The sequence below is a fragment of the Azospirillum formosense genome (assembly GCF_040500525.1).
GTDB lineage: Bacteria > Pseudomonadota > Alphaproteobacteria > Azospirillales > Azospirillaceae > Azospirillum > Azospirillum formosense_A.
In genome coordinates this window covers 113315-166283 of sequence record NZ_CP159404.1, presented here as the reverse complement: position 1 = coordinate 166283, position 52969 = coordinate 113315, and the positions used below count along the sequence as shown (strand labels likewise).

The 52969-nt window shown below is 67.4% G+C and carries 66 protein-coding genes and 1 pseudogene (2 of these 67 cut by a window edge); 27 read left to right on the top strand and 40 right to left on the bottom strand.

The annotated features are described in order from the left end of the window. The 13 genes from ABVN73_RS21735 to ABVN73_RS21675 form a co-directional block, all read right to left on the bottom strand. On the bottom strand, nucleotides 1-1248 hold the 5' portion of the coding sequence (locus tag ABVN73_RS21735; protein ID WP_353861284.1) for a hypothetical protein. The gene continues 1602 nt to the left of window position 1, outside the view; the window shows 1248 of its 2850 coding nt (coding positions 1-1248); the start codon lies at nucleotides 1246-1248; its stop codon lies beyond the left edge, outside the window. A 62-nt stretch (nucleotides 1249-1310) separates the two neighbouring features. Then, complete coding sequence (locus ABVN73_RS21730) at nucleotides 1311-4217, bottom strand: transglycosylase SLT domain-containing protein (protein WP_353861283.1); 2907 nt, start codon at nucleotides 4215-4217, stop codon at nucleotides 1311-1313. Continuing rightward, nucleotides 4217-4747: a hypothetical protein gene (locus ABVN73_RS21725; RefSeq protein ID WP_353861282.1), complete on the bottom strand. Its 531-nt coding sequence runs from the start codon at nucleotides 4745-4747 to the stop codon at nucleotides 4217-4219. The genes ABVN73_RS21730 and ABVN73_RS21725 overlap by 1 nt, the downstream gene beginning before the upstream one ends. Continuing rightward, a complete protein-coding gene (locus ABVN73_RS21720) occupies nucleotides 4747-6870 on the bottom strand; it encodes a hypothetical protein (RefSeq protein WP_353861281.1) in 2124 nt (707 codons plus the stop codon). The genes ABVN73_RS21725 and ABVN73_RS21720 overlap by 1 nt, the downstream gene beginning before the upstream one ends. Next, nucleotides 6863-7438, bottom strand: a complete 576-nt coding sequence (locus ABVN73_RS21715; protein ID WP_353861280.1) for a hypothetical protein — start codon at nucleotides 7436-7438, stop codon at nucleotides 6863-6865. The genes ABVN73_RS21720 and ABVN73_RS21715 overlap by 8 nt, the downstream gene beginning before the upstream one ends. 115 nt (nucleotides 7439-7553) lie before the next feature. After that, on the bottom strand, nucleotides 7554-7766 hold the full coding sequence (locus ABVN73_RS21710) for a hypothetical protein (protein ID WP_353861279.1): 213 nt from the start codon (nucleotides 7764-7766) through the stop codon (nucleotides 7554-7556). A gap of 10 nt (nucleotides 7767-7776) precedes the next feature. After that, a complete protein-coding gene (locus tag ABVN73_RS21705) occupies nucleotides 7777-8193 on the bottom strand; it encodes a Bbp16 family capsid cement protein (protein ID WP_353861278.1) in 417 nt (138 codons plus the stop codon). Between the two features lie 18 nt (nucleotides 8194-8211). Continuing rightward, entirely contained in the window at nucleotides 8212-9153 is a 942-nt protein-coding gene (locus tag ABVN73_RS21700) for a major capsid protein (RefSeq protein ID WP_353861277.1), read from the bottom strand. 12 nt (nucleotides 9154-9165) lie between these two features. Continuing rightward, the gene (locus ABVN73_RS21695; RefSeq protein WP_353861276.1) at nucleotides 9166-9891 is read right to left on the bottom strand and encodes a hypothetical protein; all 726 of its coding nucleotides are present in this window, start codon (nucleotides 9889-9891) and stop codon (nucleotides 9166-9168) included. Between the two features lie 21 nt (nucleotides 9892-9912). Beyond that, a complete protein-coding gene (locus ABVN73_RS21690; protein WP_353861275.1) occupies nucleotides 9913-10218 on the bottom strand; it encodes a hypothetical protein in 306 nt (101 codons plus the stop codon). Then, nucleotides 10215-11759, bottom strand: coding sequence for a portal protein (locus tag ABVN73_RS21685; RefSeq protein WP_353861274.1), 1545 nt, complete (start codon nucleotides 11757-11759; stop codon nucleotides 10215-10217). The genes ABVN73_RS21690 and ABVN73_RS21685 overlap by 4 nt, the downstream gene beginning before the upstream one ends. Before the next feature lie 165 nt (nucleotides 11760-11924). After that, nucleotides 11925-12374 carry a hypothetical protein gene (locus ABVN73_RS21680; protein WP_353861273.1) on the bottom strand — a complete coding sequence of 150 codons (450 nt, stop codon included), beginning with the start codon at nucleotides 12372-12374 and terminating at the stop codon, nucleotides 11925-11927. Next, nucleotides 12374-13723, bottom strand: coding sequence for a hypothetical protein (locus tag ABVN73_RS21675; RefSeq protein ID WP_353861272.1), 1350 nt, complete (start codon nucleotides 13721-13723; stop codon nucleotides 12374-12376). The genes ABVN73_RS21680 and ABVN73_RS21675 overlap by 1 nt, the downstream gene beginning before the upstream one ends. Here ABVN73_RS21675 and ABVN73_RS21670 point away from each other — a divergent pair. Next, entirely contained in the window at nucleotides 13707-13892 is a 186-nt protein-coding gene (locus tag ABVN73_RS21670; protein ID WP_353861271.1) for a hypothetical protein, read from the top strand. The two genes, ABVN73_RS21675 and ABVN73_RS21670, sit on opposite strands and share 17 nt — an antisense overlap. Before the next feature lie 383 nt (nucleotides 13893-14275). On the opposite strand, the gene ABVN73_RS21665 is transcribed toward ABVN73_RS21670, so the two are convergent. Beyond that, entirely contained in the window at nucleotides 14276-14806 is a 531-nt protein-coding gene (locus ABVN73_RS21665; protein ID WP_353861270.1) for a hypothetical protein, read from the bottom strand. A gap of 231 nt (nucleotides 14807-15037) precedes the next feature. Here ABVN73_RS21665 and ABVN73_RS21660 point away from each other — a divergent pair, with 231 nt between their 5' ends. Continuing rightward, a complete protein-coding gene (locus tag ABVN73_RS21660) occupies nucleotides 15038-15328 on the top strand; it encodes an XRE family transcriptional regulator (RefSeq protein ID WP_353861269.1) in 291 nt (96 codons plus the stop codon). Nucleotides 15329-15520: 192 nt separating this feature from the next. Beyond that, nucleotides 15521-16504, top strand: a complete 984-nt coding sequence (locus ABVN73_RS21655; RefSeq protein ID WP_353861268.1) for an HNH endonuclease signature motif containing protein — start codon at nucleotides 15521-15523, stop codon at nucleotides 16502-16504. Nucleotides 16505-16932: 428 nt separating this feature from the next. Here ABVN73_RS21655 and ABVN73_RS21650 read toward each other — a convergent pair whose 3' ends face one another. From ABVN73_RS21650 to ABVN73_RS21610, 9 genes are read right to left on the bottom strand one after another with little or no spacing between them, the layout of a single operon-like run. Beyond that, nucleotides 16933-18288: a DnaB-like helicase C-terminal domain-containing protein gene (locus ABVN73_RS21650; protein WP_353861267.1), complete on the bottom strand. Its 1356-nt coding sequence runs from the start codon at nucleotides 18286-18288 to the stop codon at nucleotides 16933-16935. Between the two features lie 2 nt (nucleotides 18289-18290). Further along, nucleotides 18291-19127 (bottom strand): DUF1376 domain-containing protein, encoded by an 837-nt coding sequence (locus ABVN73_RS21645; RefSeq protein ID WP_353861266.1) that lies wholly within the window; start codon nucleotides 19125-19127, stop codon nucleotides 18291-18293. After that, a complete protein-coding gene (locus tag ABVN73_RS21640; RefSeq protein ID WP_353861265.1) occupies nucleotides 19120-19317 on the bottom strand; it encodes a hypothetical protein in 198 nt (65 codons plus the stop codon). The genes ABVN73_RS21645 and ABVN73_RS21640 overlap by 8 nt, the downstream gene beginning before the upstream one ends. After that, a complete protein-coding gene (locus ABVN73_RS21635) occupies nucleotides 19314-19502 on the bottom strand; it encodes a hypothetical protein (RefSeq protein ID WP_353861264.1) in 189 nt (62 codons plus the stop codon). The genes ABVN73_RS21640 and ABVN73_RS21635 overlap by 4 nt, the downstream gene beginning before the upstream one ends. Continuing rightward, nucleotides 19499-19969: a RusA family crossover junction endodeoxyribonuclease gene (locus tag ABVN73_RS21630; RefSeq protein WP_353861263.1), complete on the bottom strand. Its 471-nt coding sequence runs from the start codon at nucleotides 19967-19969 to the stop codon at nucleotides 19499-19501. The genes ABVN73_RS21635 and ABVN73_RS21630 overlap by 4 nt, the downstream gene beginning before the upstream one ends. A gap of 2 nt (nucleotides 19970-19971) precedes the next feature. Continuing rightward, a complete protein-coding gene (locus ABVN73_RS21625) occupies nucleotides 19972-21072 on the bottom strand; it encodes a hypothetical protein (RefSeq protein ID WP_353861262.1) in 1101 nt (366 codons plus the stop codon). 25 nt (nucleotides 21073-21097) lie between these two features. After that, nucleotides 21098-21310: a hypothetical protein gene (locus ABVN73_RS21620; RefSeq protein WP_353861261.1), complete on the bottom strand. Its 213-nt coding sequence runs from the start codon at nucleotides 21308-21310 to the stop codon at nucleotides 21098-21100. Then, entirely contained in the window at nucleotides 21307-21600 is a 294-nt protein-coding gene (locus ABVN73_RS21615) for a hypothetical protein (protein WP_353861260.1), read from the bottom strand. Before ABVN73_RS21615 ends, ABVN73_RS21620 begins: the two co-directional genes overlap by 4 nt. Then, entirely contained in the window at nucleotides 21600-21995 is a 396-nt protein-coding gene (locus tag ABVN73_RS21610) for a hypothetical protein (protein WP_353861259.1), read from the bottom strand. Before ABVN73_RS21610 ends, ABVN73_RS21615 begins: the two co-directional genes overlap by 1 nt. 82 nt (nucleotides 21996-22077) lie before the next feature. Between ABVN73_RS21610 and ABVN73_RS21605 the strand changes: the two genes are divergently transcribed. Next, the gene (locus ABVN73_RS21605) at nucleotides 22078-22491 is read left to right on the top strand and encodes a hypothetical protein (RefSeq protein WP_353861258.1); all 414 of its coding nucleotides are present in this window, start codon (nucleotides 22078-22080) and stop codon (nucleotides 22489-22491) included. On the opposite strand, the gene ABVN73_RS21600 is transcribed toward ABVN73_RS21605, so the two are convergent. Further along, nucleotides 22446-22703: a carph-isopro domain-containing protein gene (locus tag ABVN73_RS21600; protein ID WP_353861442.1), complete on the bottom strand. Its 258-nt coding sequence runs from the start codon at nucleotides 22701-22703 to the stop codon at nucleotides 22446-22448. The two genes, ABVN73_RS21605 and ABVN73_RS21600, sit on opposite strands and share 46 nt — an antisense overlap. 84 nt (nucleotides 22704-22787) lie before the next feature. Here ABVN73_RS21600 and ABVN73_RS21595 point away from each other — a divergent pair, with 84 nt between their 5' ends. Both ABVN73_RS21595 and ABVN73_RS21590 read left to right on the top strand, forming a co-directional pair. After that, a complete protein-coding gene (locus tag ABVN73_RS21595) occupies nucleotides 22788-23522 on the top strand; it encodes a helix-turn-helix domain-containing protein (protein WP_353861257.1) in 735 nt (244 codons plus the stop codon). Nucleotides 23523-23591: 69 nt separating this feature from the next. After that, the gene (locus ABVN73_RS21590; protein WP_353861256.1) at nucleotides 23592-23837 is read left to right on the top strand and encodes a hypothetical protein; all 246 of its coding nucleotides are present in this window, start codon (nucleotides 23592-23594) and stop codon (nucleotides 23835-23837) included. Nucleotides 23838-24102: 265 nt separating this feature from the next. Here the strand turns inward: ABVN73_RS21590 and ABVN73_RS21585 are convergent, their stop codons facing one another. The 4 genes from ABVN73_RS21585 to ABVN73_RS21570 form a co-directional block, all read right to left on the bottom strand. Next, the gene (locus ABVN73_RS21585) at nucleotides 24103-24579 is read right to left on the bottom strand and encodes a hypothetical protein (protein ID WP_353861255.1); all 477 of its coding nucleotides are present in this window, start codon (nucleotides 24577-24579) and stop codon (nucleotides 24103-24105) included. Further along, nucleotides 24561-25004, bottom strand: coding sequence for a hypothetical protein (locus ABVN73_RS21580; RefSeq protein WP_353861254.1), 444 nt, complete (start codon nucleotides 25002-25004; stop codon nucleotides 24561-24563). The genes ABVN73_RS21585 and ABVN73_RS21580 overlap by 19 nt, the downstream gene beginning before the upstream one ends. 52 nt (nucleotides 25005-25056) lie before the next feature. Continuing rightward, entirely contained in the window at nucleotides 25057-25764 is a 708-nt protein-coding gene (locus ABVN73_RS21575) for a thermonuclease family protein (protein WP_353861253.1), read from the bottom strand. Nucleotides 25765-25831: 67 nt separating this feature from the next. Next, nucleotides 25832-26296: a hypothetical protein gene (locus ABVN73_RS21570; protein ID WP_353861252.1), complete on the bottom strand. Its 465-nt coding sequence runs from the start codon at nucleotides 26294-26296 to the stop codon at nucleotides 25832-25834. 232 nt (nucleotides 26297-26528) lie between these two features. Here ABVN73_RS21570 and ABVN73_RS21565 point away from each other — a divergent pair, with 232 nt between their 5' ends. From ABVN73_RS21565 to ABVN73_RS21545, 5 genes are all read left to right on the top strand, one after another. Beyond that, entirely contained in the window at nucleotides 26529-26711 is a 183-nt protein-coding gene (locus ABVN73_RS21565) for a hypothetical protein (RefSeq protein WP_353861251.1), read from the top strand. Between the two features lie 73 nt (nucleotides 26712-26784). Continuing rightward, complete coding sequence (locus ABVN73_RS21560; protein WP_353861250.1) at nucleotides 26785-27093, top strand: hypothetical protein; 309 nt, start codon at nucleotides 26785-26787, stop codon at nucleotides 27091-27093. Nucleotides 27094-27338: 245 nt separating this feature from the next. After that, a complete protein-coding gene (locus ABVN73_RS21555; RefSeq protein WP_353861249.1) occupies nucleotides 27339-27761 on the top strand; it encodes a hypothetical protein in 423 nt (140 codons plus the stop codon). A gap of 8 nt (nucleotides 27762-27769) precedes the next feature. Continuing rightward, a complete protein-coding gene (locus ABVN73_RS21550; protein ID WP_353861248.1) occupies nucleotides 27770-28288 on the top strand; it encodes a hypothetical protein in 519 nt (172 codons plus the stop codon). After that, nucleotides 28288-28542, top strand: coding sequence for a hypothetical protein (locus tag ABVN73_RS21545; RefSeq protein ID WP_353861247.1), 255 nt, complete (start codon nucleotides 28288-28290; stop codon nucleotides 28540-28542). Before ABVN73_RS21550 ends, ABVN73_RS21545 begins: the two co-directional genes overlap by 1 nt. Nucleotides 28543-28544: 2 nt before the next feature. Here ABVN73_RS21545 and ABVN73_RS21540 read toward each other — a convergent pair whose 3' ends face one another. Then, nucleotides 28545-28940: a hypothetical protein gene (locus ABVN73_RS21540; protein WP_353861246.1), complete on the bottom strand. Its 396-nt coding sequence runs from the start codon at nucleotides 28938-28940 to the stop codon at nucleotides 28545-28547. 52 nt (nucleotides 28941-28992) lie between these two features. Between ABVN73_RS21540 and ABVN73_RS21535 the strand changes: the two genes are divergently transcribed. From ABVN73_RS21535 to ABVN73_RS21505, 7 genes are read left to right on the top strand one after another with little or no spacing between them, the layout of a single operon-like run. After that, complete coding sequence (locus ABVN73_RS21535) at nucleotides 28993-29931, top strand: PD-(D/E)XK nuclease-like domain-containing protein (protein ID WP_353861245.1); 939 nt, start codon at nucleotides 28993-28995, stop codon at nucleotides 29929-29931. Between the two features lie 4 nt (nucleotides 29932-29935). Then, a complete protein-coding gene (locus ABVN73_RS21530; protein ID WP_353861244.1) occupies nucleotides 29936-30979 on the top strand; it encodes a hypothetical protein in 1044 nt (347 codons plus the stop codon). Nucleotides 30980-30982: 3 nt separating this feature from the next. Continuing rightward, nucleotides 30983-31261 (top strand): hypothetical protein, encoded by a 279-nt coding sequence (locus ABVN73_RS21525; RefSeq protein ID WP_353861243.1) that lies wholly within the window; start codon nucleotides 30983-30985, stop codon nucleotides 31259-31261. Nucleotides 31262-31291: 30 nt separating this feature from the next. Further along, complete coding sequence (locus ABVN73_RS21520) at nucleotides 31292-32482, top strand: hypothetical protein (protein WP_353861242.1); 1191 nt, start codon at nucleotides 31292-31294, stop codon at nucleotides 32480-32482. A 4-nt stretch (nucleotides 32483-32486) separates the two neighbouring features. Continuing rightward, a complete protein-coding gene (locus ABVN73_RS21515; protein ID WP_353861241.1) occupies nucleotides 32487-32777 on the top strand; it encodes a hypothetical protein in 291 nt (96 codons plus the stop codon). Nucleotides 32778-32782: 5 nt separating this feature from the next. After that, complete coding sequence (locus ABVN73_RS21510; protein ID WP_353861240.1) at nucleotides 32783-33640, top strand: hypothetical protein; 858 nt, start codon at nucleotides 32783-32785, stop codon at nucleotides 33638-33640. After that, nucleotides 33640-34035, top strand: a complete 396-nt coding sequence (locus ABVN73_RS21505; RefSeq protein ID WP_353861239.1) for a hypothetical protein — start codon at nucleotides 33640-33642, stop codon at nucleotides 34033-34035. The genes ABVN73_RS21510 and ABVN73_RS21505 overlap by 1 nt, the downstream gene beginning before the upstream one ends. Before the next feature lie 22 nt (nucleotides 34036-34057). Here the strand turns inward: ABVN73_RS21505 and ABVN73_RS21500 are convergent, their stop codons facing one another. After that, nucleotides 34058-35200, bottom strand: a complete 1143-nt coding sequence (locus ABVN73_RS21500) for a transposase (RefSeq protein ID WP_353861238.1) — start codon at nucleotides 35198-35200, stop codon at nucleotides 34058-34060. A gap of 86 nt (nucleotides 35201-35286) precedes the next feature. Between ABVN73_RS21500 and ABVN73_RS21495 the strand changes: the two genes are divergently transcribed. The 3 genes and pseudogenes from ABVN73_RS21495 to ABVN73_RS21485 all read left to right on the top strand — a co-directional run bounded on the left by ABVN73_RS21495 (nucleotide 35287) and on the right by ABVN73_RS21485 (nucleotide 36619). Further along, on the top strand, nucleotides 35287-35535 hold the full coding sequence (locus ABVN73_RS21495) for an excisionase (RefSeq protein WP_353861237.1): 249 nt from the start codon (nucleotides 35287-35289) through the stop codon (nucleotides 35533-35535). After that, nucleotides 35528-35656: pseudogene (locus ABVN73_RS21490) on the top strand (phage integrase Arm DNA-binding domain-containing protein); the annotation flags it as partial. The gene ABVN73_RS21495 and the pseudogene ABVN73_RS21490, both read left to right, overlap by 8 nt. Nucleotides 35657-35686: 30 nt before the next feature. Further along, nucleotides 35687-36619, top strand: coding sequence for a tyrosine-type recombinase/integrase (locus tag ABVN73_RS21485; RefSeq protein WP_353861441.1), 933 nt, complete (start codon nucleotides 35687-35689; stop codon nucleotides 36617-36619). 263 nt (nucleotides 36620-36882) lie between these two features. Here the strand turns inward: ABVN73_RS21485 and ABVN73_RS21480 are convergent, their stop codons facing one another. The 8 genes from ABVN73_RS21480 to ABVN73_RS21445 form a co-directional block, all read right to left on the bottom strand. Continuing rightward, nucleotides 36883-37593, bottom strand: coding sequence for a GntR family transcriptional regulator (locus ABVN73_RS21480; RefSeq protein WP_353861236.1), 711 nt, complete (start codon nucleotides 37591-37593; stop codon nucleotides 36883-36885). 64 nt (nucleotides 37594-37657) lie between these two features. Further along, nucleotides 37658-38704 (bottom strand): AbrB family transcriptional regulator, encoded by a 1047-nt coding sequence (locus ABVN73_RS21475; RefSeq protein WP_353861235.1) that lies wholly within the window; start codon nucleotides 38702-38704, stop codon nucleotides 37658-37660. A 107-nt stretch (nucleotides 38705-38811) separates the two neighbouring features. Next, a complete protein-coding gene (locus tag ABVN73_RS21470; protein ID WP_353861234.1) occupies nucleotides 38812-39465 on the bottom strand; it encodes an isochorismatase family protein in 654 nt (217 codons plus the stop codon). 35 nt (nucleotides 39466-39500) lie between these two features. Continuing rightward, nucleotides 39501-40625 carry an oligopeptide/dipeptide ABC transporter ATP-binding protein gene (locus ABVN73_RS21465; RefSeq protein WP_353861233.1) on the bottom strand — a complete coding sequence of 375 codons (1125 nt, stop codon included), beginning with the start codon at nucleotides 40623-40625 and terminating at the stop codon, nucleotides 39501-39503. Continuing rightward, a complete protein-coding gene (locus ABVN73_RS21460; protein ID WP_353861232.1) occupies nucleotides 40622-41680 on the bottom strand; it encodes an ABC transporter ATP-binding protein in 1059 nt (352 codons plus the stop codon). Before ABVN73_RS21460 ends, ABVN73_RS21465 begins: the two co-directional genes overlap by 4 nt. 26 nt (nucleotides 41681-41706) lie before the next feature. Next, nucleotides 41707-42540: an ABC transporter permease gene (locus tag ABVN73_RS21455; protein ID WP_186466013.1), complete on the bottom strand. Its 834-nt coding sequence runs from the start codon at nucleotides 42538-42540 to the stop codon at nucleotides 41707-41709. A 57-nt stretch (nucleotides 42541-42597) separates the two neighbouring features. After that, nucleotides 42598-43536, bottom strand: coding sequence for an ABC transporter permease (locus ABVN73_RS21450; RefSeq protein ID WP_014242069.1), 939 nt, complete (start codon nucleotides 43534-43536; stop codon nucleotides 42598-42600). 2 nt (nucleotides 43537-43538) lie between these two features. Beyond that, nucleotides 43539-45122 carry an ABC transporter substrate-binding protein gene (locus ABVN73_RS21445; protein ID WP_353861231.1) on the bottom strand — a complete coding sequence of 528 codons (1584 nt, stop codon included), beginning with the start codon at nucleotides 45120-45122 and terminating at the stop codon, nucleotides 43539-43541. A 346-nt stretch (nucleotides 45123-45468) separates the two neighbouring features. Here ABVN73_RS21445 and ABVN73_RS21440 point away from each other — a divergent pair, with 346 nt between their 5' ends. The 4 genes from ABVN73_RS21440 to ABVN73_RS21425 all read left to right on the top strand — a co-directional run bounded on the left by ABVN73_RS21440 (nucleotide 45469) and on the right by ABVN73_RS21425 (nucleotide 49511). Next, nucleotides 45469-46098, top strand: coding sequence for an isochorismatase family protein (locus ABVN73_RS21440; RefSeq protein WP_353861230.1), 630 nt, complete (start codon nucleotides 45469-45471; stop codon nucleotides 46096-46098). A gap of 102 nt (nucleotides 46099-46200) precedes the next feature. Next, nucleotides 46201-47601, top strand: a complete 1401-nt coding sequence (locus tag ABVN73_RS21435) for an amidase (protein ID WP_353861229.1) — start codon at nucleotides 46201-46203, stop codon at nucleotides 47599-47601. A gap of 37 nt (nucleotides 47602-47638) precedes the next feature. Further along, nucleotides 47639-48922: an amidase gene (locus ABVN73_RS21430; protein ID WP_353861228.1), complete on the top strand. Its 1284-nt coding sequence runs from the start codon at nucleotides 47639-47641 to the stop codon at nucleotides 48920-48922. 91 nt (nucleotides 48923-49013) lie between these two features. Further along, nucleotides 49014-49511 carry a GFA family protein gene (locus ABVN73_RS21425; RefSeq protein ID WP_353861227.1) on the top strand — a complete coding sequence of 166 codons (498 nt, stop codon included), beginning with the start codon at nucleotides 49014-49016 and terminating at the stop codon, nucleotides 49509-49511. Nucleotides 49512-49545: 34 nt separating this feature from the next. Here the strand turns inward: ABVN73_RS21425 and ABVN73_RS21420 are convergent, their stop codons facing one another. Then, complete coding sequence (locus tag ABVN73_RS21420) at nucleotides 49546-50307, bottom strand: ABC transporter permease (RefSeq protein ID WP_035680189.1); 762 nt, start codon at nucleotides 50305-50307, stop codon at nucleotides 49546-49548. 8 nt (nucleotides 50308-50315) lie between these two features. Continuing rightward, nucleotides 50316-51242: an ABC transporter ATP-binding protein gene (locus tag ABVN73_RS21415; RefSeq protein WP_353861226.1), complete on the bottom strand. Its 927-nt coding sequence runs from the start codon at nucleotides 51240-51242 to the stop codon at nucleotides 50316-50318. A 226-nt stretch (nucleotides 51243-51468) separates the two neighbouring features. Between ABVN73_RS21415 and ABVN73_RS21410 the strand changes: the two genes are divergently transcribed. Both ABVN73_RS21410 and ABVN73_RS21405 read left to right on the top strand, forming a co-directional pair. Next, nucleotides 51469-52164, top strand: coding sequence for an HD domain-containing protein (locus ABVN73_RS21410; RefSeq protein ID WP_353861225.1), 696 nt, complete (start codon nucleotides 51469-51471; stop codon nucleotides 52162-52164). Nucleotides 52165-52352: 188 nt separating this feature from the next. Then, nucleotides 52353-52969 carry the start of a tetratricopeptide repeat protein gene (locus ABVN73_RS21405; protein WP_353861224.1) on the top strand. The gene runs 1306 nt beyond the window's last position, so 617 of the gene's 1923 nt are visible here — the first part of the coding sequence; its start codon is at nucleotides 52353-52355; its stop codon lies beyond the right edge, outside the window.

Sequence of the window (52969 nt, the reverse complement as noted above, 5' to 3'; positions counted from 1 at the left end):
AGCCAGAGCGCGCACCTGCTCCGGCGCCCAGCCGTCCGCCTCCCTGTAGATGACCGAGTTCAAGCGCGGTTCCTGCCCGTCGCCTTGCTCCAGAATGCGCAGGGCCAATCCTCGGCGCTGGTGGCCGTCGGCGACGACGCGCGAGCCATCGGCGCGCTCGTAAACGATGGAGACGCCAGCCCGCTCCGGGCGCCACTCGGTGACGCCCCGCAGCCGATCCGTCACGCCCGCGTCGTCGCCCCCAGCCTTGTACTGGAACGTCTCGGCATCCACCCCCACCGTGCGCGGGTCGAGCGGCACCAACCCGCCGTTCTCGACCGAGGGGATCGCCTCCCGCACGATGGCCTGCACGTCCACCGGGCGCCCGCCCTCGGTGTCCTGCGCGGCCTTCTGGAGTGCCCCGGCGTGCGCCTGCTCCGCCGCTACGCCCGGCCCGAGCGGGTTCGCCGCGCGCACCTCCTGGTCGCGCTCGGTGACGTTCAGGGCGTCCTGCACCTCGCGCGGCAGCTCGGTGCGGTCCCGGCCCCGCCACCATTCGAGGCCGCGCCCGGCCGCCTTGAGCCCGCCGCCGATGATCGCGCCACCGGCACCCGCCGCGGCGATGTTGCCCGCCGCCTCGCCAAGCCCGTAGCTGGGGTCCACCTGCTTCTTGAAGCCGGACGTCCCGGCCTCAATCACAGCCTGTGACCCGGCGGCGACGCCCGCCTCGACGGCCGCGGTGCGGAGAATGCCCGCGCCGGCCGGGGCGCCCGCGAACATGCTGGCGATGTTCAGCGGGTCGGTCATGGCGCCCGCGATGTCGCCCAGCAGGAACCCGGCGCCGCTGGCGAAGCTGCCCGGCTTGGCGGCCAAGGCATCGCGCTCGCCCTTGACCTTCTGCGCCTTCGCCACCGCGCCGGCCTGGATCTCGTCGTCCGTGGGGTAGGCCAGCCCAAGGTCGGGCCGCTCGACCTTCAGGAAGTCGAAGCGCGCCCTGATCGACTTTTCCAGAGCATCGCGGTTCGGCCCGCGCGCCGCGGCCTCCGGGTTGGCGTAGACCTCCCCCGTGGCATCCTCCAACCGGTCCAACGCGGCCTGCACCATCTCATGCCGGGCGCGCCATAGGGCGTCGGAGTTGGCGTAGGCTCGCGTCTCCGCAAAGGCGGCGTGATAGCTCTCCGAGAAGGAAGGCGGGATTTCAGCAGCCGGTGCGTTCTGCGCCCGGCTCAGCGTGTCAGTGGTGTCGGTGGTGAACAGTCCAAGCAGCATGCGGCCCCTCCATCCCGCGCACTTCCGCACGGGCCAGAGGGGCCGCCCAACGCACCCAGCGGCTATTTCGGCAAGCCAATCTGGACAAGCGCATCGCTCCCGATCCCTCCGAACGCGGGACGGGAAGGTCCAACGTCGCTCGGGGCGGCGTTCGGGTTCCACGACGCTGCCGCACCGCCCGAAGCGTATGCCGCCGGTGCCCTGGCCGCCGGGCCGGACAAGTCGTCGTGCCGGCTACGCGGCACCTCACGCCCGTTCAGATCCAGAACGAAGGGCAGGCCGTCCGCCCCGCGCGCGAACCCGCCTCCAATTTCCACCATGTACCGGCCCGGCCCGGCGTCATGCAGGGAGGCCAACCGCCGGAACTCGCTGGCCTTGATCTGCGTCCCGCTGCCAGTGGTCATGCCCGTCAGGTCGGCGTCGGTCAGGCTGTCGATCAGCTTGCCGAACTCGCCATCCGTCATTCCCGGCTTCGGCGGGATGATCTTCGGCACGCCGGCCAGCCCGAACAGCTTGGTCCCCTGCCCCCACGACACCACGCCACCGGTCACGTCGCGCAGTGCCTGCTGCATGCGGCTGCCGTCATAGGCGCCGGTAAAGTCCTTCGCCGCTGCGGACAGGTCGGCATAGCGTGCAAGGGCGGCCCTCTCGATGGCGGCGCGGGCCTGCGGCATGCTGGAGGCTGCGGTGCCCAGGAAGTCGTTCACCTCCGTGCGGACGTTCTTCTCCGGCGGCAGGATTTTCTTGTCCGCGTCGATGTAGCTGGTGCCGCGCACGATGGACAGGGCGAGTTCCGGGTTCTGGTGGTAGATCAGCCCGGCGGAGGCGAACACCGGGTTGTCGCCCGCCACCTTCTCCAGCGTGGCCGTCAGGTGCTTGCCGTCCAGGGACCGGGCCAGCGTGCCGACGATCCGGGCGCGCGTGCCGCTGTCGCCCTGGTCCCAGGTAGCTTTCAGGCTGTTAAGTTCGTCGGGGCGGAGCACAGGCACGGTGCCGGCCGCATAGTGGGTGGCCGTGGCGACCGCGGCGCGCTGCCGCTCCTTCAGCGCACCCGCCGTGGCGTCGGCGTTGGCCCAATCGATCGCCGGAAGGGCGGGCAGCAGGCCACGATCCACGGCGAGGCCCAGCGGGTCGGACTTGACGCGGGCGCGGGTGTCCTCCTCCAGCTTGCGCAGGTCCGTCAGCAGGGCTGCCTTCCCGGGCGTCAGGCCGGTGGCGCCGGCCTCCTGCTCCAGCGACGCGCGCAGGGCATCCTGCTGTGCCAGCGGCTGCTGACCGGCGGCGGAAACGATCTGCGCCCGGTCGACGCGGGCGGCGACCTCCTCCAGCAGATCGTGATCCCCAGCGCGAGACGCGGCGGTCAGGATGCTGGTCAGGATGGAGGCCGGCGGCATGATGCCCTGGTCGAGCCCCTTGGAGACGGCCTTCCACTCCTCATTCGCCTTCGCCGCCAGGATGCGTTGCACGCCTCCCAACAGCTTCGGATCCGTGCCGGGCGCCGCGAACCCGCCCACCCTGGATGTGATATTGTTCACATATTCGCGGGTCTCCTTGAACGGGATCGCCGCGGCCCACCGCTCATCCGTGATCCCGCCGGCGCGCGGGTCGCCGATGTCCTTCAGCCACCCGTCCACCGTGCCCGGCCCGGCGTTGTAGGCCGCAAGGGCAAGCGTCCGGTTGCCGTCGTAGCGGTCGACCATCTTCCGCAGATACGCCTTGCCCAAGGCCTCGTTGTAGGCGGCGTCAGTCTTGAACCGCTGCTCGTCCCACGGCAGACCCGCCGCTTGTGCAGCTTCCGGCCCGGTGGCAGGCATCACCTGCATGATGCCGACGGCACCCTTGCTGCTGGTCAGGGGCGTCACGCCGTCCGCCTTGAACTGGCGCCCCCCGCTTTCCTGCCCCTTCACCGCCGCGGCCAGGGCAGCGAAGTCGTCGGGCGGCGCCGTCGTCGTGCTGGCGCGCAGGTCGGCCACCCGCTTCGTCATTTGGTCGAGCGGCAGCCGGGCGATGTCCTGAAGCTGGTCGAAGCGCGCAGCGGCAGCCCGAAGCTGTGCGGCCTCGCGCCAGCCCTTCGCGGCGGCCAGCTTGCCCGCCACCTCCTCCACCTGCGCCGACGGCACGGCAACGCCTTGCTGGAACGACGTATGGATCGTCTGCGCGTCGGCGCGGGCCTCCGTCAGGTCGGTGCGGCGCAGGGTTTCCCATTGGCGGATTTCCGACTCTGCCCGGTTCCGCACCCGCTCCATCTCGGTCGGGTCGAGCCGGAGTTCCTTGGTCATCCGCTCCAGCTCGGCGAAGGCCCCCTCCATGCCCTTGTCGTCGTAGAGCCGCCGGACGTGCCCGACGATCGACTCGCCCTGCGCCTGCTGCATCAGCTTGTCGAAGCGGATGTCGGCGGCGTCCCTCGACATCAACCCAGCAGCCACAGCATCGTCCAGGGTCGCGCGGGCCGTGCGGGACGCGAACAGAAACTCAGGGGTTCCGGTGCCACCGCGGTAGGCGCTGCCCGTCAGGTCAGTCACCGAGGCGTCCAGGCGGGCATTCACGCTGTCAGTGGCTAGGCGCTTGTCCTTCGTGAACTTGTTCTGCAGGATGTTGTCCACAACCGCCAGCCGGTTCTCCTCCAGCTTCTGCCGGGCGAAGTCGGCATACTTCAGATCCACGCCACCCAGCACCCCTTCGGCATAGCCCCGCCACGCCGCGTTGAAGCCCTCCGGGTCGTCCCGGTGTTGGTCGTACAGCTTGAGCCGCTCATCGCGCGCCGCAAGATCGAGGTCCGTCAGGTACTTCAGCTTGCTCGCATGCTCGGCCTGCGCGGCCAACCTGCCGAAATCGCGCGTCGCCTCATCCGCCGTCTGCCGGAGCGCGCCCCATGCCTGCGCCGCGGAGTTGTCCGGCTGCACCAGAGGCGACGGATCGAGGAGGACGGGCGGGCGGTTGCCGCCTGTGGGAAATCCAGTGCCGGCCATCAGAATTTACTCCCGGTGTTGCGCAGGGCATCCATGTTCTTGGGGGCTTTGGTGCCGCCGCTCATGCTCCCGGCCATGCTCGTCCCGAAGTCCAGCAGCGAACGCCCGGCCCCCAGGTAGCCCGCCGTCAGCGCGTTTGACGCCGCGTTCCCGGCCTGCTCCGCCGACTGCCGGGCGCTCTCCGCACCGTTCAGAATGTTCAGGCGCGAGACGCGCATGTCGTCCATCGCGTCGTTGGTCAGGTCGTCGCGGATCACGAGCGCCGTGGGGCTGGTCTGGGACAGGCCGCGACCGGCCCGGATCGCCTCGATGGTGGAGAGGTTGGACGCCAGTTCCTCCCGGCGCGCGGCCTCGTCCTGCATGGCGCGAGTGCGCAGTTGCTCCTCGCGCTGCCGCTGCTGATCCTGCTGCGCCTTCAGGGCTGCGGACTGAGCCTCGCCCTGCTTGATGCTGCTGTAGACGCCGACGGCGGTCGAGGCGGCAGTCGCCGCAAGGCTAACGACCGAGAGGGTTACGGGATCGATCCCCATCAGATGATCACCTCCATGCTCATGCCCAGGATCGTCATGGGCAGCGGTTCGTCTTGCGTGATGATGACGGAGGGTTCGCGGCCACGGCCAAGCAGCCCCACCTCGAACCACTCGGTGCGCAACGGCGGGGGGTCGGACACCGCCTCACCAACGCGATAGGCATCCATCGCGCGGTCGCCGACCTTCACCCGCACCGAGTCCTGCACGTAGACCCGCGCCCGCGAGACGCGCTTGACGTGGCCGGCGGTGCCACCAGAGGGCAGCTTCGGCTCGGGCGGCAACGTCTCGACGGTCGGGCGGAAGAGGCGGCCCACCTCGACCGGCTCCGCGGGTGTGCCAAGGTCGGCGATCAGGCCAAACGCTCCGGCATCAACCTGACCCAGGTAGTGGGTGCCGGAGCGGGCGTGTGGCTCCATACCAGCGAACGCCGGCGCATAAGCCGGGCTGCCCGCCGGCAGGATCACCGCACCATCGGTCGTCAGCGCCTGGTCGAAGCGCTCGAGGCACCAAGCGCGGGATCCGCTATTGAAGCGACGCTCCACCACGGCGAACACCGCGCCGCCCAGCGTGGCGACAGACCGATAGGCGCCCTCGGTCTCCCACAGCCCCCACCCCAGCACCTGCTGCGATTGAATGGAGTGCATGACGGCGAGCGTGCCGTCCGCGTTGACGAAGAAGGCGTAGCGCTCCGGCAAGCCGTCGGCGCCATGGGTGGCCGCGATGTCCACCGGTTGGCGGATCAGGTGGGCGGCCAGCAGCGCCACGTCGGCGGCCGTCCAGCTCTTGGTCACGTCGCCGGTGGCCCGCACGTCCAGCACGGCCCCGCCGGATCGGTGGATGTACAGGGCGCCCTCGTCAAAGCCCTGCGGCGCCACGCTGCCGCAGCCGTTGGAACTGACCTTGTTGAACTGGATGCTGCTCGGGCGGAGCGGGTTGGCCGCTGTCTCCGGGACGTAGTAGACGCCTTGGTCGGTGAAGATCAGAAGGTGTTCGGCGCTGTGGAAGTGCCGAACCCATGACACAGCGGAATCGCCCAAATCCTCGAAAATGGCGTCCGCGTCCTCGCCGGTGCCGATATCGAAGTCGTAGTGGCTGCCCACGCGGCTCGCCAGCACCGAGGACGGAAGGCGGGTGTGCCCGCCCATCCACAGGCGCTGACGATGAAGCGCGCCGGCCGCCGGATAGCCGTAGACCGGCGACAGGTAAGGCTCATCCCAATCGCGGGCCGGAAGCGGAGGAATCACTCCCTGGGACAGGATCTTCGTAGCTGCCAACGGAGACGACACCACCTCGTCCGCCTTGAACTGGACGCGGCCCTGCGTGATCAGGACCGCCACCTGACCGCTCGGCACATCCACGGAAATGACCTCGCCCTTGGCGCCGGTCTGCTGCCCCTCGATGATGTGCCCGGTCTGAAAGCCCTGCGCATTCTCAAGATGCAGTTCCTGGGAGGGCGGCAGGGTGCTCAAGACGGTTGCGGTTACCTGGGTTGGCGAGAGGAACGCCGTGACCAGCATCTCTGATCCGACGTAACGAATGCGCTCCCCGACGTGGCCCGGTGCGAACACCGGGTCGGTCGAGCCGACGGCGACATGGCCATCGTCCGCCGACGGTTGAATGATCGAGGCGGGCGGGGCAAACTTGGTGTAGGGCTGCTTCAGCGCGCCGCCCGGCCCCTCGTCAGCGGCCCAAGGCTCCAGCGCCCAGGAGGTCGCGCCGGTCCGCCGCAGAACCTGTGGAGGCCAGGACCGGCAGAACAGAAACACCGTATCGCCGCTCTGCACCCAGGTCATCGACTGCACGTCGGCGGCGGTCCAGGGGCAGCCGGTGACCGACCCCGCGGCGCTTCCATCGGGGAAGCAGGCTTCGACCCGAAGCGCGCTGAACAGCAGCAGATACTGCTGGTCAACGGCGAACGTGAACTCCACCAGCCGCGTCCCGCCGGGAACCTCACGGATGTGCCGGCTCCCTGGCCTGCGGGTAAAGCCGCCCGCGTTCAGGGCGCGAACGTTGCGCATCAACCGCGCGCCATCGGCGTGCTGCTGCGTGTCTGAGCGGCGGGCCATGTTGGGCGACAGCTCGCCGGCTCCGAAACTCACCTTGTCGGTCCAGATTTTAGCCACGGCGAGCCTCCAGCAGAGCCGAGGTGGTGGGCATGCGCGGGCTGCGCTTTCGGGAGTCGGCGAGGCGGGCCAGCCGAATGGTTCGGTCCGCAGCCTTGTCGCGGGCGTCCGCCGCTGCGACGTCTTCGTTAAGCGCGCGCAGGAACAGCGCCTCCAGGCGCTGCACAATCGCGGTCTTGAACAGGTCCGGCCAGCGGCGGACCGGTGGGCGGTAGCGCCCCACCGCAACGACGCCCTCGGCCTCGTTCGTCAGGATCAGGTCGGACATGGATTCCCACGCGACCGGGCGCCCGCTCACCTCGATCCGGTCCACCTCGACCCCAGAGGGCACCTGCCATGCAGTCGTCCAGATGGTGTCGGTGTCGCCCGAGACGCGGGAGAGGCGCCGGGTCGTCGTGGTCCAGGTCCAGGGGTGAGCGAACTCGGCGCCGACCACGGCTTCGAAGTTCGCCATCGACACGACGGATTCGCTGTCCGCGTCCTCCAGAGTCGTGATGGGCTTGTTGCCCGTCGCGGTGAGCGCGGCGTTGATCAGGTCGATGTCGGTGTTGAGCGATTGTGCGGCCATGGTGCGACCATGCCGCCGGGTGCCGGGCCGGCCCAACGCACCCCAAAATGCAGAAGGACGCCCCAGGCGGTGGGGCGTCCTTCTTCTCCAACGGCCACTGGAGGCGGTAGGGCCGTCAGGTCTCGGTGTTGGTTTTCTCGGCAGGGGTCTCCACCTTGCCGGAGGCCTTCGGGTCCCAGCCGTCCGGCTTCATCCACGACGCGGCGAAGTCGCCGGGCGAGGCCAGCTCGAACGTCTGGCCCTCGCGGATGTGCTTCTCGCCGTAGTGGCCGGCGTAGCGCGCAACCACCTTCAGCGGCGCGGAGGCTTCCTTCGCGGTCTTGCTCATGGCTTCCCCCTTACCGCGGCAGATAGGCCGGGATCACGTCCACCTTGCCGGCGGCGGCGGCGTCGGTGGTGGAGATGACCGCCTTGACGTAGCGGCGGACGGTGGACGGCAGGGCGAAGCGGCCCAGCTCGGCGCCGACGGCGAGGGCGCCGTTACCACCCACCGCGGTCAGGCTGTAGATCGTGCCCAGGTCGGTCCAGGACGAGCCGTCGGCGGAGTGCTGGAGCTTGATCGTCAGCGCCTTCGTGTCGGCGATGGTGACCGCGGTGTTGACGCGGGCCACCGCCTCGACGGCGCCGTTGATGCCCGACAGCTCGACCCCGCCCCCGTTACCGTCGGCGGAGGCGTTCTGCGGCAGGGTCTGCGCCTTGGCGAAGTTCTGCCCGTGGATGTCCACGAAATGGGGCAGTCCATTGACCTTGTACATGTCCGATTCTCCTCAGGGTCAGGACAGCAGGACGCGGCCTTCGGTGCCGTCGTACAGGTTGTAGGAGGTCATGAACGGCACGCCGCCCCACGCCTCCATCTGGCGGTCGATCACCTTGTCGGCGGGCCGCAGCTGAACGCGGCTGTCCTTGAAAGCGCGGCACAGCGCGCCCTTCAGGCGGGTGTGCATCAGCAGCAGGGTGCGTCCCGAATCGGTCGCGCGGATGTCAGCCAGCAAGTCGTCCAACATCGCCGCCGTGGGCAGCTTGTTGTTGGCGATGTCGATGTTGACGATGGCGCCGACGTTGCGGACGCCGGTCAGCTGGAAGCCCAGGTCGGACTTCATGCGCACGCCGTACCCCAGGACGCCGGACCCGATGTCGTACAGGTTGCCGCCGTTGATCGGCATGGTGTCGAACATCGTGCCATTGCCGAAGCCGTTCGGGTTGTAGAGGCCCGAGCAGACGCCTTCCTCGAAGCGCACGGCGATGATGCTGTAGTTGGTCGAGCCGGTGCCGCCCGCGTCGTAGACGGTGCGGGTGGTGTCGCCGGCCCGGAAGCGATCCACCGCGTACTGGCGCAGGTTGTCGTAGACGATGACGCGCTCGGTGTTCATGCCGGTCATCTTCAGGACCGGGGCGGTACGGTCGGCGAAGTACTTCTCCTTGCCGCCATACTCACGCGCCTTGTCCTCGGCCACCTTGATCGTGCCACCCATCTTGGCGACATCGAAGCGGATCAGCTTCGTGGTGGAGGAAACGTCCGGCAGCGGCGCGTCCATCGCGACGAAGCCGATGGAATCGGCGCTCGTCAGCGTCTCCGCGACGTGCCACATGCCGTGGGTCGAGGAGGCGAACGGGATGGTGTCCAGGATCGGCGCCTCCTCGGTCAGGTGGTCGATCTGCTTCGGCTGCTTCTTGCTCCGCTCCAGAGCAATCGTGCGCAGGGTGTCGAGCGCCATAGGGAGGCTCCGTTACTTCGAGTTGAACAGGTTCTTGTAGTAGTCCTCGGTCGAAACCGCCTCGCTGGCCGGCCCGCCGCCGCTACCCGGCAGCTGCGGACCGGTCGCCAGCTTCATCAGCGTCTCGACAGCCTCCACGCCCTTCGCGGTCGCGATCGCGCCCTTCAGCGCGTCGAACTGGTCGGCGGGCAGCTTGGAACGGAGGAAGGTGGTCGCGCCGTCGATGCGCTCCGTGGCCTTGTCGCCCAGAGCCGTGACCTCCGCCTGCATGGCGGTGGCGGCGGCTTCGTGCGCGGCGGCGTCCATCTGGGCGCGCAGGCCCATCAAGCCGGAGAACTGCGCCTGCGTCAGGCCCGCCTGATGCGCCCAGGTTCGGGCCGCCGACAGCAGCGGGTCGCCGTCCGCGACCTCGAACTTCATCCCCTCCGGCAGCTTCAGGTCGGCGGGCAGTTCCACCTTGTAGGCGCCGGCGTCGGCCGGGACCTGCGAAGCGCGCTCGGTGGCCTGCTGGTGCGCCTGCACCGCGGCGGCCACGTCGAACTTTGGCTTGCCGGCGGTCGCGTCCCACTGGTCTTCCGGCAGCCAATCGGGGCGCGTGGGCGCGGCGGGAGCCGGCGGAGGCGCCGGGGTCGGCGCGGGTGTCGGTGCGGGCGTGGGGGCCGGAGCGGGATCACCGCCGCCGGAACCGCCGCCACCGTCCGGGCTGCGCAGAGGGAAGAAGGTCCAGCGACGCAGCATCACGCCACCTCGCCGGGCAGATCAGCCGTCGCGCCGAAGGCTCGGGTATTCGCGCCGGAGTTCAGAAGGGTGTTGATCGCGTCCATTGGCAACCCGCGTTTCGATGACGCGGACAAGCTGCCGTTGCCCCTCCAGGTGGACCAACGCACTGTGCGAGGCGTCGGGGCTTATGGGCTTCTCGATCGTGCTGGAGCGCAGGAGGGCCAGCACCTCCAGCCCGTCCGCGCTGCCGAAGACGCGGGCGAACAGGCCGTTCAGCCGCCGCTGCTCAGCCTCCTGCTCAGGCGTCAGCCGCTGCTTCGGCTTGTCCAGATCCTGCCAGCTCATTGCCCCTGCCCTCCCGGCAGCATGCCGGCTTGCTGCGCCATGGCCGCCGCGTTCTGGATCATCTGCTGAACCTGCTCCGGGGTGCGGATGGAGCGTGTGTCCTCCAACCCATCCTGGCGGGCGCGCTCCCCGGCGTAGACCGACCAGTCGATGATCAATCCGGCCTGCTGTGGCCCGGCAAGCTGGGCCAGTTCCGCAGCCAGGGCCTTCAGCCGCACCCCCTTCTCTTGCTCCTGCGACCGGGCGTATGGGTTCGTCGGGACAAGGCTGATCGGCCCCTTGTTGCCAAGCTCGACCTTGGGCAGGGAGCCGCGCTTTTCCAGCAGGAAGGCGAATCGCCGGATGATCGCGAACTGCCAGTCGGTGACGATCCCGCCGGCGGGGGCGCCCATGCGACGGGCGGTCTCCTGCGCCTGATCCAGCCATTGCGTGGCGGTCGGAGGGGTGCGGCCCAACTGCTGGGGCTTGTCCTGGAACAGCGCGCGGCGGATCGCGCTCTGCAGGCGCTCCTGCTCCATGAAGCCGATGTTGAAATTGCCGGTGGTGTCGAGGACGTTCACTTCCTTCGCCGACCCCTGCGCTGCGGGGATCCAGGTGCCGGCGGTGATGCCCTGGGTGATATCGATCACGCCGTCGTCGGGGTAGACGACAACCGGGTCGACCGCCCGGTCGGCGTTGCGCAGCACCAACTCGTTCAGCTTGTTGATGGTCTTGATGTCGGGCAGCGCGTTGTAGAGCGGGCCAAATCCCCAGGCGGTGGTGGCGTCGGTGTCCCAGCGACAGACGATCATGGGGCAGGAGCCGGCGCCCACATAGTTCGCCTTCAGGAAGACGTTGCTGCCCTCCGCCTCCACCAGCATGAAGGTCCATCGCTCCGTGCCGCGGTCGCTCCAGTCGCGCCACATGCCCTCGGTCACATCAACTTCCACATCGGCGGGGCGGTTCTTCAGCGCCTCGGGAAGCACAGCACCCGGCCACATGACCGGGATCAGCTCGGCGCGCAGGCGGAATTTCCGGAACCGGCCATCCACCACGCCGCCGGGGCCGCGCTCCAGGTAGAGGTCCGACACGGGAATCGCCGTGCATTCGATGGGCTGGGTGGGGTGCACGTCCTGGATCAGCATCGCCATGGTGCCGGTCGCGAGATCGCGGTAGCACTCGCGCGCGGCCTGCGTCAGGTTGGACGCGGCGATGGCCTCCCACAGAGCATCCTTGTAGTCGGCAATCGCCAGATCGACCGCGCGCAGCGCCGCCGCGTCCAGCTTCAGGTGCTTCGCCGGGGACAGCTTCACCCATTCCGATGTGAACGGCGGGGTGAAGGCGTTCAACATGTCGGAGGAGAAGTCCGCGGCGGCCTCGATGGCGGTGCTGTCGAAGATTTCGTCCAGGCTGTCCTGTGGCGCCGTCCCGTCCTGGAGGTGACGGTGCGGGAACACCAGCCGGTAGATGTCGTCCAGCCGGTGGCGCACCCGCGCCTTGTCCTGCGATGCGCGGGTGAAATGCTGGCGGAATGCCTTCAGGTCGGGGTTCTGCTCCTCCATCCTCAGCCCCCGAGCAGAGAGCGCGTGAACCCAGCCTGCCCGCCACTCAGAAGCGAGCGGCGTCCGAACCGGGCGTTCTGCTGGGTCGTCTCAACGGCAAGCTGCTGCTGCTGGGCCTTCATCCTGTCCGCCTCGGCGCGCTCACGCTCGCGGCGGTTGGCTTCCTCAATGGCCGGGTCGGTCTTCGGCGCGCTCGGTGATCCCCCCAAGGCATCCCTCATAGGCTGGTGTGGCTCCACGCCGCAGAAGGTCGCGGTAGAGCTGGTGCGGAACCAACGCACCCGTGCGGATGCCCAGCAGGTGCGCGACGGCCGGCACGCACCAGAAGCCCAGGCGGGGCAGGCAGCCGCGCTCGGGCTCAGCGGGCGGCTCGAAGCGCAGCACCGCCGACGACACGGCGCAGATGCCCCCGATCACCGCGTCTGCGAGGTCGCCCGGCGACAGCACGTCGACCATGGTCGAATCCGTGAACACGCTGTAGATCACCCACGCCCCAGCATCGGCGTCCCAGCCCCAGACTTGCACGTGCCGGAAGCCGGGCCGGGTGAACACGTCCCACCAGCGGCGCGGCGAGCGGGGGTCATCCACGAAGGCGACGAGCCACGACCGGACCATCAGCGAAGCCTCCGGAGGGCCGCGGCGCGGTTGGCGGCCAGGGGCGAAGCCGTGATCTTGGTGTTGACGGGCTTCTTTGGGCCAGCGGTGCCGGTCAGCAACGCGCGCCCCGCCCCGCCCCCGATCAGCAGGTACTGCCCGGCGTCGTTCACGTGGCTATGCTCGTCCTTCACCGGCTGGTCGGTGTAGCGGTCCGCGCCGGAAATCTTCATTTTCCGGTACCGGTAGCCCCATTCCATCGATGCGGCATAGCGGGGGCACGTCGGAGAAATCAGGAAGGCCGGATAGCCATTGACCAGGCGGTTCAACTCCGCCTCCACCGCCTCTTTCCGAACCGTGGTGTCGTTCGTCGGCGCCGGCTGGATCGGCAGGCCGCAGGCGCGGAAGATCATGAACGGAGATCGCTCGTCCGACTGCGCCCGCTGATCGCCGGCCGGGTCCCCGAACAGGCTGAATTTGAAGCCGGAAAATCGGCTGGCCAACTCCGCTTTCAGCAGCGGGGCGAAGGTCACCGCGCCCATGCCCGCGTCGTCCTCCGCCACCAGCTCGTGCAGGAGCAGCCACCGGCCCATGACGTGCTGGCCGAACACCGCGGCCGGCGTTAGGCCGAAATCCACGCCCACCAGGATCGGGTGTCCCTCGACCGGCTGCAGCGGTTGCTTCGCGACGTGCAGATCGGGCCGGAACATGGGGAAAACCGGCTTCCCGGTGCGCGACCGGCCCAGCTTGTTGCAGAGCGCGATCCGCACGTCATGGATGGTCTGCCCGCGGGCGGCCTCCAGGTAGAAGTTCTTTCCGCCGGGCAGCCACGCTGTGTTCTCCGCCGCCGGGTTCGGCTCGAACCGCACGTGATTTCCGGCGTCGTCGGTGATTTCGACCAGCCCGCCCGGCTGGTTCCAGAACTCCCACCCCTCGGGCTTCAGCAGTTCCCGCTTTTCGTCGTCTGACAGCTTGGACGGGATCGGCACATCGCCGCGCATGATGGGAATCCAGTGGTCATCCGCCGGCGCGTTCGTGTCCAGGATCATGATCGGGTAGCTCGGACCGCCGTCCATCACCGCGGGGAACCGCCCGCGGCGGCGCCACAGGCCGCCGATGACGCGCCGAGGCAATTCGCGCGCCTCGTTCACCCAGATCGAGGTGAATTCGAGCGACAGCACCTTGTGCAGAGCGCCCTCGTCATCCAGCGCGACGAACCACACGTCGCATTCCACGTCACCGGCCCGGATCTTATGGCAGAACGGCGCCGTCTCCAGGAACTGGCCGTAGATCTCCGGCGGAAACAGGCGTTTCCAGGTCTGGACCGTCGTCAGCTTCAGGTCGTTGAAGGTGTTGCGCACCACCAGCATGCGCGTCCGCCGGATGCCGTCCTTCTGCGGCGCCTGCCGGATCGCCGACATCCACAGTTTCATCGCCGAAGCCGTCGACTTCCCCGACCCTTCCGGCCCCTGGATGCAGAGCAGCCGGGCCGTCGAGTTCAACAGGAACTGCCGAAGCGTCTCGCCGTCCGGCTTGTAGACGCTCGCCCCGCCTTTGATCGCCTGCTGCGCACTCGTGCTCATGGCCTCACCGTGGGAAAGATTGTTGCGGGTTCATGGGGTTGGGCAAAATCGTGAGGGGATGGCCCGCAGGACGAAGGACGCGCGGTTTTTGCCCCCCGGGGTCGCCTGGGCGGGCCGGCTCGCGAGGCCCCCCGGGGGTGGGGTCGGGCGGCAGGGCTGGCCTGGGCCGCGCGGGGGGGCGCAGTCAACCTGCGCTGGTGCCTTCCGCCCCCTCTTCGCGTCACCCCCTGCGCGACTTTGGCCGAGAGGGGAGAGGGGAGGGGAGCGTACGCGCGGGGCCTGTTCGGCCCGCTTCGGCGCGTACGATAATTCCTCATAACCGCCCTTATGGAAAATGGGCTACTCATCGGCTGGCGTACGGCCCTCGATGACCTTCGCGCCCTCCCCTTCGATCACCGGGCCTGACGGGCTGAGGTCGATCACCCATCCGACCTGGACGTTGCCCGTGTGGTGCTGGTTCACGTCGATGCGGTCGCCGTAGACGCGGGCGTTCAGCTTGCTCGCAGCCCACTTGTGCCCGTCGATGGCTGTCCGCCCGGCCTGCGGGTCCATCTTGCCCGCCGCGACGGCCTCCGCGATCTCGATCACGCGGGCCGCCGACATGTCCGCTGCGGCTTCGCGGGCGCGCGCGTACTGCGTTGCGAACTCGACATCCTCCCTCAACCACCGGCGTAGCGTAGACCATGACGGCATGTCGTCCTGCGCGCAGATGCTGCGCATGGACTGGCCATCGGCGAGGAGGTCGAGGACGGTGGCCTTGGCGTCGGTGATCCGCTCGGGGGTCCAGACGACTGGGCGCCCGCCCGCGTGCTTCGGGGCGGCGTGGTCCGGGAGGTTGATGCGGTCGGGCTGGGGCGTGGCGTCGGTCATGCCGCGGAGGATAGCGGCGGGCCAGCGGGCGAGGTAACGCACCGCGAGGCGAAATGGGGAAGGACGCGCGCGAGGCTTGCTCACGTTCTGGGAGGGCTGTCAAGAGACTTGCAATCCGCCCAGGATTTCCAAAGGGTTCGGAGGACGCGATTGTAGCCGTTCGCCGGGTGCGTTGGGTTGCGGCTACAAATGGCCTGTAGCCTCAGGGGCTACAACAGGGCGGACGATCAGGTGGCCTTCGAGACGATCAGCGGAGAGGAATTCGCACGGCGCCGGAAGCGGCTCGGCCTCACGCAGGAGCAAGCGGCTGGCTTGGTGCGCCGTCACCGGGTGACGGTGGCGGATTGGGAGCGGCTGAACCGCGAAGTCGACCCGCAGTCCACAGCCCTCCTCCTGGCGTTCGAACTGATGCCTGAAAAGCGGCGCGTGTTGTTGATGCCACGTTCACAGCCACCGAAACCACCCATGGCCAAGCTACGGCGATGCCAGATGGACGCGAGCAAACTCCGCATCTCGAAATGAGACATTTTGCTTCTCGCCATTCTATAAGATGCATGCCAGCATATGTTTACCTCATTTGTGAGGTATATCGCCAGACCGCTAGCCCAATCCGCTGGAACCTCGCCGATGCCTGCAGTCATAGATCAAGTCCGCGACTATATTGAGGAGCAGGTGTTTGCGCCGGCTTTAGACCACCCTAACCTACCGAATGAGGTGAAGAGCACCATCAGGAATTCAGCCATGTGGCTGCGTCAGTTCTCGAGAGTTGGTGACCTGTTAAATTACATGGATCGATTTCAGGGGACACCGAATAGCCCTGTATTTAATGGACTGAGAACCGCAGGGTTAAATACATTTGAGGATATCCGGGCTGACCTTCTTGAGCGATTCGGCGCCTGGCATAATGATCGCACACGGCTGGATGATTTCGTTATCGGGCATGATTACACATCAAGCCAATTGGTCATCTTTGCAGAAGTTTACGATAATCGCAGCGGCGGCATTCTGCCTATCGGTTCTGATGGCGCTTACAAGGCTGTATTTATCAAAGCAACCCTCAACGGCGGAAAGTACCAAAATCAATGGATTGAGCAAGGGGTTTCGCTAAAATACTACTTGAAAAGCATAAACGACATTTTCAAAGAAGAATTCAAGGTCAACGCAGCTATTATTCAGAACCCACAGGTTCCGATTTACGCTTTTGTAAGACAGAATACTGGTGAAAAGTTCCGTCTTTCTGGCATGTTTAGGAATATAGGCGTCCATACAGAACAAGATGGATCGAAGTGGTTTGAGCTCGCAGTTCGCGTTCCTGGAGCTGATGCTCCTGTGGACGCTCATGAACTACAGAAGAACCACAAGCTGGCGGTGAGCCGCGCCCAGGCTGGTTCTAGCTCCGATCGGCAACGGCGTCTTGCTACTGCTCAACGGATACCTTCTTCTGTTACCGTCGTCACGACCGCTTTTGTAAGAAATCCTGATGTAGTCGCTGAGGTCCTCGACCGTGCTGCAGGTGTTTGTGAAGGGTGCAAGAGTCCCGCTCCATTCTTTCGTAGTTCTGATGGCACCCCGTTTCTGGAGGTCCATCACAAAGTGCCTCTTGCAGCAGGAGGGGAAGATACCGTGGCGAACGCAGTAGCGCTTTGCCCGAACTGCCATCGTAATGAGCATTACGGCAACCCGCTTTGGCCTTGGTAGTGAATCCATAGCAATCTGGCCGCGTGGGATTGGCTGCTGCCCGACCGCCGCAAGCAGCTCCTGCGGCTGGCCCAGCGCCAGAAATGAAACGACCGCCCCGAAGGACGGTCGTTGGTGTGGCGATCAGGGGAAGCGATCCTCCGCCTTCTTCCTCAGAATTTCGCCAGCGAAGGTGGATCGAAGCGTATCACCCTCACTGATTGGAGCATTCGGCAGCCGCCGCCGTGTGATCACCCAACACCAGCCACCCTCTCCAAAATCTGGACGATCCTCCTTTGCAACGTCAAAGTAGCGCAGCAGGATCGTCCGCACGCGCGTGACACCAATATTGAACTGAGCGGCGATCGATGGCGTCGACGCCCCAGATTCCCATAGGTCGGCAATCTGCTCGTTCCGCTCTGGCTTTGCCCAACTCCGTGAAGCGCCCATCACCCCTCCGCCAGCTCGTACTGCGCCTGCCGCATGTCGTCGGCCCCGCGGGCCTTCCAGTCCTCGAACCACGGACCGGGGTAGCGGAGCCTCAGCGCCGGATCGTTCGGGCCGCCCACGTCACCGGGCGGCGTGTAGCGGCTGACCTTCATCTGGAGCCAGCCGAATTCCTCGCCCTGCTTGCGGTGGAGGAAGTACAGTTGGTCCACCGCCCGGTTCAGGCCGCGCCGTGACAGCGCCGTTGCCTCGCCATCGTCCGCGAGCTGGGCCAGGACAATGACCCACAGGTTCAGGCGCTTGGCGACGTTGGCCAGCCACTGCGCGACGCGGCGCAAGTGCTCCTCGTCCGACTGCTGCCGGCCCTTGCCCTCGATCAACTGCCAGTAGTCCACCACGAAGCCGGTGATCCGGTGCTTGGCGCGGGCCGCGAGGATCTCCGACCGCAGCTCGTCCACCGTGCCGCCCGGCATGTCGACGTAGACGACGTGATCCGCGGCGCTGATCCGGTACCGCGCGATCGCCTCCAGCACGTCCCTCTGACGCTCCAGGATGCGCGTGGTGCCGATTCCCAGCGCGCGGGATAGCTGGCGGTGCTCGATCTGCTCCGAACCCATCTCGAAGGCGAAATAGCCGTGGCTGATCCCGGCCTCGTTGAGGTTGTAACTGATCGTCCCGGCCAGCCCGGTCTTGCCCGCCTTGTCGTGCGCGGCGATGCCGTAGACCCTGCCCGGCCACAGGCCGCCACCCATGGCGGCGTCAAGCGAGGGCATGCCGGTGGAGTAGACCACGGGCGGGTGACGGAAGCTCTCCAGCATGTCGTCCAGCACGGCGCCGCGGGTCCGGGCCCTGCCCGTTTCGACCAGTCGTTCGGCCTCGCCCATGATGCCGCCCAGCAGCTCGTCCAGCGGCGTGTCGAGGTCCGGCGCCGTGGCCACCGTCGTGATCGCCGCGATGACCAGCCGCCGGCGCTTGGCCAGTTCGGACAGGCGGCGCCCGTAGTCCTGGGCAGCCTTGGCGTTCGCCATCAGGCCGAACATCTCCGCGACGTAAGCCTGCCCTCCCCCATGGTCCTGCAGGTCGGCGTCGAATCGCCGGGCCAGATCGCCCAACAGCAGGTGGTCGACCTTGCGGTTCTCGCCATAGGCCTGTCCCAAGGCGTGCCAGAGGGCGGCGTGCACCGGGAAGGCGAAGTCGTCCGGCTGGAGGCTGCTGCCGGCCTTGGCGTAGGCCGCTGGGCTGTGCATGGCCGCGGACAGCAGGTGCTGCTCGATGTCCGGGTCGGTCAGTTGGTCGAGAATCGCCGTGATCGACGAGTTGGCCAGCAGCATCCGGGAGGGGATGTCGGTGTCGTCCATGGTCAGTAATTCGCCCACTGCGGGTTGGTCTTGGGATCGGCTTGCGGACGCGGCGCAGCGTCATTGGCCGGGCCGCCGTGCCGAATCGCGGCCTGGATGTACGAAACCGGTTCGGAAGCCTTGGCGGCTGCCAGCACCACCGACAGCGCCCCTTCGTCGCCCTTGGCTTTCCGAAGCTGGCCGATGATCGCCCTGGCGCTTGCCGGCTTTTGCCCGGCATCGGTGAGCAACTTCACGCCGGTGTCGAAAAGCTGTTTGACCGGATCGACCGGGCCGACCGGCCCCGAGGATTTATCCTCGGAATAAGATTCTCCCTCTCTCTGTCCCTCTCCCTGTCCCTTATAGAGACTGGTCAAGCCTGTCTCAGGCTCTGTGACAGACGCTTTGACAGGGCCTGTATCATTCGCTGGCGCAGGGCATGTCTCAGCGGTGAAACGCTTCTGTTTCTTGGCTTCACGAGCCTTGGCAGCGCGCTCACGATAGCCCTTACGATGCTCCCATGCTTCGGCGGCAAGCTCTGCCACGACAGGGTGATAGAGCCGCCCGTCCGAGCATTTTACCCAGCCGCGCAGCACGGCCTCGCGGACCTTTTCCCAGGTCCGGTAATCGGCGCGCGCCGCATCAGCCAGAACGTCGTCATCATCCTCGATGGAGGCAGCCGGAAGCTCATGCCACGCGCGCATCCAGAGGTTCAGCATGTAGTAGGCCAGTTCCGGGCGCCGCTTGCAGGCGAGCCAGGACTTGGAGAGTTGGAGACGCTCGATGTGCAGGGGAATGAACGGCAGGCCGCGCAGGTCCACCTCAGCGGGGACGAGGGGAGCGGGCAGTTGGTCAGTCATTGGATGCGCTTAGCTCCTCGGCAATCCGCTTCAGCCGGGCCGCGATTTCGCGGATGCCGTCGCGGTCGAAGTCGTGCTCGGTGGCGATCAGGATCAGATCGTCGGCGGCGCCAGCCAGCCTTGCGGGCGTGGACGGCGGGGCGATGCGCCGGCGGGGGTTGGTGACCGGCAGATGGGTGACGTTGCTCATGCAGACGCCCTCCGGATCAGATCCGCCCACTCCGCGCGCCAGGACGGCACGTTGCTGTTGGCGGCGGGCGGGTGCGCCGGGTGTTCCTTCGACCAGGAGCGAATCCCCTCGTGGTCCCAAGCCCAGCCGCCGGCATGCGGACGGGCGCGTTTGCGGATCTGGTCGCGCATGGCGGTGGTCTTCATGCTGCGGGCTTCCTGCTGACTTGGCTGGGCAGCGCGTCGAGTTCGTAGACCTCGACCGACAGGCCCGGCTTCGTGTCGTAGAATTTCGAAATGGAGACGGACACGGCCTGCACGTCGTCCTTCCAGACAACCCCATTCAGGGCGTCGAGGACGGCCTTCAGCACGTTGTCCAGGTCAGGCTTCGTGGTGGGGCGCACGGCGCCGCGCAGGGCCGCGGAGGACTTCCAGGCGGCCCAGCCTTCGGGGGCAAGGCACGTCACCCGGATATCGACCCTCACCGGCCCGTGGACGAGCGGGCGCCCGGCCATAGCCCGCTGCGCCTCGCTCTTGACCTCGGACTCATACCGGCGGGTCTTCTCCGGGGTGCGGGTGGTGACCCCGCCCCCCGGCAGACGCGCGAACTTTGGCCGGCCCTTCCCCACAACGGGGCCATCCAGGCGCAGCGTGACGAAGGGCTCGGCCATCATGATCAGGCGGCCTCGCTGTCGGCGCCGGTGGCGCTGTCATCGTTGGCCGGCTTCGGCGTGGCGCCCGGACGCTCCCAGGCGCGCGCCTTGCCGTCCTTCTGGTCGGCCCACCCGCGCTGGATGTGCTTCTTGGCGCCCTCCGTGTGGCCCTCGCAGACCTCGGTGATCGACTTGCCGGCCTCGCCGCCGTCGTAGCCCAGGTGGTAGAACTGCACCGTCTCCACGGCGCTCAGCCGCCCGCGGCGGGTCTTCTCCTCGGCCACCGGGGCCGAGCTGTTCTGGATGGCCTCGGTGGTGTAGGGCGCGTTGAGCGCGACACCGATGCTGTTGTCCGTCGGGATGGAGGCGATCACCGTGTCGCGCACCTCGAACGGCGACAGGTCCCGGCCCAGCTTGCCGACCAGTTCGTTCAGGGCATCAGCACAGGTCTGAACGAAGGCAGGCGCCGCCATCGGCTCGAACACCTCCTGGTCGCGGTGGAGCAGGACGTGCACGGTCGCCTCGCTGCCGTCGCCCAGCTTCTTCGTGCCGACATCGACCACCGAGAACAGCGGGCCGTCCGCATCGGCGTTCAGCAGGTCAATGCCATCGCCGTTCTCCGCGTCGGTCACACCCTGGTCATCGAAGACCGGCTCGTCATCCGACAGCGCCTCAACCTCCTCGTCGGTCGAGTCATCCTCGCCGGTGCCGTCCTCGTCGTCATCCTCACCACCGTCCGCCGGCTCCATCGGCAGCGCCTTCTGGTCCGGGTCGATGTTGGCCGCCGGGCGCTTGCGATCGAACTGCGCCGCGTCGGTCAGCACCAGGGTCAGCGACGCACCGATGTGGGTGATCAGCGCCGGGCCGGCCTCGTCCACATTCGCGGCCTTCAGCGCGATCTTGCCCTTGCCGTCGATATTCTCCAGCTTGACGGGGAACGCGGGATAGTCGCCCACGGCGACCACGCCGACGATCTGCGGCACCAGCTCCTGCATGAGGGCGGTGAAGCGCTCGGACGCCTCCCGCTGCTGGGCCTCGTTCGGCCGCGCGACCGTGCAGAAGGCGGTCATCATTTCGTCGCGTCCCTGCGCGACAAGTCGGTCCTGATGCTGCTGGGTAATCATGATCTGCCTCCAGTTGGTGAGGGGTTCAGCCGACGCGATTGGCCGGCGTGTTGATGTTCGCCGCCTGAGCGGCAAGCCCGGCGAAGACGAACGCCATGGGCGCCGCGTTCGCGTTGCTGGCCGCGATCTGCACGGCGTTGGCCGTGGGCATGCGGACAGTGAGGGTGTCGCCCCGGAGGATGCCGGCGGTGCCGTTGGCCAGGGCAGCGGAGAGGATTTCAGCGGTACGCGGGGTCATGGCCGTTTCCCATGCAGTGGGAGGAAGGTGACGACCACCGCGGCGCCCTGGTCGACGACGACATGCAGGACGCGGTGATCGAGGCTGACGAGCCAGCGTTCGCGCGCTCCGGCGGCGTTGATCCGGCACGCGCTGGGCTGCCGGTTGTCGTTCGCGCGGGCGGCGGTGATCTGGCGGAAAAGCTCGGTCTTGAGTTCGATCGTGAAGGCCAGCCCGTAGCGCTGGTTGAGCCGCCGGGCGGCGAGGCCTTCTCGGCTCGGGTCGAGGTGGACGGGCTGGCGGGCGGTCATCAGCGCCGCCTCGCCGCTTTGCGGGCGCGCTCCAGCACAGCGTCCCACCACTCGTCCGCCTCGCGGGAGTCGGGGTAGTAGACCGCCGCGTAGATGCCGGGACCGAACGCCGCCTGGAGGTCCGCCCAGGACTCAGGTTCGGGCTCTCGGCCCTCGAACCACCCTCGAACGGTGCGCTCGACGCATTCCCGACCTGTGCGGGCGGTCAGCACCCGGCAGAGCTGCTTGACGGCGCTGGTGCGGCCCTCCAGGGCGACCAACTGCCGCAAAATCCTGGGAAGCTGCTCGGCCCGTTCCTCCTTCGAGGCGCGCCGGCCCTGAAACGCGAGGGGAGAATTGCCAATTTCGCGGCGGCGTTGTTGGGCGGCACGATCCAGCTCACCGAAGTCGAACAAGGCGGGCGCTTCTGGCGCTGTTCGCTTCGGGCGTTCATCCGGCACGTGAGCCCGGAGCAACGACAGTTGAGAGGCGGCAACCATGTCACCGACCACCGAGCACGACGGCGAGGGCCGTCACGATCAGCACCAGCATAGGGACGGCCAGGACGGCCAGAGCGGCGCGCGTGCCGAAAGTGGCAGGGCCAACCACGGAATGGTCGTCCCCTTCCCCACCCGCGCCCTCGAACGGCACCCCGCGGCCCGGCAGAATGGCCGTCATGGTGGACTGGAGAAGTCCGACCCGGCGGCGGATGCCCGGAAGCGCATGACCCGCGATCCTATTCCCCATGGTGCCTCCGAAATCTGTGGTGTCCGGGTGTGGGGCCTTTCGGCCCTGCGCATGTCCGGCGGTGTGATCCGCATGCGGGTCGAGGAGCCGCCCACCCAGCGGCCCCGCCCGAAGCTGGTCTATTCGGCGGCGTGCGCGGTGACAGACGAGCCGCGTGGGGGCTGAAGCGGAGAGCCGGCCCCATCCTCGAAGAAGTCAGCCGGCTCCAGTGGAATGCCGCGCTCCCGCGCCACCTCCAAAATTCGGAGTTGTTGCCGGGCGGGGATGATGCCCCGCCGTTTCCAGGCGGCCACTGCCGACTGACGGACGCCTATCGCATCTGCCAGAGCGGTCTGAGTGCCGAACCTGCCGATGATCCGATCAGCCTGCGTGTTCATGGACCGAACGATATCATGATACATGATACAGTCAATCACGATACATCGCTTGCCGTGGCGCCTCGCCCGGTATCACGTTTCGTTATGGATTTCGCCGAACGGATAGCCCAGGCGCGCAAAGACGCCGGCCTCACTCAAAGCCAACTTGCCGATGCTGTTGGCGTTGGTCAGTCCACCGTAGGCATGTGGGAGCGCGGGAAGAACGAGCCCACAATCGAAATGATCCAGAAGATCGCCAACACGACGAAAACCGACGCTGGATGGCTTGCCTTTGGCAAAATCGACCCGCTATCGGTTCGGGGTGTTCAGAAAGGCATCGCCGGCCTGAAAAGCCAAGAGCGTGCACCTGTGCAGGCTCATCCAGGCCCCAACACCGTTCCCGAAATCGACGTCCGCGCCGGCATGGGTGGAGGCGGTGAGTCGATGCTGGCCTACAAGCCGGACAGCAATGGCGATGCATGGCCGGAAGATGCCGTCACCGGCCTGTGGAATCTGCCGCCTTCCTACCTTCAGCAGGAGCTGCGGCTGCGCCCTCACGCGGCTCGGATCATCGAGGTCCAGGGCGACTCGATGGAACCTCTGCTGTTCTCGGGTGACCGGGTGATGGTGAACCTGCTGGACCGGGCACCGTCCCCACCCGGCGTATTCGCCGTATGGGACGGAATTGGCGTCGTTGTGAAGCGCCTGGAGTTCATCCCGAACAGCGACCCGCCCTGCATTGTTATTAGCTCGGACAACCCGAAACATCGGACCTATGAGCGCACTGCCGACGAGGTGAACATCATCGGGCGCGTGGTGTGGTTCGCCCGGCGGATGTGACCCGTCCGCCTCTTGACTCTGGGCGCCGTGAACGTGAACATAATGCGAACACGCATTATGGAGTTCGCCATGCCCGAGCAGCAGCCCCGTCAGCTTTTCGTCGTTGAGGCCGCCCGGCGGCGCGTCGTTGTGTCGGCGCGTGACGCGGGCCGGGCGCGCACAGTGGCTGCGGTCATGCTGCTGGGCAACGCGCACGCGGCGCACCGAGATGCCTTGGTCGTCAGGGAGCCCGAACAGGAGGAGGCGGAGGCGTTTGCGGCGCGTGCCCGCCAGTTCAGCCAGGGCGATTGCGGATTGTCGGCGATTCCGCTGTGATCCATAAGAGCCAGCCCCGGCCACTGGCGCTCCAGACGCCGGTTCACGCCCCCGGCCGCCCCAGCGAGCGCAAGGTCCCCCGCCCGGCGCGCTGCTGGGTCAGTGCGATCCCCGGCACGGCCCCAGGGTGGGTAAGTTCCGGGGCTGGCGCCCCATCATGCCGTTATGGTTGAGTGATTGAAAGACTATTACCCGTGTATGCGCGGCGGCCCGGAAACGCGAAGGGCGCCCGAAGGCGCCCTGGTGACGTTGGGTCGCGGACACATCAAGCCGCCAGCAACTGCTCCACTTTCTTTGCGAAAAGAGCGGGTTTTGCCTTAATTGGCTTAGTCTTTATCCTGTAAAAAGCTATGTACTTTACAGAAAAAGAAAATTCATGATCTTCGAATGAGGAATCGGAAACCTCTAACAGGCCGTCACCTTCGGGATGTAGGAATTTTTGCAGAGCCAAGAATAGACCATCTTTGGGGCCAGCAATGTAAATATCAAGTGGTGTTATACCCTCCGGCAACCCAACTTTCCTAAAGACTTTAAGAAGCCGCTCATAAATCCAAACAGGTCCTTTTTCGTCAATCATAGGCGTAATGAGATACAAACGCCATTCTCTCTCGCCTTCGGCGCTATCGTCCATATATATCCAGCCGGCGGCTTGTGTATCAAAGCCGAGACCATCAGTGAGTTCTAGGACAGTGCGCCCCGCCTTCTCTCTGATGTTATCCAACTTCAGACGCTGATGATCCATTTCAGCAACCCCTTACCAGTTGGCGATACAGCTTCGACGATGTCCCGAGCGTCCCGTAGCCGCACCTTACGCGCGTACCGCGCGTCGACCGTCCACTGCTTGGCTACCGACCATGCTATGCCAATATCGGTGACTTTCTTCGCTTCGGCAACCATTCTGTCGTGCAGTCCTGCCAGCTTAAGAAGCCGCGCAAGGTCATGCGTGTAGAGATCTTTACGACAGCTCCTGTCAGGCCAAATATTAAGCCCCTCTTTGCGCATTATTTTGGCTTTCAACATACATTCTAGTGCAATACCAGCTTCATAGTAAGCTGAACCAAACTGCCGGGACCTGAACAAAATTTCAGCTGCCCTCCTCTTTTCATTGGCTAGGCGCTCCCAATCGTCAGCAAACTGTGGCTGCCCTTCCTCGTCGCCCCCTCTCACTCCCCCCTCCGGCTGGCTGCGTTCCTGAAGATGCCTCTGGTTTGCTGCGTACTCACTGCCCTGCCCTCCGCCAGCCCGCGGCCTGCGCCTCGCCCTCGGAGCAGAACCACCTCTCCCCGTCGCCCGTGTCGATCTGCGTCTGGTCGTAGGACCGTCCGCCGGGGACGTGATAGATGCGGTCGCCCTTCGAGTTGATGTTGCCCTTGATCCTGCAGCCGCTGGACGGGGCGCTATTCGCGGATGTCGCTGGCGCCGGGCGGCTCTGGTTGGCTGCTTGTGGCTTGCCCTCCCGTTTAGCCGCGCGCCACTCCCACGGCGGCTGGAACGTCCCAGCCCAGATGCCGACCCGCGCCGCCCTGGCCGTCGCCTCGGCCCCCACATAGTCCTTGCTGTACTGGCGGTAGGCCATCGCCCAGCCATTGGCGGCCATCCAGGCGTTCAGGTTCTCGCCACCAACGAAGCACGCGGCGACGACTCGGCCATAGCGGTCCTTGTCCTTCTGCTCGCAGGTCACCGGGCGGCGCCCGATCCGGTCGGACAGCGCGAGCGCGGCCTTCTGCCCGCAGCGCCAGTCCTTCCCGGCGGCGTCCTGGCAGAGCTGCTGACTCTCCGGCGCGTCTACCCCGTGCAGGCGGATGCGCGTCCCACGGACTTCCAGCGTGTCGCCGTCGATCACTGAGGCAGTGCCGGTCAACGGCTCAGTGGCGAGCGTCGGGGCGGCGGCCAGCAGGATCAACGCGGCGACGACTGGAAACCTCATTCTCTCCCTCACCTCATCCACGGGCTTAGCGGTTTGCCCCTGCGCAGGCGCAGTTTTGATCACGTTTCTATTTGAATAATCGTTTGGCCATTTCAGAAATTTCATTCGCCTTCTGTTTTAAGCGGAACCATTCTTCAGCATCTATCTGTCTGGTTGCCTCAGTCGTCAGCACGACGCAAGATTTTATTTCCTTAATCCACAGAATTACCGACGCCTGATCGTCATTAAACGCAATAACACCTGCCGAAAGCTGTGCTTCACCTCGCGGCTTTCTCAGCTCCCTCCCATCAACTAGACTTATTACGCGCGCGCCTTTTGTGTCATGACCTTTTAGCATTCGCCATTCCGACAAGATCGCATCTTCAACTTTCGAGTACGCATGCTCGTCCGGGCAATCGAATGTTGAGCCACTATCACGCGTCATGGCCCGCGCCCCTAGCGGCATAGCTGCAGCCAGAGCTATCCCGAGGATCGCTCCCCGAACTGTTCTACCGCGCATTTTCCTCTCCAGAAAGGCGCTGTCGCTCAGCACCAAGTGCCACCGGCGCGAGTATCCCACCGGCTCCGATTGCGCTCAAATCACTTATCGTGATTTTTGCGTTGATTATATCACGATGCGTGCTATCGTCATTCCACACCCACCCGAACGGATGCCCCGTAGCCCGGATGGGTGGGTTTCCTCCCGCAGACGACTTGGCCGGAGCGCGGTCCACGCAGCTCCGGCCCTTCTGGGGAGGGGGATTTCAACGAGGGGGAACCAAGCAATGGGCTGGAAACTCGGAAACACTTGGACCGCTCCGCTGCTGGAAGGCACGAAGGCCCGCCGCGCCGATGAATGCGAGCGCCGCCGCTGGTCCCGCGCGAACACCTACGCGCTTGGCGGCATCGCCGTCCTGGCCTGCGATGAAATCGTGGTCGCTTACCAGATCGCCGCCCGCGCCACCTAACCGCACCCACACCCCCTCCCCAGCGCGCTCTGTCGCAGCAAGGGAGGGGAGAAGACGCAAGAGGGGACAACTCATGACCGCCACCGAACAGCCGCTCTACTACGCCGAGGGCCGGAACATCCACAAGCGGCCTATCGAGAAGCAGGTGGAAGGTGGCAAGCGCATCACCATCGGTTTCCGGGCCGCCGTCGCCACCAAGGAAGTTGGCGACGAGGGTGCCCAGGCCATCGCCGGACTGATGAACCAGGGCGAGAAGTTCGAAGCGCTGCTGGACACCATGCGCCGCATCGCCGCCGCAGACCCGGCGCACAGCCAGTTCGCCGCCCTCGTGATCAGCGAGGCGCGCGCGGCCATTGAGGCTGCCACCGGTCGGGCGGCCTGACCGATGTCCCGCCAGGAACGCGACCTCCTCGACGCCCTGCGCCGCGCCTTTCCCGGCTGGTAGGCGCCCCACCCCATAGCCGCGCTTCGGCGCCTCCGCCCGCATGGATGATCCCAGCGGGCTTGAGGCGTCAGAGGCAGCCCCTCTCCCGCCGTCCAGCCCTGGCAGGTCGTTACGGCGGGTCCACTGGCCGGTGGGCGTGCAGGTCGCCCGCCGGCCCTCTTCTCCCAGAAGCGAGCCCCCCCATGAAGCTGAAGATCGTCAAGGAAGTCGAAGAGGTCGCCCTGTCCGGCGTGAACGTCGAGTTCACCCAGGTCGGCGGCGCGATCACCACCGTCACGTTCAAGGATGCTGAAGGGCGCCTTCTCGTGATCCAGAAGGGCGAAAGCTACTCCGGCTCCCTGAACGTGCTGATCCCCGAGCCGCCGAAGTCCGAGGAGCGCTTCTTCGTCGTCGGCCGGTTCATGGACATGATCGACGTCGAGGAAGCCTTCGAGAGCGAGTACGACGCGAAGGGCCGACTGAACGAGTACGAGCGCAAGACCGGCGCCTACAACGAGTCCGGCCTGAAGATCGAGAAGCGCGTCGTGCTGGTCGCCTCGACCGGCCAGATCGTTAAGACGCTCTCCGCCGCCAACGTTGGCGCCATCGATCCCCTGCCGTTCTGAGGCCCACCATGGTGCCCGAACTCGCGCCGGTGCCGCATAGCACCTCCCTGACGATCCGCGTCGCTGGCCGGGTCGTCGGCACCATCGAAGCGGCCCACGCCCACCTGATCCAGGGCGCGGTGCTGCACTCCCCCATGACCGTGGACGAGCTGGAGCTGATGGACGACCACGCCCACACGTCCGGCCGGGCGAAGGCGCTCGAGCGGGCCGCCGCCTACCAGCCGCCGTACAGCACGGTGGAGATGGTCCAGCGGTGGCGCGAGCGGGCGCAGCGGCACCGGTCCACCGCGCAGAACCTGTGCGGCGTGCTGCGGTGGCTGCGCAACAACCCCGAAGCGCCGGCCGTCCGGTTCGACGGCTGCGACTGGTCCGAACATGCGGCCCGGAAGGAGCTGGCCCACCAGCGGCACAAGCACAGCCGGTGCTGCGGGCAGCTTGGGCTGTGGCTCCGCCCGAAGGTCGCCCCGGCGCTGAGCCTCCCGCCCGCGGCCAACGATGCGGCCCAGGTCGCCGGGAAGGTGGCGTGATGGACCAGATGACCGACCTCCTCAAGCACCGCCCGGCAGGCCATCGCGCCACAGCGCTGGAACTGGCCGAAGCTGCCCGGCAGGCCATCGACGCGGGCGCCAAGGTGCTCGTCTGCGATCCGGTCACGGTGGCCGTCCACAACATCGAGGGCGCGGCCAAGCGCTTCGCCGAGGCGTCCGCCAAGCAGAAGCGCCGCATCCGGCCCGGCGCGCGGGCGGCCGTCTCCGCCGCGTGCCGCCGGCCCAAGTCCTGATGCTACGCCCGGCGCCGCCCTCCCCCAACCCGATACACCCGCGGCGGCCGGCGGCGACGGTACCAGCTCCGCAAGGAGCAGTACGGGCCGGCGATGTCCAGGTCGAGGGGGAGCTGTTCGGCGGGGCCGTTCTCGTTGGCCGGCGCGGGCAGCTTCAGGCCGCGGAAGGCGGGCGCGATGGCGACACGGGTGCCGGTCGGGAACAACGCTTGAGCGAACAAATCGAGCATCTCCCACCCGGCCTGACGACCGGAAGGCGTGTCGGCGTGCAAGGCTTTCGCGAAATAGCCGTCGTTCGTCCCGGCCCGGTCGTCCAGTTCCGCCATAGACCAGCCGAGCGCCCGCCTCCGGGCATCAAGAGCCCGGACAACTTCCAGATATAGCGCGGTCACCGCCATCACCGCCCCCATTGGTTGAGCGCAACCGTATATTCCAAAGAGGTAGGAAGCAATGCCCGATTTTTCGAAGCTGGAGCCGGGGGTTTACGCGGGAATCCCGGCGGAGACCTACCACAGCCTTCCGGCGCTGAGCGCCAGCGGCATCAAGACGCTGGTCAACGAATGCCCCGCCGTCTTCTGGCACGAGCACATGAACCCGGAGGCGGAGGAGACCGACGACACCAAGTTCGATGTCGGCACCGTCGCCCATCTGGTCTGGCTGGAGCCGCACCTGCGGGAAGAGCGCCTAGTCATCATCGAGGCTGACGCCTACCGCGCCAAGGCCGCCAAAGAGGCCCGCGCCGAAGCCAAGGCCGCCGGCAAGACGCCGCTGCTGGAGAAGCACCTGCCGAAGATCGAGGCCATGCGCGCCGTGCTGGAGGCGGAGCTGCCGCCCGGCCTGATGCGCGGCGGCGCGGCGGAGCGGACGCACCTCTGGCGCGATCCCAAGACCGGCGTGCTGATCAAGAACCGCCTCGATTGGGTCCAGGACGGTGACCGGCTGATCGTGGACTACAAGACCAGCGAGAGCGCCAAGCCGTCCGCCTTCGAACGCCGCATCTGGGACGTGGGGCACCACCTGCAGGCCCGGCTCTACCTGACCGGCCATGAGCTGCTGACCGGGCAGCGCGCCCGCTGGCTGTGGGTGGTGCAGGCCACCAAGCCGCCGCACTGCGTCTCGATCTTCGAGCCGACGCCCGGCCTGCTGTCCATGGCGGACGAGGACGTGCGGCACGCCATCGACCTGTTCGCCGAGTGCAGCGCCGCCGACGAGTGGCCCGCCTACACGGACACGGTGCAGCTCGTCGGCCCGCCCGCTTGGGCTGCTGCCCAGCACGAGGAGCGCAAGTACGCCCGGCAGTTCGCCGCGCAGGAACGCCGCTCCCGCAAGCCGGCCAACTCCAACGAAATCCAGCGCGCGATCGACGCGCAAGCCCCCTACGGAGCCTGACCCCATGCCCATCAAGTTTCTTCCGGCCTCCAGCTTCAACGACCGCCACGGCCTGTTCGTCGCCCTGGTCGGCGGGACCAACAGCGGCAAGAGCTTCAGCGCGCTCCGGCTGGCCCGCGGCATCGCCGGGCCGAAGGGACGCATCGCCGCCGCGGACACCGAGGGCGGGCGCCTGCTCCACCTGAAGCGCGACTTCGACTTCGACATCATGCTGATGGACCCGCCGCACCACCCGGCGCGGTACGCAGAGGTGGCCGAGGCCGCGGAGGTGGCCGGTTACGACGCCCTGCTGATCGACAGCTTCAGCATGGAGTGGCGCGGCGTCGGCGGCGTCCTCGACTGGATGGACAGCGAGTTGGAGCGGGCCGTGCGGCGTGCCGAAGCGAAGGCCCGCGAGAAGGGCTGGAACTTCGATGAAGACCGCGCCCGCAACGCCAACAAGTCGGCCTCGAGCATCCAGCCGAAGATGGCGCACAAGCTGATGGTCAACAGCCTGTTGGCCCGGCGCATCCCCATCATCTTCAGTATCCGTGGCGAGCAGGTCTATGACCCCGATACCAAGAAGGAGAAGTTCAAGGCCCAGTGCGCCGCGAATTTCCTCTTCGAGGTGACCGTCTCTTTCCGGCTGGCCTCCGACCGCAGGGGCATCATCGATCTGAGCGACCCGACCTCCTACAAGATGGAGGGCATCCACCGCGGCATGTTCCGCGACGGCGACCAGCTCTCCGAGGAGCATGGCGCCAAGCTGGCCGCGTGGGCGCGGGGCAAGATCCACGGCCAGCCTTCCGCCGGCGCCGGGCCGGACATCGCCGCCCAGGTCTTCGAAGAGGCCGCCGCGGCCGCGCGCCAGGGACGCGACGCCTTCACCGCATGGTGGAACGGGCCGGGCAAGGAATCGGCCCCCGGCACCGAGACGAGCAAGCGCGTGTTGGCGACCCCGCGCCGGCCCGAGCTGCAGGCCATGGTCGAGGCCGCGGAGAACCCCACCGGCCCCGCCGCCAACGACGACGACTTCCCCGGCACCCTGCCGGGGCGGGCGGAGGGTTGATCAATGGCCCAAGGATCGCGCGGCCTGACCGCCTATCAGAAGCGGGCCGGAGAAATCGAAGCGCTGTTCACGGCGGGCGAAATCGGCCCGCAGACCCGCCGGGCGCTGCTGGAACGAGCCCGGGACGTGTCGGGCGTCTCGCAGCTGGCCTCCCCGAGGGCCACGGCTGAGCGCACGCCCGCCGGGAAGCTGATCGCCATGAACGACAACCAGATCAACGCCGCCAAGCGCGCCGGACGGAGCAGACACGACCGGCCCCCTTCCACCCCCGCGCCGCGCTGAGCGCAGAGCGCAGAGCGCAAGGAGACAGACATGACCGACAAGACCGAACTGTCGCCGTGCCCGTTCTGTGGCGGGAAGGCCAGTCATCGCTACATTGAGACCTACAGCGTTGACAGCAGCTATTACGTGATCGGCTGCGACGGCTGTGACGCGCAGATGCTGACTGATGAAAATATGTCGCTGTCAGATGTCCTCGCATGGAACGAGCGCGTCGCACCGGAAGCTCCCCGCCGCTCCTCCGTGCAGGAGGCCGCCCCGGCAACTGCGGCGGACGGGCTGACCGCCCTTCGGTGGGCCATGGACGAAATCGACGCGCTGTCCAACCGGCTGACCGGGTTCGCCTACCCGCAGGGGATGGCGATGCTTGGACGGGCGGACCAACTGCCGGGCTACGAAATGGCGGTCGCCGCCCGCGCAGTCGCTCCTGCCGGGGTGCCGGAGGGGGGTGGAGAGTTGCGCTACTTCGCCCACGACGCCAGCGGAGGAGTGACCGACTTTTTCGCCACGGAGGCCGAAGCCATCGCATTTGCGAAGGAGGGAGTTCAGATCGCCACAGAAGCGGCGAACGATGACGGCGAGTGGGGGGAAGGCGCTGACCAAATTTACGTCGGCATCGTGACGCACCAAGCGTTCCTTCAGGAGCGCGAAGGCGGCACATACGACATGACGTTCGGCCCGCTCTCCGCCGCCCCCACGGCACAGGGGCAGCACGCCGACGACACCATCAAGAAGCGCTGGATCATCATCCGGGAGCCTGGGAGGGTGCCGGTCACGAAGATCCCGACGCAGAGCCACGACGGGGCGCTGGAGTTCCTTCGCGAGTGCGCGACCATCTACCCCGCCGCCGAACTCACCTTGGCCGAACTCACCTGGAACAATGACCTGTGGGTGAGCGACGGACGAGAGGCCCTGACCATCGACGACGCCATGGCGGAATACGCCGACGCCGCCGACGACTGGACCGACCGCGTTCCGGAGCCGCAGACGGCGGGCTGCGAGTTCACCATGAGCTACGCCGACGAGCCAAACAGCATCGTCTGCCGCAACGGGCACATGATCGACATCGACGTCTTCACCGAAGGCTTCGACGAGAGCAACTTCTTCCACCCCTGCCCGAAGTGCAACGCCGACGCCTACGCCGCTTGGAAGGCCGAGAACGGCGACGATGACGAAGACGGCGATGACGCCCTCCCCTCCGCCCCCTCCACAGGGGAGGCGTAAGGCCATGGACATCCACCTCCCTGGCCGGTGGGCCGTCGCCACATCCGTCCCGCTGCTCGCCGAGAACCTGCGCAGCCGTGGGTTCGAGGTGGACGACGCGAAGGCCGGCTATCGCGTCCTCATGTTCCGGAAGGCCGCCCGGCAGTGGACGCAGGTTCACACCGGCCTGACGCACAAGGCCAAGGCCGAGCGCCGCGCACTCCGCGTGTCCGGTCCGGAAACCGGCGACATCGAAGACCTGAAGTGGGCCTTCAACGAAGGCGGCATCTTCTTTGACCGCGAGCCACAGGGGTAACCGCCATGACCACCCAGACCGACACCGCCCCGCTGAGCGCGGAAGACGCCTCCCATGGCGACGATGCCCGCATGATTGCCCGATTGGCGCGACGAGAAGAACTGGAGGCGGAGAACGCCCGCCTGTCCGCGCGCGTCGAGAGCCTGGAGAACAGCCGCTCGTGCGCCATAGCCGACCACGTGGCCGCCGATGCCCGCGCCACCCAGGCGGAGGCCGAGCGGGACAAGCTGCTCCGCGACCGCGTGAACGGCTACGTCGTGGAGGACGGGGTGGTGAACTACCTCGTCATCCGCGAGGCTCTGTCAAAGCTGAGCGGCGTTCCAGCCATGGCCGATGTCACGATGCGACACATCGAGATCATTGCCGATAAGCTTGCTAAAGCCGGGATCGCCCTCTCAGCATCCCAGGCGCGAGAGGCCGGAATGCGGGAGGCGCTGGAGCCGTTTCTCGCTGCCGCCGCCGGGATGGCCGAGATCGACATGCCGGATGATGCCGCTGTCCTTCGCGCGTCGGCGGATTGGTGGTTGCGGTCCGGAGAGGCAGGCAAGAAGGGCCGCCCGCTGACCTTCGGCGACTTCCGCAAGCTAGCCGCCCTGTCTCCCGCCCAGCCGGCGCAGGACGCGGACCCGCTCGTCACCGCCTACGACAACGGCGTGGACCATGCATGGGGTGTCGCAAGGCCGCTTGCTCTTGCTGCGGAGGGCGTCATCAACTGGTGCGACCTTGCTCTGGCCCACGCTGACCGGTTCGACGCGCACGGCGTCCGCAACCTGTCCGGCCCGGCTTTCGACGTGTTGCGCGAGGCCGTGGAGGGCGCCCGCTCTGCCGGCCTCCTGACCACCGAGACGACGGAGGGCAAGTGATGACCAGAAGCGACGCCCGCGCAATGTGGAATGCCAGCGGCCTCACCTACGCGGACCTGAAGCACGAGAACCTTCATCGGCTCATCAGCATGATCGATGCGGAGATGAAGGCATCCGGCATGATGCAGGGATCGTACCGGATGTGCCGCAAGCTTGGTCTGCGCCACCGCAACGAGGTCCCCACGCAAGCGGCGATACGGTGCAAGGCCAACTACTTCGGCGACCGTGAAGCGGTGACGTTCAACAGCGACGGCTTTATCGGCTTCGGCGGGTGGGCTGACGACACGAGCATTGCTCCGATCCTGACCGGCTTCACGCGGTGGGTTTCGGAGATGCGCGCCGCCCTCTCCCACCGGGAAGCGCAGGGAGGCGGGAGTGACAACTCCGCCCGCTGAAGCAGGCGGCTTCTCGGACAAGCTATGCGGCAACCCGCTGGCTTGGCGTCCGAAGGCCGTGTCCCGGCCCCTTTCCGTGGATAGCCCGATGCAGAATGACCTTAGCCGCCGCAACGTCCCGATCCAGCACGCAGCCGCAGTCACAGCGGTGTACGCGGTCGGAAAGCGTCTTGGCGACAACGGTCCCGCAGTCCGGACAGGTTTGCGAGGTTCCGCGCGGATCAACGGCCTCCACACGAACACCAGCATTTGCAGCTTTGTATTCGAGGAAGGATCGAAGTTGGCCCCACGCGGCGTTGTGAACGGCCTTGGAAAGCATCGACCGAGCCAAACGGTCAACGCTCAGGTCCTCAAGGGCGATGAAGGCGTATCGGTCCACCAGAGACCGGGCCAGCTTATGCAGAAAGTCTCTGCGCCTGTTGGCCGTGGCCGCACTGTGACGTGCCAACCTGCACTTCGCCTTAAGTCTGCGCTTGCTGCCACGCTTGGCTCGGGCAAGGGCGCGCTGGAGACGACGCTGCTTCTTGGTCGCTTGCTTCGTCCACTGCGGGGCCATCACCGCTTCCCCGTCCGAGGTGGCAATCAGGCTGGACAATCCAACGTCAATACCAACCGATGCGCCGTCACGCGGCTGAACGCCGCCGTCAGGCATCGTGACCTGAAAGCACACGAACCACTTGCCAGCGGAACGAGACACCACGGCGGCGCCGACCTTCGCGCCTGCCGGGATGTCGCGGTGCCACTTTACCTTGATTTCTCCAGGGATGCCGGCAACGCCGATACGCTTGTTCTTGCGGATTGTAAGGCCGTCGCCAACCCGGAAGTCAGCGCTGTCAAACATGCTCTTGGCACGGAAGCGCGGGAACCCGGCCTTTCCCTTCTTCAACCGACCGAAGAACGCCCTAAACGCCTTGTCGAGCCGGCGCAACACCTGTTGTTCGGCGCTGAAGCTGTACACAGCAAAACGATCGTCAGCCGCGCGGACGCCCTTCAATTCGCTCGCCTGATCGACGTAACGCAATGTCTTGCCCTGGCGCCGATACGCCTCGATCCGCTGCTGAAGGCTAGCGTTATAGAGGTCGCAAAATGCCCCAAGCATAGCGTCCAGACCGGCAACTTGCGCCCGGTTGGGATAGAGACGGTACTTGTACGAGAGGGCGGGCATCTATTCATCATAGCGCATGTTCTTTCTTTGTTCAAACAGCTTGCCAACGCGCCCGCGGTCGGCGCAGCGCAGGGAGGGGAGTAGCGATGGACAAGCTGATGACCCTGGAGGAGTGGGCGAAGGCGGTGTACGGAGAGCATCCGCCCGCTGTCGGGACGTTGCGGCGCTGGGCAAGGGACGCTCTGATCTACCCAGCCCCGCAGAAGCACGGAAGGTCGTACTTCGTTCTGGAAAGCGCTCGCTACACCGACCCAGCGACGCCGATCCCAAAACGGGCACAGCCGGCGAACACCTCAACGCGCCTGAGACTGGCCGATAGGATCCGCCATGGGTAGGAAGAGGAGCAGCCGGACCAAGGCGCTTCCCGCGAACCTCTACGAGCGGAGGGGCTATTTCTCGTGGCGAGACCCACGAGACGGGAAGGAATACGGGCTTGGCCGAGACAAGCGCTCTGCCATTACCCAAGCCATCGAAGCCAACCATACCGTGGAAGGGACGCGCGGAAGGCGCGCGCTCGTCGATCGGCTGGCAACGAGCAAGGAAGCCAGCATGGGAGCTTGGTGCGACATCTACCAGTCAATCCTTGATGGGCGCGGCCTCGCAGAAAACTCCCTGTCGGTATTTTCGTCTCGGCTCAAGACGGTCCGCACGGCTTGGGGCGAAATGCGCATCGACGCGATCACCACGCGTGACGTGGCAGACTTTCTGGAGCAGTGGGAACGTCAGGGGAAGAAGCGCATGGCATCGGCGATGCGCGCACTCGTCAACGATCTCTTTCGCGCAGCCCAAGCTAAGGGATGGGTCGCACACAACCCAGTTACGCCGACCAAGATCGGCAGCGTGGAGGTAAAGAGGGCGCGCCTGACCCTCGAAATGTTCCAGTCCATCCATGCCGCCGCGCTGAAGCATCAGCCGGCATGGGTTGCTCGCTCCATGGAACTTGCCTTGGTGACCGGACAGCGCCGCGAAGACGTGGCCGCCTTCGGCCCGCGCAACGTCCGGGACGGGCGCTTGTGGGTCGAGCAAGGGAAGACGAAAGCCAAAGTCTGCATCCCGCTTGATCTACGCATGAACGCGGTGGGATGGTCGGTCGGTGAGGTGATTGCACGCTGCCGAGACAACGTGCTGAGCCGCCACTTCGTTCACCATTCATCGAACGTCGGGGGCATCAAGGCGGGAAGCGGTGTGAGCCTGAATACGATCAGCGCCGCCTTTTCTGAGGCCCGCAGGAAGTCTCGAATTGCGTGGGGCGAGGGAAAGGACCCGCCGACTTTCCACGAAATCCGCTCGCTCTCAGCGAGGCTGTACGCGGCGCAGGGCGTCAACGCTCAAGCGTTGCTTGGGCACAAATCCCCCGACATGACAGCCTTGTACCGGGACGCGAGGGGTTCCGAATGGATTGAGGTCGCCACTGGATAACAATTTCGCTGTCGAGCGAATTTCGAGAAAGTATCGGGCCAGAAAGTCGATGTAATTGATTTTATTGTGTTTTCTGTCGCCCGCACATACAGGGCGTATATGGTGGGTAGGTAAGTGCGTGAAATGGCGGAGCTCTTGCCCCCACCCCGGCCCTCCCCCGCTTCGCGGGAGAGGGTGCCTTCTGCGAAGCGGCGGCACTCCCCTCCACCTCGTAGAGGGGGAGGGTTAGGGAGGGGGCACCGTCAGCACGGCATCACGCCCCCTCACCCGCCCGGCGTTTCCTCCATCCGGCGGAGCAGCAAATCGCACGGGCCCTGGAGATGCTCGCGCATCAGGAACTCGACGCGCCCGCTCTGGCGGCGGGCGATGGCGTCGAGGATGCGGCGGTGCTCCTCGTTGTATTGGCGCAGGGTGGGGCCGTCCTTCTCCATCTCGAGGACGTCGTAGATCTTCGGGACCCGGTAGACGGTCTGGAAGGAGCGGTTGAACAGCCCGCTCGGCACCAGCCCCATCAGGGTGGTGTGGAAGCGCTGGTTCAGAAGGCGCCACTGCTCCAGCGCCTCCCCCTCCAGCGGGCCGTCCCCGGCGATCAGCGCCTCGGCACGGTCGAGGCCGTTGCGCAGCGCCCGCTCCACGTCGAGCGGCAGGCCGCGCTCCGCCACGATGCGGCAGCCGTGCCCCTCCAGCAGGGCGCGCATCTCGTAGCTCTCCAGCAGGTCGCGCCGGGTGAACTGGCGCACCGTGTAGCCGCGGTTGGTCTCGTAGGTGACCAACCCTTCCCGCTCGGCCGCCACCAGCGCCTCGCGGATCGGGGTCCGCGACACGCCGAACTGGGCGGCCAGCTCCGCCTCCTTCAGCTTGGTGCCGGGGAGCAGCTTGCCCTCCAGCACCCGGTTGCGCAGGGCGGTCATGATGGAGCCGACCTGCTCGGACCGGACGGTCCCGGTCGCCTTCTCATCGCTGAACGGGGTCACGGTGTCCTCCGGCCGGGGCGTCGGGCGCCGGCGCTTGGAAAATGGCGGGGCAAGGGATTGCGTTCTATCGGCGGCGCAGGAATCGCACAAGCAGAACGCTCATCAGGATCGTCCCGAACAGCCGCAACGTCTGGAGGGTGAGGATGAAGGGCACGTCGGCGGCGCTGCCCAGAGCCACCACCGCCACGGAATCCAAGCCGCCGGGGCTGGTCGCCAGATAGGCGGTCAGCGGGTCCTTGCCGGTCAGCGTGACCAGCAGCCAGGCGGAGCCGAGCGACATCGCCACCAGACCGAAGGTGGACAGCAGCATCAGCGGCACCGACGCCACCAGATCGCGCAGCAGCTCCCGCCGGAAGCGCAGGCCGGTCGTCCAGCCGATGATCGTGAAGGCGACGGCGATCAGCCAGGACGGTGAGTCCAGCACCACCAGCCCGGTCATGTTGAGGGTGCCGCCGAGCAGGATCGGCCCCAGCAGCGCCCCCGCCGGAAGCCGCGTCACGGTGCCGGCCCAGCCGCCGGCCAGCGCGACCGCCACCAGCGCCAGCGTCGAGGCGACGGAGGCCGATGGCGCGGGAACGGCGCCGGGAACGGCGATTGGCACGGGAACGCTGCCCAGCAGGAAATGGCAGACGAGCGAGGCCAGGACGACGACCACGATCACCCGCAGATACTGCATGACGGCGACGAAGCGCGGGTCGCCGCCGAAATCACCGGCCATGGCGATCATCGCCGGGGCGGCACCCGGCATGGTTCCCCACAGGGCGGTGCCGCCGGGAAAGCGGCCCGACCGCTCCAGCAGCCAGCCGACCAACACCGCGCCGGCCAGCATCGTGGACAGCGCCATCAACATGGGGAACCAATGCAGCGCCACGTCGTGCAGGATGGTCACGTCCATGGACCGGGCGACGACGCCCCCCGTCAGCGCCTGGGCCAGCCAGGAGAAGCGCTTGGGCAGCTCGATGGAGGCGCCGCGCACCCCCAGCAGGATCGCCGCCGCCATCGGGCCGAGCAGCGTCGCGCCGGGAAGGCCGGCCACCAGGAACAGGGCGGTGGACAGGAGGGTCGACCCCACCAGCAGGCACCACTGGAGGGGATTGGAAAGGGACATCATGTCGGCAGATTGCTCAGGGGCGCGCCCGCCGGTCGGCTACGGGCGCGCCACCGCTCCATACAGTTCGGATCGACAGTTCGGATGGGGTCAGGGACGAAGGAACGGGATCAGGCGGCCACGGCCTCGGCCTGCTTCTCGACGTAGGCCATCACCTCCGCCACCGGCAGCACGTCGCCATACTTGGCGTTCATGTCGAACAGGGCGGAATCATGCGGGGCCTGGTGGCGGTCGCCCACGCATTCGGCGGGGACGATGACGCGGAAGCCATGGGACACCGCGTCCACCGCCGTGGCCCGCACGCAGCCGCTGGTCGAGCAGCCGGTGAGGATCACCGTGTCGCACTCCATCACGCGCAGCATGGTGCTGAGCGGCGTGCCGAAGAAGGCGGAGGAATGGTGCTTGACCAGCACGACGTCCTGCGGCTCCGGCGTCACGCGGGCGTCGAACTCGGCCAGCGGGTTGTCGGCGGTGAAGGCGCGCAGCGCCGGGATCTTCTTGACGAACATGCCGCCCTCGGTCCCCGCCGCGTCATAGACGACCTTGGTGTAGATGACCGGCAGGCCGGCGCGGCGGGCGGCGGCGTAGAGCGGCACGCTGGCGATCGCCGCGTCAACCACCCCCTGCCCGAAGAAGGGGGCGCCGGGCTGGGTGTAGAAGTCGATGAAGTCGATGGAGATGATGGCGGCCTTCCGGCCGAAGCCGATCCGGTTCTGGAAGACGCCGGAATAGTTGTCCTTGAGTTCGTCGGTGACGCTGAACATGGGGTGTGATCCTTAAGCCGATTGCAGGGGGCCGATTACAGGGTGATGGGACGGATGGGCGGATAGCCGATGTCCTGAAGGACCGCCGTGGCGACCTCGGACCGGGTTTCCGGTGTTTCGGGGAAGTGGCAGGCGACTTGGTCGGTGCCGCCGCAGGCTCTCAACGCGGGCTGGTCGATCAGGCAGGCGCGCGGCAGCATGGCGTCGCCGCTGCGCTCGGTGGGCACGCCGCCCGCCGCCGCGACCAGCCGCGCCCGGTAGCAGCGCGGGTGGAAACGGCAGCCCGGCGGCACGTTGGTGGCCGAGCCGATCTCGCCCATCGTCACCGAGGTGCGGCGGCGGTTGCGCATCCGCACGTCGGCGATGGGCACCGCCGCCAGCAGCGAGACGGTGTAGGGGTGCAGCGGCCGCCGGTAGAGGTTGTCGCGCTCCGCCATCTCCACGACCTTGCCGAGATACATCACGGCGATGCGATGGCTGACGTGGCGGACCACCGCCAGATCATGGGCGATGAACAGGTAGGACAGCCCGCGCTCCCGCTGGATGCGCTGGAGCAGGTTGATGATCTGCGCCTGGATCGACACGTCGAGCGCCGACACCGGCTCGTCCAGCACCAGGATCTTGGGGTCGAGCGTCAGGGCGCGGGCGATGCCGATGCGCTGGCGCTGGCCGCCGGAGAACTGGTGCGGGTAGCGGTCGGCGTGCGAGGGGTCGAGCCCGACGAGGCTCATCACCCCGGCCACCTTCTGCGGCCCGTCGCTGTCCCACAGCCCGTGGACCTTCAACGGCTCGGCGATGCTCTGGCCGATGGTGACGCGGGGGTCGAGCGATCCGTAGGGGTCCTGGAAGACCATTTGGATGTCGCGCCGCATCGCCTGCATCTCGGCCTTCGACACGCCGGTCACGTCGCGCCCGTCGACCAGCAGCCACCCGCTGGTCGGCTCGACCAGCCGCAGGGCGAGGCGGCCGAGCGTGCTCTTGCCGCTGCCGCTCTCGCCGACGAGGCCGAGGGTTTCTCCGGCACGGATGGTCAGCGACACGCCGTCCACCGCCCGCACCGCCTTGCCGGCCGTCTTGAACAGGCCGCCGCGGCGGGTGAAGACGCGGGTGGCGTCGACGAGCTCCAGGGCCGGAGGCGGTGCGGAGAGGGTGTCGCTCATCGGATGGCCTCCTTCCGGTCGGGCAGGTCTTCGTGGAAACAGGCGCTGCGGTGGCCGGAGCGGTCGCCGGCCAGCGGCAGCGGCCGCCGGGTGCAGCAGTCCGCCCGCCCGCGGCCGACCGTGCAGCGCGGCTCAAAGGCGCAGCCGGGCGGCAGGCGGGCGACGTTGGGCGGCTGGCCCTCGATGGCCGGAAGCTCCTCGTCCACCGGGCCGTCGAGGCGGGGGATGCTGCGGAACAGCGCGCGGGTGTAGGGGTGGCGGGGCCTGGTGAAGACCTCCTCCATGGAGCCGGTCTCGACCAGCCGCCCGGCGTACATCACCGCCACGTCGTCGGCGTATCTGGCGACCAGCCCCAGATCGTGGGTGATGAGCACCAGCGCCATGCCGGTCTCCGCCTGGAGGTCGGCGAGCAGGTCGAGGATCTGCGCCTGCACCGTCACGTCGAGCGCCGTGGTCGGCTCGTCGGCGATCAGGATCTTGGGCGACAGGGCGATGGCCATGGCGATCAGCACGCGCTGGCGCTGCCCGCCGCTGAGCTGGTGCGGGTAGTCGTCCACCCGCCGCGCCGGGTCGGGAATCTGGACGCGGGCCAGCAGCTCGATGGCGCGGGCGCGGGCGGCAGCGCGGCCGATGCGCTGGTGGGCCCGCAGCACCTCGACGATCTGCTCGCCGATGGTGAAGACGGGGTTCAGCGCGGTCAGCGGGTCCTGGAAGATCATCGAAATGACCGCCCCGCGCAGGCGGCGCAGCCGCTCCGGCGGCTGGTGCAGGATGTCGGCGCCGTCGATCCGCACTTCGCCGCGGCGGACGCGGCCCGGTGCGGCGACGAGGCCGAGCGCCGACAGGAAGGTCATCGACTTGCCCGATCCGGACTCGCCGACCACCGCCAGCGTGCCGCCGGCCCGCACGGCGAGCGACACGCCGTCGATGACGGTGACCGGTCCGTCGTCGCCGGGAAAGACCGTGGTCAGGTCGCGCAGCTCCAGCGCGACCGGGCGGGGGGCCGTGGCGGGGGCGGCGGGGGCCGCCGGCGCCACGGGGTGAAGGTTCGGCATGGCCTTGTTTGGCATGGGGGGCATTCTCACAGCACGCGTCCGGAGGAGCGGCGCATCTGCGGGTCGAGCGTGTCGCGCAGGCCGTCCCCCAGCAGGTTCAGGGCGACCACCATCACCGCGATGCAGATCCCCGCCGACAGCGAGATCAGCGGATTGGAAGCCAGGAAGCTCTGCCCGTCGGCGATGACGTTGCCCCAGGTCGGGGCCGGCGGCTGGACGCCGAGGCCGAGGAAGCTCAGGCCCGCTTCGGCCAGGATGGCGGTGGCGGCGCTGACCGTGGCGACCACGATCACCGGCGGCAGGCTGTTCGGCACGACGTGCAGGAACAGAAGCCGCATCGTGCCCATGCCGATGGCCCGCGACGCTTCGACGTAGGTGCGCGGCTTGATCGTCAGCACGACCGCCCGCATCACCGCGGCGACCCGCGGCGTGAAGGCCAGCGCCACCGCGATGATGACCGACTCCAGCGAGGAGCCGCGCGCCGCCACCAGGGCGAGCGCCAGCAGGAAGCCGGGGAAGGCCAGCAGGATGTCGATGACCGAGACGGTCACCCGCTCGACCCAGCCGCCGAAGAAGCCGGCGACGGCGCCGATCACCATCCCCAGCGACAGCGAGAGCGCCATCACCGCGACGGCGACCTGGAGCGAGATGCGGGTGCCCCAGATCAGGCGGGACAGCACGTCGCGCCCGAACTGGTCGGTGCCCAGGAGGTGCGCGGCCGAGGGCGGGGCCAGCGTGTTGGCGAGGTCGGTCTCAAGCGGCGACATCGGGGCGATCCAGGGGGCCGCCACCGCCACGATCAGCAGCAGGGTCAGCAGGATCACGCCGATCAGGAAGCCCGGATGGCGGAAATAGCGCATCAGGGACGACCGCCGCGCCGACGCGGGCGCGGAGAGGGATGCTGTGGCTGCCATGGGTCACCGTGTGGACAGGCGCGGATCGACCAGCCCGTAGGCGAGGTCGAGCAGGCTGTTGACGAGGACGACGGCGACGGCCAGCACCAGCACGCCCGCCTGGACGAGCTGGTAGTCGCGGGCCGAGACCGCCTTCAGGATCATCGAGCCGATGCCGGGCCGGCTGAACACCACCTCGATCAGGATGGCGCTGCCCAGCGACCAGGCGAAGGTCACCCCGACGATGGCGAGGATCGGCACCAGCGCGTTCTTCAGCGCCAGCCGCCACACCACCCGGCGCTCCGGCACGCCCATGGCGCGGGCGACGCGGATGCAGTCCTGGCCCAGCACCTCCAGCATCGCCGAGCGGGTCAGGCGGGTGATATAGGCCGCGACCGAGATGCCCAGCACGCCGGCCGGCAGCACCAGATGGTGCAGGTGGGTGAGGAACCCGCCACCCGAGCTGGCCCCCAGCGCCGGGAACCATTTCAGCTCCTGCGAGAACAGCAGGACCGAGGCGAGGCCGAGCCAGAAGACCGGGAAGGAGATGCCGAACAGCGCGACGATCATGATCAGCATGTCGCTCCACGATCCCTGCCTCTCCGCGGTGAGGATGCCCAGCGGGATGCCGATCGCCACCGCCACCGCGAGGCCGGCGAAGGCCAGGATCGCGGAGTCGGGGAGGCTGAACAGGATCTCCTCCAGCGCCGGGCGGCCGGTGACCACCGACGACCCGAAATCCCCGGTGACGGCGCGCAGCACGTAGAGCCCGTACTGCACGTACACCGGCTGGTCGAGGCCGAGCTGGGCGCGCAGAGTCGCCAGCGCCTCCTCGGTGGCGTAGTCGCCCAGCATGTACTGGGCGGGGTCGCCGGGGATCATCCGGACCAGGAAGAAGGTCACGGTCACGATGCCGAACACCGTGATCGCGAGCTGCGAGAGTTGGCGAAGAAGCCGGTCCATCGTCACGCCTCCAGCAGCGAGACCGGGTAGGCACTCATCGTGAACAGGGAGTTCTGGACGAAGCCGGAGACCTTCCTGGTGTGGGCGATGAACAGGTGGTCGGCGTAGAGCGGGATCACCGGGACGTCGCCCATCACCTTGGCCTGGATCTTCCCATAGACCTCCTTGCGGGCGGCGTCGCCCTGGGCGTTGCGGGCGGCGGCGATCAGGTCCTCGACGCCCTCGTAATGGGCGGTGTTGAGGCCCGGCGGGAAGGAGGACTTGGCGAACAGCGACAGGATGGGGCTGTCCGGGTCGGGGGCGCCGACGACGCCGGTGACGCAGGTCGGCACCGTGCCCTTGTTGCGCGCCTGGAGGTAGGCGCCGCGCTCCAGCACCTTGATCTTGGCATCGATGCCCACGGCGGCGAGGTCGCTGGCGATCGGCACGACGATCTTGTCGTAGGGGTTGGCGCCCGGCGCCACGAGGTCCAGCGTGAAGCCTCCCACCCCGGCCTCCTTGAGCAGCGCCTTGGCCTTCGCCGGGTCGTAGGGCAACAGCGGGACCTGATCGGTGAATTCCTGGAACGCCGGGGTGAGGAAACCGCTGGCCTCCGACTTGGTGCCCTTGAAGAAGCCGTCGATCAGCGCCTTGCGGTTGATGGCGTGGTAGATCGCCTGCCGCACCCGCACATCGCCCAGCGGCTTGATCGAGGTGTTGAGGACGAGGTTGATCGTGTGGTTGGCGTCGCGGTCGAGTACGGTGACCAGACCGCCGCCCTTCAGGCGCTGGATGACCTCCGGCTGCTGCAGCCCGAAGAAGATGTCGATCTCGCCGTTCTCCAGGGCGATGGCCGCCGCCGTCTCGTCCTTGATGACGCGGAACTGCACCTCCTCGACCTTGGGCGCGCCCGCGAAATAGTCCTTGTTGGCGGACAGCTTCACCTCGCGGCCCGGCGCCCAGTTCTGGAACACGAAGGGGCCGGTGCCGATGGGGTTCAGCGCGAACGCCTTGTCGCCGATCTCGCCCAGCGCCTTGCGGCTGACGATCCAACCCTGGTTGAAGGCCGACACCTTGTGCAGGAAGCCGGAGTTCGGTTCCTTCAGCGTGATGACCACACGGTCGGGGGACGGCGTCTCGATGGACTTGATGGAGGCGAGCTGGCCGCTGTAGCTGCTGCCGGTCTGCGGGTCGAGCACGCGCTCGAACGAGAACTTCACGTCGTCGGAGGTGAAGGGGCCGAAGCCCTTGTGCCAGGTGACGCCGCCGCGCAGGGCGAAGCTGTAGACGGTGCCGTCGCCGGAGATGTCCCAGCCGGTGGCGAGGTCGGGAACGATGGCGTTGCTCGCCTCGTCGTACTTGACCAGTCCGTTGAAGATCTGGGTGGCGACCGTCTGGTTCTCGATCTGGAAGATGCGGGCGGGATCCAGGTTGCCGATGTCGCTGCCGATGCGCACCCGCAGGACCGGCGGAGCCGCCGACGCCGGCAGAGGCCAGCCGCTGCCCGCCACCAGGGCGCCAGCGGCCAGCAGGGTACCGAACTGGCGGCGGCTGACACCGCTCCGCTCGATCCGGCCGGCCCGTTCCTTGCGATTGATCCCGTCCATAAGCCTGCTCCTCTGTGTCGAAGATTTTACGGGCAGCGCCAGGATTTGTCCGGTCGATTTTTGCACACAATCTGCGCTGGACCCTTGTGCCCGACCAAATTGGCAGGAATCGTGCCACCCTGCGGCGAGCTGTCGCAGGTCGCCTTAAAACCTTTTTAAAACAACATTTTAAGTGCCGTATCGGCTCAATTGCTCGTGAATGCAGCAATAGGAATACCTGCGCAAAAGGCGGGCAATGGCGGTTTTGAAATGGTGAAACTATGGACTTTGAATGCAAAAAAACCTCGTTGTATTCTGGTTGGGCGCCCGTGATGCGGCGCTGCAGCGGAAGAAGGAACCTCCTGAAATGAGCGATCTTTCCATCTACGACCGCCAGGGCATTGGCAAACCGCTCGGCTTCGGCCGCAAGTGCGCCCTCCTCATCATCGACTTCCAGATTGGTTTCACGCGCGAGGACGCCTTCGGCGGCTTCAACATCAACAGCGCCATCACTGCCACGGGAAAGTTGCTCGGACATGTTCGTCCCCTGGGCATGCCGATCGCCCACGCCTGCTTCATCGCGCCGGAGGCTCCGGGCGGCATCGGCCCGTTCGGCGAAAAGATCCCGTCGCTGCTGACCCTGACCGCCGATTCCCCCGACGTCGCCTTCGCTCCGGAGGTCGCCCCGCTGCCCAACGAGTTCATCGTGCGCAAGCAGCACGCCTCGGCCTTCTTCGGCACCGCCCTGTCGTCCTGGCTGCGGGCGAACGCGGTCGACACGCTGCTGGTTACCGGCTGCACAACCTCGGGCTGCGTGCGGGCCAGCGTGATCGACGCCTCCGCCCACGGGCTGCGCCCGATCATCGTGGAGGAGTGCGTCGGCGACCGGGCGGAGGAGCCGCACCGCGCCAACCTGTTCGACATGGGCAAGAAATACGCCGACGTGATGCCGCTGGATGCGGTCATCGCCCATCTCGCGCTGGCGGACGCCGCCTGACCCGGCGGCCCCACACCTAAGCGCAACGAAGCGACTTCAACAGGCCGTCGCCGGAGCAGTTCGTCCGAAGCCATCCGGCACGCGAGCGGAAAGCAGCAACGCATGTCCGAACTTTCGACAACGCATCCGGCCCGGTCCGGCGGCGACAGCCCCTCCATGCCCGGCGCCAGCGAGGCGGAAACCCGCGCCCGCCTCGCCCGCATCGAGAGCCTGAACCCGATCGTCAACGCCCTGCTGGCGGTGGACGCCGACGGGGCGGTCCGCCGGGCGCGGGCGCAGGACGAGGCGCGGGCGGCGGGCGACTGGCCCGGCCTGCTGGACGGGGTGACGGTCACCGTCAAGGACTGCTTCGAACTGGCCGGGGAGACGACCAGCTACGGCTCGTCGGCCCGCTTCGCCCGGATGGGGCATCGGGACGCCCCTGTGATCCGCCGCCTGCGCGACGCTGGCGCCATCCTGGTCGGGCGCAACAACCTGTCCGAATTCTGCCTGGGCTCGACGAACCAGAACGAGCATCACGGCCCCTGCCGGAATCCCTGGGACACCGGCCGTGTCCCCGGCGGGTCGAGCGGCGGGTCGGCGGCGTCGGTCGCGGCCGGGCTGTGCCGGGTGTCCATCGGCACCGACACCGGCGGCTCCATCCGCATCCCGGCGGCGCTCTGCGGGGTGGTCGGGCTGCGGCCCAGCGTCGGCCGGGTGTCCAACACCGGCGTGATCCCGTGCAGCGTCGATTTCGACACCGTCGGCCCGCTGGCCCAGTCGGTCGCCGACGTGGCGCGCGCCTTCGCCGCGATCGCCGGCTACGACCCGGAGGACCCCAATTCGGCCGACGTGCCGCTCGGCAACTTCCTGCCGGACCTCAAGGCGGGCATCGCCGGCGTGCGCATCGGTCTGCCGCGCAACTTCTACTTCGACAACCTCCAGCCCGCGGTGGCGGAGCGGGTGCGCGCGGCGGCGGCGGTGCTGGAGAAGGCCGGCGCCATCCTGGTCGACATCACCATCGAGGACGCGGAAGTGGCGCAGGCCCGCACTGCCTTCTCGCTCCTCGTCGCCGACATGGCGCAATACCACCTCGACAAGATGGAGACCGCCCCGGAGTCCATCGGGCCGGAGGTGCTGCGCCGCCTGCAGCTTGGCCTGCCGGTGAGCGGCGTGCAGTACGCGGAATCGCGGCGCTGGCTGGCGTCCTGGAAGCTGCGGTTCCGCGCGCTGTTCGAGCGGGTGGACCTGATCCTCACCCCGACCGCCCCCATCGTGGCGCCGCGCATCTTCGACAGCGGCGACATGATCGAGGCGACGCGGGCGGTCAGCCGCTTCACCTACGGCTTCGGCGCACTCGGCCTGCCCGCCATGTCGGTGCCCTGCGGCTTCGACGGCGACGGGATGCCGGTGGGGATGCAGATCGTCGGGCGCTGGTTCGACGAGCCGCTGGTCTTCCGCGCCGGGGCGGCCTTCCAGGCGGCGACCGACCACCACCGCCAGCGCCCCGCCCTTCCCCTCTGAGTCTCCGGCCCGCCTGATCTTTCCGGAAGGACCCGCCATGGAACCGTTCGAACTCACGGCCAGCGAGGCCGCCCACGCCATCCGCGACGGTCGCCTGACCAGCGAGGCGCTGGTCCGCTCCTGCCTGGAGCGAATCGAAGACCGCGATCCGGAGGTGCGCGCCTGGATCACCGTCGATCCCGCCCTGGCGCTGGCCGCCGCGCGGGAGTCCGACAAGCGCCCCGCCGCCGGCCCGCTGCACGGCCTGCCCTTCGGCGTGAAGGACGTCATCGACACCGCCGACCTGCCGACGACTCAGAATTCGCCGATCTTCCAGGGCCACCGGCCCGCCCGCGACGCCGCCTGCGTGGCCATCGCGCGCAGCGCCGGCGGCATCCTGATGGGCAAGACCGACACGGTGGAGTTCGCCTCCGGCGGACGCAAGGCGGCGACGCGCAATCCGGTGAACCCCGCCCACACGCCGGGCGGCTCCTCCTCCGGGTCGGGGGCGGCGGTGGGGGACCGGCATGTGCCGCTGGCCTTCGGCACCCAGACCGGCGGTTCGCACATCCGCCCCGCCGCCTTCAACGGCATCTACGGGTTCAAGCCGACCTGGGGCGTGGTCAGCCGCGAGGGGATGAAGCACTACGCGGTGTCCCTCGACACGCTCGGCTGGTACGGGCGTTCGGTGGCCGACCTCGCCCTGATGGCCGAGGCGTTCCGGTTGGAAGGCATGGGCAAGACGCCGCTGGTCAAACTGGCGGGCCTGCGCGTCGGGCTCTGCCGCTCCCCCGTCTGGTCGCGCATCGAGCCGGCGGGCGAGGCGGCGCTGCTGCTCGCCGCCCGGCGGCTGGAGGAAGCCGGCGCGGTGGTCGTGCCCTTCGAGCTGCCGGAGGCGTTCTCGACCCTGGCCGAGGTGCAGGACGTGATCCGCCGCGGCGAGGGGCGGGCCTCCTTCCTCGACCTTTACCTCAGCGACCGCCATCGGCTGCACCCCGAACTGGCCGACCATTGCGAGCACAACCACGGCATCACCGCGCGCACCCTGACCGAAGCCTACGACGTCGCCGACACCTGCCGGCCGCGCTTCGCCGCCCTGTTCGAGTCCATCGACGTGATCCTGACCCCACCCGCGCCGGGCGAGGCACCGGAGGGGCTGCACACCACCGGCGACCACATCTTCAATTCGATCTGGACGGTGCTGCACGTTCCCTGCCTCGCCATGCCCTGCGGCCGCGGGCCGCGCGGGCTTCCGGTGGGGGTGCAGCTGGTGGCCCCGCGTTTCCAGGATGCCGCCCTGCTGGCGATGGCCGAGGCGATGGCCCCGGTGGTCGACGTGTGAGGGCGGCGTCGCCTGGAAACTTTCCCGGACCGGGCGGGTTGGACGGGTGCGGCGCCGCAGCCGGGCGCCCGAGGACGGGAGGAAAGGACGGATGAAGCTCGACGGGTCCTGCCACTGCGGCGCGGTGCGTTTCTCGGTGGACGCCTACGCGCCGGTCCCCTACCTGCGCTGCCACTGCTCGATCTGCCGCAAGACGGCGGGCGGGGGCGGCTACGCCATCAATCTGGGGGCCAAGGCCGACACGCTGGAGGTGACGGGGGCGGAGCACATCACCGTCTTCCACGCCCGCATCGACGGGGAGGAAAGCCCCGGCGAGCGGCGCTTCTGCTCGCGCTGCGGCTCCGCCCTGTGGGTCAGCGACCCGCGCTGGCCGGAGCTGGTCCATCCCTTCGCCAGCGCCATCGACAGTCCTCTGCCGGAGGCGCCGGCCCACGTCCACATGATGCTGGGATCGAAGGCCAACTGGGTCCCGGTCGAGGCCGGGCCGGGAGACGAGCGCAGCGACGATTACCCGCCGGAATCGCTGGAGGAATGGCACCGCGCACACGGGATGCTGGATGAAGGTAAAAAAATGGAGGGCGGGGCGTGACCCCCGCCCTCCTGGCCGGTCAATCGTCCAGCTTTCAGTTCTTCAGCTTGTAGCCGGTGCGGAAGATCCACCAGACCGCCGTCAGGCAAAGCGCCAGGAACAGCGCGGTCATGGCGAGGCTGATCCCCACCGGCACGTCGGCCTGGCCGTAGAAGCTCCAGCGGAAGCCGCTGACCAGATAGACGACCGGGTTGAACAGGGTGATCTTCTGCCACAGCGGCGGCAGCATGCTGATCGAGTAGAAGCTGCCGCCGAGGAAGGCCAGCGGCGTGATCACCAGGATCGGCACGATCTGCAGCTTCTCCCAGCCGTCCGCCCAGACGCCCAGGATGAAGCCGAACAGGCTGAAGGTGACCGAGGTCAGCACCAGGAAGGCGACCATCCAGAACGGATGCTGGATCGAGTAGTCGACGAACAGCCGGGCGGTCAGCAGGATCAGCACGCCGAGGATCATCGACTTGGTCGCCGCCGCCCCGACATAGCCGAGCACCGTCTCGAAGGCCGAGATCGGGGCCGACAGCACCTCGTAGATCGTGCCGGAGTAGCGCGGCATATAGATGCCGAAGGAGGCGTTGGACACGCTTTCCGTCAGCACCGACATCATGACGAGGCCGGGCACCAGGAAGGCGCCGTAGCTCACCCCGTCCACCGCCGTGAAGCGCCCGCCGATGGCCGCGCCGAAGACGATGAAGTAGAGCGAGGTCGAGATGACCGGCGCCGCGATGCTCTGGAACAGGGTGCGCCAAGTGCGGGCCAGCTCGAACAGGTAGATGGCCTTGACCGCATGAAGGTTGATGGGGAAGGTCATGCCCGCTCCTTCACAAGGCTGACGAAGATCTCCTCGAGGGAGCTTTCCTCGGTGTGCAGGTTCGTGAAATCGATGCCGTGGTCGCCGAGCTTGCGGAGAAGCCGGGCGATGCCCGTCTGGTCGTCCTGCGTGTCGAAGCTGTAGACCAGCTCCCGCCCGTCGCCGGACAGGGTCAGGGGATAGCCGGCCAGCTCCGTCGGGATGGCCTCCAGCGGGTTCTGGAGCTGCAGGGTCAGCAGCCGCTTGCCGAGCTTGCGCATCAGCGCGGCCTTGTCCTCGACCAGCACGATGCGGCCGTTGGAGATGACGCCGATGCTGTCGGCCATCTCCTCCGCCTCCTCGATGTAGTGGGTGGTCAGGATGATGGTCACGCCGCTGTCGCGCAGCCGCCCGATCATCTCCCACATGCCGCGGCGAAGCTCCACGTCCACACCGGCGGTCGGCTCGTCGAGGAAGAGGATGCGCGGCTCGTGCGACAGGGCCTTGGCGATCATCACGCGGCGTTTCATGCCGCCGGACAGCGCCATGACCTTGCTGTCCTTCTTGTTCCAGAGGGACAGGTCCTTCAGCACCTTCTCGATGTGGGCGGGATCGGGCGGCTTGCCGAACAGCCCGCGGCTGAAGCTGACGGTGGCCCAGACGCTCTCGAACGCCTCGGTCGTCAGTTCCTGCGGGACGAGGCCGATCAGCGATCGCGCGGCGCGCCAGTCGCGCACGATGTCGTGCCCGTCGACCGTCACGGTGCCCGCGGTGGCGTTGACGATGCCGCAGACAACGCTGATGAGCGTCGTCTTGCCGGCCCCGTTCGGTCCCAGCAGGGCGAAGATCTCACCGCGGCGGATGTCGAGATCGACCCCCTTCAGCGCCTGGAAGCCGGTGGCGTAGGTCTTTTCCAGCCCACGCACCTGAATGATCGGCTGCATGTCTCCCCTCTGCCTGTCGGTCGGCCCGTTCCGGGCGGGCGTCACCTTAACGGCGGGACGGCCCGCGGTCATCGGTCATTCGGCGCGATGCAACCATTCCGGAGAGGAGGGAACTGATTTCGGAGTCCCGATTCGGGGTGGGGGAAGCCCGCCCACAAATGATTTCGGGACAAAGGCCTTGCCCCTCCCCATATTATGTAAAAAGCACGAAAGAGGACGAGCGCTCATGCCAAAAGATGTTGTGCTCAGCGATGTCGATGTTTGGGAAAGCTCCATCACCACATGGCTGCGTTCCAACGTGGCCGAGGACCCGGCGCACGATGTCGACCATCTTCTTCGCGTCTGGCGCACCGCCAAGGCCCTGGCCGCGGCGGAAGCCGAACGGGACGGCGGACCGTCTTCCGATAGGCCGGCCGACATGCTCGTCGTGCTGGCCGCGGCCCTGCTCCACGACATCGTGAACGTGCCGAAGGACCATCCGGACCGCAGCCGCGCCTCCCGCCTGTCGGCGGACCGGGCGGAGGAGGTTCTGAGCGGCATGGGCTTCCCGGACGCGCTGATCCCCGCCACCCGCCACGCCATCGAGGCGCACAGCTACTCCGCTGGCATCCCGCCGCTGACCATCGAGGCGAAGCTGGTCCAGGACGCCGACCGGCTGGAAAGCCTGGGGGCCATCGGCATCGCCCGTTGCTTCGCCACCTCCGGCCTGATGAAGCGGGCGCTGTTCCACGGCGAGGACCCGATGGCCGAGGCCCGCCCGCTGGACGACCTGCAATACGCGCTGGACCATTTCAAGGCGAAGCTGCTGCTGCTGCCCAACACCATGCAGACCCCGGCCGGCCGGGCGCGGGCGCAGGAGCGCGCGGCCTTCCTGCTGTCCTTCCAGGTCCAGCTTCTGGCGGAGATCGCTGGGGACGCCTGACGGGTCCGGCACGGCATGCGTGTGGAGGCAGACCCGACGACAACGCTCTCCTCGCCGGGATGGTGGCGCGTTAGCGTACCCTAATGGAGCGCATCGCGACGGCGGTGCGGCTCGGACGAACCGGGCCGTGGCAGACGCGGCGCGGCCCGGTTGGTGTGCGAAACGACGTTCCTCAGGCAGCATCGACCATGAACAAGAACAGGCAGTCCCGCGGTCCTTCCGCGCCGGACATGCGCAAACTGTCGGACGCTCTGGCCTCGGCCCAGAACGGCGATCTGGGGCGCGCGGTCGCGCTGTTCGAACAGGCGACCCGGGGCACCGCGCCGACTCCGCAGATCGCCGGATTCGGACGGGACCTCCACGCGGCGGTCGGAAACGCCGCCTTCGGAAACCAGCGGTACGACGACGCCCTGAGCGCTTTCGAACTGGCCCGCCGCTACGACCCGAACCACCCCGGGATCCTCCTCAACATCGGCAACACGCTGTTCCGGATGGGCGCCTACGAGCGCGCCGCCGGCGCGCTCGAACAGGCGCGGGCGCTGCACCCGGCGGGTCCGGACACGCTGCTCAGCCTCTCGGCGGTGCTCTTCCAGCTGGGCCGCCTCGACCAATCGGGGCGTCTCGCCCGCCAAGCGGCGGCGCTGGCGCCGAACGCCCCGGCGGTGTGGTTCAACCTGGGGACCGCGCTCAAGGGTGAGGACCGCCTGGCCGCCGCCGCGGACGCCTACCGCCGCGCGCTGAAGATCGCGCCCGGGAACCCGACCGCGACGGTCGGGCTGATCCAGACCAAGCAGCGATCCTGCGA

Coding starts and splice junctions, on each gene's coding strand:
- ABVN73_RS21730 (WP_353861283.1), bottom strand. CDS start 4,217: ATGGCCGGCACTGGATTTCCCACAGGCGGCAACCGCCCGCCCGTCCTC.
- ABVN73_RS21725 (WP_353861282.1), bottom strand. CDS start 4,747: ATGGGGATCGATCCCGTAACCCTCTCGGTCGTTAGCCTTGCGGCGACT.
- ABVN73_RS21715 (WP_353861280.1), bottom strand. CDS start 7,438: ATGGCCGCACAATCGCTCAACACCGACATCGACCTGATCAACGCCGCG.
- ABVN73_RS21710 (WP_353861279.1), bottom strand. CDS start 7,766: ATGAGCAAGACCGCGAAGGAAGCCTCCGCGCCGCTGAAGGTGGTTGCG.
- ABVN73_RS21705 (WP_353861278.1), bottom strand. CDS start 8,193: ATGTACAAGGTCAATGGACTGCCCCATTTCGTGGACATCCACGGGCAG.
- ABVN73_RS21700 (WP_353861277.1), bottom strand. CDS start 9,153: ATGGCGCTCGACACCCTGCGCACGATTGCTCTGGAGCGGAGCAAGAAG.
- ABVN73_RS21695 (WP_353861276.1), bottom strand. CDS start 9,891: ATGCTGCGTCGCTGGACCTTCTTCCCTCTGCGCAGCCCGGACGGTGGC.
- ABVN73_RS21690 (WP_353861275.1), bottom strand. CDS start 10,218: ATGAGCTGGCAGGATCTGGACAAGCCGAAGCAGCGGCTGACGCCTGAG.
- ABVN73_RS21685 (WP_353861274.1), bottom strand. CDS start 11,759: ATGGAGGAGCAGAACCCCGACCTGAAGGCATTCCGCCAGCATTTCACC.
- ABVN73_RS21680 (WP_353861273.1), bottom strand. CDS start 12,374: ATGGTCCGGTCGTGGCTCGTCGCCTTCGTGGATGACCCCCGCTCGCCG.
- ABVN73_RS21675 (WP_353861272.1), bottom strand. CDS start 13,723: ATGCTGGTGGTGCGCAACACCTTCAACGACCTGAAGCTGACGACGGTC.
- ABVN73_RS21665 (WP_353861270.1), bottom strand. CDS start 14,806: ATGACCGACGCCACGCCCCAGCCCGACCGCATCAACCTCCCGGACCAC.
- ABVN73_RS21650 (WP_353861267.1), bottom strand. CDS start 18,288: ATGGACGACACCGACATCCCCTCCCGGATGCTGCTGGCCAACTCGTCG.
- ABVN73_RS21645 (WP_353861266.1), bottom strand. CDS start 19,127: ATGACTGACCAACTGCCCGCTCCCCTCGTCCCCGCTGAGGTGGACCTG.
- ABVN73_RS21640 (WP_353861265.1), bottom strand. CDS start 19,317: ATGAGCAACGTCACCCATCTGCCGGTCACCAACCCCCGCCGGCGCATC.
- ABVN73_RS21635 (WP_353861264.1), bottom strand. CDS start 19,502: ATGAAGACCACCGCCATGCGCGACCAGATCCGCAAACGCGCCCGTCCG.
- ABVN73_RS21630 (WP_353861263.1), bottom strand. CDS start 19,969: ATGATGGCCGAGCCCTTCGTCACGCTGCGCCTGGATGGCCCCGTTGTG.
- ABVN73_RS21625 (WP_353861262.1), bottom strand. CDS start 21,072: ATGATTACCCAGCAGCATCAGGACCGACTTGTCGCGCAGGGACGCGAC.
- ABVN73_RS21620 (WP_353861261.1), bottom strand. CDS start 21,310: ATGACCCCGCGTACCGCTGAAATCCTCTCCGCTGCCCTGGCCAACGGC.
- ABVN73_RS21615 (WP_353861260.1), bottom strand. CDS start 21,600: ATGACCGCCCGCCAGCCCGTCCACCTCGACCCGAGCCGAGAAGGCCTC.
- ABVN73_RS21605 (WP_353861258.1), top strand. CDS start 22,078: ATGTCACCGACCACCGAGCACGACGGCGAGGGCCGTCACGATCAGCAC.
- ABVN73_RS21600 (WP_353861442.1), bottom strand. CDS start 22,703: ATGAACACGCAGGCTGATCGGATCATCGGCAGGTTCGGCACTCAGACC.
- ABVN73_RS21595 (WP_353861257.1), top strand. CDS start 22,788: ATGGATTTCGCCGAACGGATAGCCCAGGCGCGCAAAGACGCCGGCCTC.
- ABVN73_RS21590 (WP_353861256.1), top strand. CDS start 23,592: ATGCCCGAGCAGCAGCCCCGTCAGCTTTTCGTCGTTGAGGCCGCCCGG.
- ABVN73_RS21585 (WP_353861255.1), bottom strand. CDS start 24,579: ATGGATCATCAGCGTCTGAAGTTGGATAACATCAGAGAGAAGGCGGGG.
- ABVN73_RS21575 (WP_353861253.1), bottom strand. CDS start 25,764: ATGAGGTTTCCAGTCGTCGCCGCGTTGATCCTGCTGGCCGCCGCCCCG.
- ABVN73_RS21565 (WP_353861251.1), top strand. CDS start 26,529: ATGGGCTGGAAACTCGGAAACACTTGGACCGCTCCGCTGCTGGAAGGC.
- ABVN73_RS21560 (WP_353861250.1), top strand. CDS start 26,785: ATGACCGCCACCGAACAGCCGCTCTACTACGCCGAGGGCCGGAACATC.
- ABVN73_RS21555 (WP_353861249.1), top strand. CDS start 27,339: ATGAAGCTGAAGATCGTCAAGGAAGTCGAAGAGGTCGCCCTGTCCGGC.
- ABVN73_RS21550 (WP_353861248.1), top strand. CDS start 27,770: ATGGTGCCCGAACTCGCGCCGGTGCCGCATAGCACCTCCCTGACGATC.
- ABVN73_RS21545 (WP_353861247.1), top strand. CDS start 28,288: ATGGACCAGATGACCGACCTCCTCAAGCACCGCCCGGCAGGCCATCGC.
- ABVN73_RS21540 (WP_353861246.1), bottom strand. CDS start 28,940: ATGGCGGTGACCGCGCTATATCTGGAAGTTGTCCGGGCTCTTGATGCC.
- ABVN73_RS21535 (WP_353861245.1), top strand. CDS start 28,993: ATGCCCGATTTTTCGAAGCTGGAGCCGGGGGTTTACGCGGGAATCCCG.
- ABVN73_RS21530 (WP_353861244.1), top strand. CDS start 29,936: ATGCCCATCAAGTTTCTTCCGGCCTCCAGCTTCAACGACCGCCACGGC.
- ABVN73_RS21525 (WP_353861243.1), top strand. CDS start 30,983: ATGGCCCAAGGATCGCGCGGCCTGACCGCCTATCAGAAGCGGGCCGGA.
- ABVN73_RS21520 (WP_353861242.1), top strand. CDS start 31,292: ATGACCGACAAGACCGAACTGTCGCCGTGCCCGTTCTGTGGCGGGAAG.
- ABVN73_RS21515 (WP_353861241.1), top strand. CDS start 32,487: ATGGACATCCACCTCCCTGGCCGGTGGGCCGTCGCCACATCCGTCCCG.
- ABVN73_RS21510 (WP_353861240.1), top strand. CDS start 32,783: ATGACCACCCAGACCGACACCGCCCCGCTGAGCGCGGAAGACGCCTCC.
- ABVN73_RS21505 (WP_353861239.1), top strand. CDS start 33,640: ATGACCAGAAGCGACGCCCGCGCAATGTGGAATGCCAGCGGCCTCACC.
- ABVN73_RS21500 (WP_353861238.1), bottom strand. CDS start 35,200: ATGCCCGCCCTCTCGTACAAGTACCGTCTCTATCCCAACCGGGCGCAA.
- ABVN73_RS21495 (WP_353861237.1), top strand. CDS start 35,287: ATGGACAAGCTGATGACCCTGGAGGAGTGGGCGAAGGCGGTGTACGGA.
- ABVN73_RS21475 (WP_353861235.1), bottom strand. CDS start 38,704: ATGATGTCCCTTTCCAATCCCCTCCAGTGGTGCCTGCTGGTGGGGTCG.
- ABVN73_RS21470 (WP_353861234.1), bottom strand. CDS start 39,465: ATGTTCAGCGTCACCGACGAACTCAAGGACAACTATTCCGGCGTCTTC.
- ABVN73_RS21465 (WP_353861233.1), bottom strand. CDS start 40,625: ATGAGCGACACCCTCTCCGCACCGCCTCCGGCCCTGGAGCTCGTCGAC.
- ABVN73_RS21460 (WP_353861232.1), bottom strand. CDS start 41,680: ATGCCGAACCTTCACCCCGTGGCGCCGGCGGCCCCCGCCGCCCCCGCC.
- ABVN73_RS21455 (WP_186466013.1), bottom strand. CDS start 42,540: ATGCGCTATTTCCGCCATCCGGGCTTCCTGATCGGCGTGATCCTGCTG.
- ABVN73_RS21450 (WP_014242069.1), bottom strand. CDS start 43,536: ATGGACCGGCTTCTTCGCCAACTCTCGCAGCTCGCGATCACGGTGTTC.
- ABVN73_RS21445 (WP_353861231.1), bottom strand. CDS start 45,122: ATGGACGGGATCAATCGCAAGGAACGGGCCGGCCGGATCGAGCGGAGC.
- ABVN73_RS21440 (WP_353861230.1), top strand. CDS start 45,469: ATGAGCGATCTTTCCATCTACGACCGCCAGGGCATTGGCAAACCGCTC.
- ABVN73_RS21435 (WP_353861229.1), top strand. CDS start 46,201: ATGTCCGAACTTTCGACAACGCATCCGGCCCGGTCCGGCGGCGACAGC.
- ABVN73_RS21430 (WP_353861228.1), top strand. CDS start 47,639: ATGGAACCGTTCGAACTCACGGCCAGCGAGGCCGCCCACGCCATCCGC.
- ABVN73_RS21425 (WP_353861227.1), top strand. CDS start 49,014: ATGAAGCTCGACGGGTCCTGCCACTGCGGCGCGGTGCGTTTCTCGGTG.
- ABVN73_RS21415 (WP_353861226.1), bottom strand. CDS start 51,242: ATGCAGCCGATCATTCAGGTGCGTGGGCTGGAAAAGACCTACGCCACC.
- ABVN73_RS21410 (WP_353861225.1), top strand. CDS start 51,469: ATGCCAAAAGATGTTGTGCTCAGCGATGTCGATGTTTGGGAAAGCTCC.